Here is a 49,301-nt window from a genome sequence, read left to right as displayed (position 1 = left end):
GGGCCGGCTCGCCCCGGAACGCCACGTCGCACAGCCGGGGCAGGTCGCCCTCCGGGATGCCGCCGCAGGTGTCGGCGACCGCCAACCAGGCGGCGTCGCGTTCGCGCCCGGCGTCCACCCGGACGGTGCCGTCGCTCGGGGTGTAGCGCACCGCGTTGAGCAGCAGATTGCCCACCACCCGGGCCAGTTCGGGCTCGCTGGCCAGCACGGTGGGCCACCCCGACTCGGCGGCCACCAGACGGATCCGCCGGGCCTCGGCCAGCGGCGCGGTGCCGGCCAACGCGTCGGAGACCACCTCACCCAACGGCACCGCCGACATCGTCAGCCGCAACGCACCGGCGTTGATCCGGGACAGCTCGAACAGGTCGTCGACGAGGCGTGTCATCCGGTCGGTCTGCGTGCGGATGCGCCTGTGGTACTCGGCGACCGTCCCCGGGTCGTCGACCACCCGGTCCTCCAGCGCCTCGGCCATCGCCCGCAGCCCGGCCAGTGGCGTGCGCAGGTCGTGCGACACCCAGGCCACCAGGTCCCGACGGCCCTTCTCGACCCGCCGCTCCCGTTCCCGGGCCTGGTCCGCCCAGACCGCGGCCGTGGCCAGCCGCCGCCCGAAGTACCAGCCGACGGCGAGACTCACCGACGCCGCGGCGGCCACGGTGAGCAGGACGACCTGGAGGTCGTGTGGAGACAGGAACATCGCCTGGGCGACCACCACGACGCCGGCCACCACGGCGGCGACCGTGATCGTGAGCAGGACGCAGACGTGCACGGTGATCGACCGGTCGCGCAGCAGCCGCAGGGTCAACGCCCCGAGCAGACCCACGCCGAGGGCCGCCGCGAGCGCCGCCGCGAAGATCAGCGCCAGGTCACGCATCGGCCGGCTCGTACCGGTAGCCGACACCCCAGACCGTGACGATCCGGCGCGGCTCGGCCGGATCGTCCTCGACCTTCTCCCGCAGCCGCCGCACGTGGACGGTCACCGTGGACTCGTCCCCGAAGGTCCAGCCCCACACCCGTTCCAGCAACTCGGTGCGGCGGAACGCCCGCCTCGGGTGCCGCATCAGGTGCGCCAGCAGGTCGAACTCCCGTACCGTCAGGGCCAGCTCGCGGCCGTGCAACCGGGCGATCCGCGGCCCCGTCGCGACCTCCAACCCCGCGTCGGCGAGGAGCTCGGCCGGCGGCCCGGCCGGCTCGCCGGCCCGGCGCAGCACCGAGCCGACCCGCAGCACCAGCTCACGCGGGGAGAACGGCTTGCCCAGGTAGTCGTCCGCGCCCAGTTGCAGGCCGAGCACCCGGTCGGCCTCGTCGCCACGCGCGGTCAACATGATGATGGGTACGCCGTCCGGCCGCTCGCGCAGCCGCCGGCACACCTGCAACCCGTCCAGCCCGGGCAGCATCAGATCCAGCACCACGAGGTGCGGCGGCCGGTCCCGGACGGCCTCCAGGGCGGCCAGCCCGTCCCCGACGTGGCTCACGTCGTACCCGGCGTGCTCCAGATACCGGCAGACCACGTCGCTGACGGTCCGGTCGTCGTCGACCACGAGCACCCGCTGCGCCACCGGCCACCTCCCCGGCCAGCCTAGCCAGCGCCGACGGGGTCGACGACGGCGCAGATCTTGCGGTCTTCTTACGTCCCGACTGACCGAGTGATCAGCCGGGCGGCGCGGGCTGCGTACGATTCGGGGTCGAGTTTTCCTCGTCGCGGCGGAGGTAGCGGTAGATGGCAGCCCAGCACGAGGGTTTCGCCCTCGGCGTCGACCTCGGTACGTCCAACACGGTCGCGGTGCTGCGCTGGCCGGACGGGCGGACCCGTCCGCTGCTGATGGACGGTCAGCCGGTCAGTCCGTCCGCCGTGTACGCCGACCCGGACGGCACCCTGCACGTCGGCTGGGACGCGCGACGGTTGGCGCTGGCCGACCCGGCCCGGTTCGAGGCGAACCCGAAACGCCGCGTGGACGAGCCGACCGTGCCGCTGGGCGAGCGCTCGTACCCGCCGGCGGACCTGCTCGCCGCGGTGCTGGCGGCGGTGGCGCGGGCCGCCGTGGGCGCCGTGGGTTTCCTGCCCCCGGCCGTGCTGACCTGCCCGGCGGCGTGGGACGGGACGCGTCGGCAGGTGCTCGCCGACGCGTTGTTGCGGGCGGGCTGGCCGCAGGCCGCCGAGCACACCCTCGCCGGGCCGACCCCGCCGGGCACCCGGTTGCTGCGCGAGCCGGTGGCCGCGGCCCGCTACTACACCCAGGTGCTGCACCGGCCGGTGCCGGTCGGCGGCGCGATCGCGGTGTTCGACTTCGGCGGCGGGACGCTCGACGTCGCGGTGCTGCGCAACGAGGGCGCGGACCCGTGGGGTGATTCCGGGTTCAGCGTGGTCGCCGACGGCGGGCTGCCCGACCTGGGCGGCCTGGATCTCGACGCCGCGCTGGTGCGGCGGGTCGGTGAGCTGGTCGGTGAACGGCACGCCGCGCAGTGGGCGCGGCTTGTCGGGCCGGGGGACGCGGCGCAGCGCCGCGACCAGGTCCGGCTGTGGGACGAGGTACGGGGTGCGAAGGAGACGCTGTCCCGTTCCGTGGTGGCCCCGGTCGCGGTGCCGGGGTTGCCGGACGCGGTGCAGCTGACCCGGGCCGACGTGGAGCGCGTCGCCACACCGCTGCTCCGCCGGGCGGTGGACCGCGCCCGGGAGGTGATCGCCGCCGCCGGGCTGCGTCCGGACCAGCTCGACGGGTTGTTCCTGGTCGGTGGTTCGTCGCGGATCCCGCTCGTGGCCCGGATGCTGCACGCCGAGCTGGGTGTGGCGCCGACGGTGCTGGACCAGCCGGAGCTGCCGGTGGCCGAGGGCGCGCTGACCGACCTTCCACTGCGCCGGGCGCAGCCCGCGTACGCCGGGCCGCCCGTCGCCGCGCCGCCGCCTGCCCCGGTGCCCGGCTCGCCGTGGCCGGGTTCGCCTCCACCGGCGGCCGTGCCGGCGGGCGTCGGGTCGCCCTGGCGGCGGGCGCGCTGGATGGTGCCCGTGGCGGTGCTCGCCCTGGCCGCCGTGGCGACCGCGACGACGCTGTACCTCACCCGGGACCGCTACCCGGACCTGGAGTTCGGGCCGCTGCGCGAGCTGTCCCGCCCGGCGGCCGGCAGCGAGCGGCCGGACGCCATGTGGACGGCGGTGCTCGGTGACCGGGCCTACCTGGGCTATCCGCTGCCCGACGACCGGCTGGAGGTGGTGGCCGTCGATGCCGGCACCGGCGACGAGCTGTGGCGCAGGGCGACCGACGTCACCGCCGACGACTGGAGGGCGCTGATCGCCCTCCCCGGCGCGGTCGCGGTCCTCGCCGACGCCCCGGGCGACAGCACCCCCCGGCCGCTGGCCGTCCTCGACGGCCGCTCGGGCGCCCAGCGCTGGCAGCGGTCGGTCCGCGGCGACGATGACGTCTTCTTCGCCGACGACACGGCGGTGCTTGTCGACCGGGCCGCCGGCCGGCTGGTCGGCCTGCGCCTGCGCGACGGTGACGAGACGTGGAACAAGCCCAGTCCCACCGACCAGTACGGCGGCGTCCGTACCGTCGTGCGGCCGGTCGGCACCGACGAGGCCGCCGGCGGTCCGGCCTTCCTCGACGGCGCACCCCGCGACCCGTGGACGGGCAAGGGACGCCGACTCGTGCAGGTCGGCGCGGACCGTTCGGTGCGGCTGCTCGACATGGCCTCCGGCGCCGTCCTGCGCCAGTGGGGCAGCGTCGCCGACCTCGACGACCTGGTGGTGGCCCACGAGGACCGCCTGTACGTGGCCGCCAACGACACCGGCTACCAGTTGCTGTCGTACGACCTGGGCTCCGACGCCGAGCCGGTGGTCCTCTTCCGGTCCGGGGACGACGAGTACCGCCCGAAGGAGCTGGTGGCCTGCGGCGAGCGGCGGGCGTGCCTGGTGCAGGTGCCGGGCGGTCAGGCCGAGCGGACCGAGGTGGTGGCGGCGACCGAGGGTGAGCGCGCGCTCCGCTGGTCCGCCCCGGGCGTGACGGGCGTGATCCCGTTGGGTGAGCGGGTGCTCGCCCAGCGGGAGTACCCGAAGCCCGCCGTGACCCTCTTCGACGCCGCCGGTAAGCCCGTGCTGCGCGACCGGGGTGGCGTGGCGGCGCGACTCGACGCCGGCAACCTGCTGGTGTTCGCCACGGCGCCCAGCACTGTCGCGGACAACCGGGTGCTGGCAGGCGTGTGGGCCGGGTCCGGCGAGGTCGACGAGCTGGGTGAACTCCAGGACGTCCGCAGCGCGTCGTGCTCGTGGAACAACCGGGTCATCGCCTGCGGCGCCGACAGGGACTTCGTGCTGTACCGCTTCGCCGACGAGTGACCGGGCGGGGTCAGGCTCGGACGATCGTCGTGCCGTCGACCGTGATCGGGATCTCGGTGAGCCCTCGGGTCGCGGGGCCGCCGAGGCGGGCGCCGTCGCCGACGGCGAAGGTGGAGTTGTGCGCCGGGCAGGTGATCACCCCGTCGGTTGGCGCGCCGACCCGTACGCCCTGGTGGGGGCAGGTCGTGTCGTACGCCTTGAACCTGCCGGCCTCCGGTTGCACGACCAGTACGCCGCTGGTCACCGTGCCTCCGCCGACCGGCACGTCGGCGGTGCGGGCCAGCACGGTTCCGGGAGTGGCGGCCGCCTGACCGGTCGGGCCGTCACCCGCGCCGCAGGCGCTGAGCAGCCCGGCGGCGCCGACCGCGCCGGCCCCGGTGAGCAGGGCGCGCCGGCTCAGGCACCAGCGGTTGTCGCGGAGGAATTCCTGCCCGTCGTACACAGTCGTCACCTCTCTCGTCGCGGCCCGGACCGCCGTCGCCCGGTGGCTCGCCGGACCAGCCTGCCCCACCGGACTGAACGCGCGATGCGAGCGGGCTGGACGGTGGCTGGGTGCGCTCGGCCGGGCCGGGCCGGGCCCGTACGATGCTCCGGTGATTCTTCGGGGTACGGTCCGCGCCGATCGTCCGCTGGTGGTCCTCGCCGTGGGGAAGGAGGCCCGCTACCTCCCGCCGGATCTGCCGGTGCTGCTCACCGGGATGGGCAAGGTCAACGCCGCCAGCGCGGTGTCGGCGGTGCTGGCCGCCGGGCCGCGCCCCGGTCTGCTGCTCAACCTGGGCACGGCCGGCGCGCTGCGCCCCGGGTGGGCGGGCATCCACGAGGTCGCCACCGTGCTCCAGCACGACCTGGACACGGCCCTGCTGCGCACGCTCACCGGCGAGACCTACGGGGCGCCGCTGGCGCTGGCCGCCGAGGGGGCGGTGCTGGCCACCGGCGACACGTTCGTGGCCGACGACGACGCGCGGGACCGGTTGGCCCAGCGCGCCGACCTGGTCGACATGGAGGGGTACGCGGTGGCGTGGGCCGCCGCGCAGGCCGGTGTGCCCTGCCGGCTGATCAAGCAGGTCAGCGACGAGGCGGGCGACGGCGCCGCCCGGACGTGGCGGGATTCGGTGGACGCCTGCGCCCGGGACCTCGCCGACTGGGCCGGTCGGCACCTCGCCTGACCGTCGAGGGTCATCCGGCGGGTCGTCGCGGTCCGAGCCCCCGCGTGGTTTCCCGGCCGCCGCTTCTGGGGGCTAGGACGTGCACGGCCAGGGCGAGGGCCACGATCGCGCTGACCAGCACCGGTGGCCAGCCGCCGGCCCAGGGCAGCACCAGCAGGGGCAGCAGTTGCGACGCCACTCGCCGCCACGGCACGCGGGCGGACAGCAGATAGGCGAACAGGACCCGGCCGAGCACGAAGATCAGCGGTCCGCCGATGATCAGCATCAGCCACCGCGCCGGGGTCGGTCCGGTCGGACGGTCGACGACCAGGTCGAAGGAGGCCGCCGTGACGGCCACGCCGACCAGCAGCACCAGATGGCTGTACGGAGTGACCCGGGTGGACCGTCCGGGCACTGACGCGGCCGCGGTCTCGAGCAACTCGCCGGCCCGGTAGACGTAGATCTGCCAGAGCAGCAGCATGATCGCGAACGCGCAGAGCAGGGCGGTGATCCTGAAGCGGTCGAATTCGCTGCGGCTGAGTTCCAGGGTGGGCACCAGGATGATGTCGCCGAGGGCCAGGATGACGAACTGCTGGTACCGCTCGCCGAGGTGCGCGGTGGTCCGGTCGTACTGGTCCAGGGGCACCCGGCCGATCCAGGGCGTGGGGTAGCGCGCCGCCGCGGAGAGCAGGTCGATCGCGATCGCGATGATCCAGATCCACCACCGCTCATTGTCGGCAACCGCACCGATGATCCACAGGACACCGGACACCGGACACCAGGAACCAGAACAGGAACCGGGTGGCGCGCGCCATGGCCGAGCGGTGCTGCTGCCGGTACAACGTGCTGACCAGGACGATGCCGCGCACCACGTGGGTGCCGACGTAGGCGAGCGCGAAGACCGTGGCCTGCCCTCTGGTGACCATCGGCAGCGATGCCGCCATCCCGACCGAGCCGACCATGGCCACCATGAGGATGGCCTGGATGGGGCGTTGCTGCGGGTCGTAGAACTCGGTTGTGGTGGAGGTGACCGACCAGGTCCACCAGATCGCCGTCAGCATCAGCGCCACCGCCGCGCTCTGCGCCCAGGACTCCTGGTCGGCGAGCAGCTTCGAGGTCTGCGCGAGCGCGGCCACGAAGACCACGTCGAAGAGCAGCTCCAGCAGCGTCGCCCGGGTCGACCCGTCCAGACGGCGGACCAGCGCCGGGTTACCTCTGGTGGTCATGCCCGGCCTCCCGCTGTGTCCACCGGAATTATCGGCGGCGTCGGTGGCGTCCGTCCGAGGATCGGCGATTCCGCCGGTGTGACGTCGGCGCGAGGTTGCCATGGCGTCGGCCGCCGGGCGATGCTTGTCGCATCCACATATTTCGATCTCTGCGGAGGTTCGGATGCGCCGCTCCCCGCTCGTCGCCCTCGTCCTGACCGTCCTCGTGCTCGTCGCGCCCGGCGCCGCGCAGGCAGGCGTCCCCGACCGGTCCACCGCCGAGCCCGCCGCCGTACTGGCCCGGGTCCGCACGGCGGGCACCGCCTGGGGCCTCGACCCGGCCACCGGCCGGACGACCCTCACCGTCGACGACACCGTCGCCCCCGCCGACCTGGCGGCCCTGCGGGCGGTGGCCGCACGAGCCGGCGCGCTGCTGCGCCACGAACCCGGAACGCTGCGGACCCTGATCGCCGCCGGCCAGGGCATCTACGGTGGCGGCAGTCGCTGTTCCCTCGGCGCGAACGTGCGCAGCGGCAGCACCTACTACGTGATCACCGCCGGGCACTGCACCGCCGCCGTCAGCGCCTGGTACGCCGACAGCGCGCAGACCACAGTGCTCGGCACCCGCACCGCCACCAGCTTCCCGAGCAACGACTACGGGCTGATCCGCTACACCGGCCGGATCGCCCATCCGAGCGCCGTCTACACCTATCCCGGACTGCTCACCATCTACGGCGCCGGCAACGCGTACGTGGGTCAGGCGGTGTGCCGCAGCGGCGCCACGACCGGGGTGCGCTGCGGCAGCGTCACCGGGCTCAACCAGACCGTCAACTACGCCGAGGGCGTGGTCTACGGGCTGATCCGCACCAACATCTGCGCCGAGCCGGGAGACAGCGGCGGCCCGCTCTACGTGGCGTCCACCGGCACCATCATCGGCATCCTCTCCGGTGGCAGCGGCAACTGCACCTCCGGCGGCACCAGCTACTACCAGCCGATCACGGAGGTGCTCGCCGCGTACGGGCTGACCCTGCCCTGATCCCAGCGGGACAGCTTGCCCGCCGCGCGCGACACGTCCTAGGCTCGGTGGCGCCCCGGCCCCTGCCCGTGAGGACGTGCGCCCCCATGCCATCGGACCTTCGGCCCGACCGTCCGACTGGCCCGATCAGCCCGGCGTCGGTCGAGGTGGCGGCGGTGGGGGAGACCATGGTGATGCTCTGCCCCGCCCCGGGTGTGCCGCTCCAGGACGCCGAACGGGTCGCCGTCTCGGTCGGCGGCGCGGAGTCCAACGTGGCCGGCTACCTGGCCCGGCTCGGGCACCGGGCGACCTGGGTGAGCCGGGTCGGCGACGACCCGTTCGGCCGGGCCGTCGTCCGGCACGTCGCCGCCGCCGGCGTACGCGTGGACTCCGTACGGGTCGACCCGGGCGCCCCCACCGGCCTGTACGTGAAGGACCCGGACCCGGGCGGCACCGCCGTGCACTACTACCGGGCCGGATCGGCGGCCTCCCGGATGGACACCGGCACTTTGGCCGACCCCCGGCTGGCCGGTGCCCGGGTGCTGCACCTGTCCGGGATCACCCCGGCGCTCTCCGCCACCTGCCGGGCGCTGACCGAGCACGCGGTGACCGACCGGCCGCTGCCGGGCGCGCTGGTCAGCTTCGACGTCAACCACCGGGCCCGGCTCTGGCCGGTCGACGAGGCCGCGCCGGTGCTGCGTGACCTCGCCGACCGCAGCGACCTCGTCTTCGTCGGCCAGGACGAGGCGTACGCCCTCTGGGACACCGCCGACCCGATGGCCGTACGCCGGCTGCTGCCCGGCCCACGGACCGTGGTGGTCAAGGACGGCGCGGTGGGCGCCACCGCGCTGTGCCATGACGCCGAGCCGGTCTTCGTGCCGGCGCCCCGGGTGACGGTGGTGGAGCCGGTCGGGGCCGGGGACGCGTTCGCCGGTGGCTACCTGGCCGGGCTGCTGCGTGGCCTCGACCCGGCGCGGCGGCTGCGCCTCGGTCATCTCGTCGCCGCGCAGGCGTTGGGCAGCATCGGTGACAACGCGGCGCTGCCGCCGTGGCCGTGGTTCGAGCGCCTGCTCGACGCCCCCGACGACGCCTGGTCACCACTGGACCTGACCTCGGATGGAGTGGACCATGACCACAACGGACTTTGACCAGATCTTCGGCGGCGCCCGGGTGATGGCGATCCTGCGCGGCCTGCCGGTGGCCGAGACCGTCCGGCTCGCCGTACGCGCCTGGGATCTCGGCATCGACGTGGTGGAGGTCCCGGTGGCCACGCCCGACGCGGTGCCGGCGCTGCGGGCCGCCGTCGAGGCCGGCGCCGAGCGTGGCCGGATCGTCGGCGCCGGCACCGTGCTCGACGGCGGGCAGGTCGCGGCGGCGGCCGACGCGGGGGCCGCGTTCACCGTCGCGCCCGGTCTCGACCTCGATGTGGCCGACGCCGCCGCCGCGCGCGGCCTGCCCCACCTTCCCGGCGTGGCCACCCCGACGGAGGCGCAGCAGGCGCTTCGGCACGGCCTCACCTGGCTCAAGGCGTTCCCGGCGATCTCCCTCGGGCCGGCCTGGTTCCGGGCGATCGCCGGCCCCCTGCCGCAACTGCGCTTCGTCGCCACCGGCGGCCTCGACGCGGGCAACGCCGCCGCGTTCCTCGACGCGGGCGTGCGGGTGGCGGCTGTGGGCTCGGCCCTCTCCGACCCCACCCAGCTCGACGCGCTGGCCAAGCTGGCGACACACCCGCGCTGACCGGCGCCCCGCGTCGAGCTGGGCGGGGCGGCGGGACTGCCTCACGCTTACCGCTCCGGTGGCCGGCCGCAGGTCGGGGTGTCGCGCGCACCCGGGCCGGCGGCCGGTTAGCCGCCGGTGGCGTCAGCCGTCGGCCGCCGGCCGGTCGAGGAAGAGCAGCCGGGCGCGTTTCTCCGGCAGGTCGATCATCGGTCCGGGCCGGAACCCGGCGCGCCGGAACCGGTTGATGGCGCGGTCGTTGCGGGCGTCGGGTTCCATCACGACCCGCAGCCGACCCGGGTCGGCGAGGACGAAGTCGAGGATCGCGCCGAACAGCGTGCCGGTGAAGCCGCGCTCGACAGCCACCGGCGGCCCGACGAGCAGGTGGACGCCGATGTCGCCGGGGCGTACGTCGTAGCACTCGCCGACCGGGTCGGCGTCGGGCTGGTAGGTCTGCGCCAGCGCGACAGGCACGCCGTCGCGGTGCACCAGGTACGCGTGGTGGGTGTCCAGCGAGTCGAGGTACGCGTAGATCTCGCGCACCCGCTCGCGGCTGGCGTCCCGCATGCCCCAGAAGCGGGCCCGCTCCTGCGTGACCCAGTCGTGCAGCAGGTCGACGTCCTCGTCCGGACGCACGGGACGGATGGTGACCACACCGAATCCGCTGACGTCGCGCCGGTGGTGGTGGCGATCAGTGGTCATCCTTCTCCTCAACGAGGTGGTCCCAGTCCGTGACCACCGGCAGCAGCTCGCCGGCGAGCCAGGCGGCGCTCTGGTCGTCGTGGTGCGGGTCGCCGGGCACCCCGCAGGCGCCCAGCGGGACCACCCAGCGGCTGTCCTCGCGCCGCGCCAGGTCCCAGACGAACCGGGCGGCCGGCCCCCGGAAGCACCAGTGGGTGACCCCTGGCACGCTCGACGTGGCAAGCACGCAGTCGTGGTCGCCGTCGAGCCGGGGCCCCGGTCCGGCCTGCGGGTCGGGCAGCGCCCGCCACGACGCCAGCCGGTGCAGGTCCCCCCAGCGCGTGGATCCGTCCGCCGTGCCGCCGACCTCCGCGAGGGCCGCGCCCACCAGCGCGGCCATGTCCACGTCGGGCAGCCGGGTGACGTCGAGCAGGTGCTCCAGGGCGTAGCCGACCCGCGGCGTCAGCGCCAGCCAGGGCGCGAACACCTCCGGGTACGCGGGCGGCTCGGCCAACGCCGCGAGGGCCGGGTGGGCGGCGGTCCGGCGTACGACGGCCGCGCGCAGCGTGGCGAAGTCGGCGGCGTCGGTGCTGTCGGCGGCCATCCGGCGGTCCCAGCGCAGCAGCCGGTCGCGCAGCGCGGCGGCGTCCGGGTCGAGCCCGGTCAGCCCGGCGAGCACCGCCAGCAGTGGCCCGGCCGAGCCCAGGTGCGTGTCGGTGTGCACGGCGGCCATCCGGTCGGCCGTCCAGTCCTCGTCGGCGGCGAGCAGCTCGGCGATCCGACGCGCGCGGTGCGGCGGCGCGAACTCGACGCCGAGCGGCGCCGCCAGCCCGCGTTCGTTGGCCATCACCGCCTGCCCGGTCACCTCGGCGCGGGGCATCGGCGCGTACCAGCCCTGCCAGGCGTGCCGGGCCTCCCAGGCGGGGACCACCCGCCGGCCGTTGTCCGGATGCCGTACCGGCACCGCTCCCGCCACCCGGTGCAGCAGCCCACCGGCGGTGTCCGCCGCCTGCACCACGTTTACCGGCTCCACCCAGTGCCGCAGCGCCCGGTCCACATCGGCCACCGTACGGGCGCGCAGCAGCTCCGGCAGCGCGGCGAAGCCCAGCTCGGCGCGGACCCGGGGCGGGTAGCGCAGGCTGAGCGAGGTCGGCTCGTCCGGTCCGCCGGCGAGCACCGGACCCCGGTCGGTCTCCAGCACCTCCACCTCGACCGGTGCGGCCCCGGCCACCTCGATCGTCTCGACGTGCCGGTGCGCCGGCTGCCAGCCGTCCGGGCCGAGCGCCCGCACGCCGGGGCCGTCGCGGCGCAGCCGCTCGGCGTACACGTCCTGGTAGTCGGCCATCGCGTTGGTGATCGCCCAGGCCACCGCTCCGGTGTGGCCGAAGTGCGCGATGCCCGGTACGCCCGGCACCGCCAGTCCGACCACGTCGTACTCCGGGCAGGCCAGCCGGATCTGCTGGTAGACGCCCGGGTCCTCGATGAACCGGTGCGGGTCGCCGGCGAGCAGCGCGGCGCCGGTGCCGGTGCGTTCGGCGGCGAGCAGCCACCCGTTGCTGCCCGCGACGGCCGGCCCGTCGGTGGCGAACGCCTCGACCGCGTCCGGGCCGAGCCGCTGCGCCACGTGCGTCCGCCAGAGCTTGCCCGGGAACCCGGCGAACAGGATGTGGTGGCCCAGCCAGACCGCGAGGGGTGTCCACGGCTCCCACCGGCCCGGGGTCAGCCCGGTGGCGGCGAACTCCGGCGCCCGGGCGGCCCCGGCGGCCAGGCCGGCGTTCACCCCGGTCACGTACGCGCCCACCCACTGGGCGGTCGCCGCGTCCAGGGCGGCGTGGCAGCGGCGGGCGGTGTCGTCGAGGCGTACCTGCCGGGCGAACCGGTCCCAGGCGAGCGCGTCGGCGCCGAGGAAGGCGGCGCTGGTGCCCTGGGACCGGTGCCGTTCCACCTCGATCTGCCACGCCCGGTCGTACGCGGTCACCCGGCCCTGCTCGGCAGCCAGGGTCAGCGGGTCGTCGGCGCGCAGGTGCGGCACGCCCCACCGGTCGCGGAACCGCCGCGCGCTCACGCCGGCTCGACGGCTCGGCGGCGGGCGGCGGGGACGACGAGCGGTGTGCCGGTCTCCGGGTCGTCGATCACCCGGCAGGGCAGCCCGAACACCTCGTTGACCAGGTCGGCGGTGACCACCGTCGCCGGGTCGCCGGCGGCCACCACCCGACCGTCACGCATGGCGATGAGGTGGGTGGCGTACCGGGCCGCGTGGTTGAGGTCGTGCAGCACCGCGACCAGGGTGCGGCCCTGCTCCTCGTGCAGTCGGGCGCAGAGGTCCAGGATCTCGATCTGGTGGGCGATGTCCAGGTAGGTGGTCGGCTCGTCGAGCAGCAGCAGCGGGGTCTGCTGGGCCAGCGCCATGGCCAGCCACACCCGCTGCCGCTGCCCGCCGGACAGCTCGTCGACGAGCCGGTCGGCGAGGTCGTCGACCCCGGTCGCGGCCATCGACTCCTGGACCACCCGCTCGTCCTCGCGGGACCACTGCCGCAGCAGCCCCTGGTGGGGGTAGCGGCCCCGGGCGACCAGCTCGGCGACGCTGATGCCGTCCGGCGCGATCGACGACTGCGGCAGCAGGCCGAGGGTACGGGCCACGGTGCGGGCGGACTGGGCGTGGATGTCCCGCCCGTCCAGCAGCACCGCGCCGGCGTTCGGGCGCAGCATCCGCGACAGCGCGCGCAGCACTGTCGACTTGCCGCACGCGTTCGGGCCGATGATCACCGTGAACGACTGATCCGGAATGGCGACTGTCAGGTTCTCGGCGATGACGCGCCGGTCGTAGGCGAGCGTCAGCGCGGCGCCGCCGAGCCGGGTGCTGCCGGGGTGCATGGGTGCTCCTTCGAGGGGGTCGCGGGTGGTCACAGTCGACCGGCCCGGCGTTCGACGGCCAGCAGCCAGACCAGGTAGCCGCCGCCGATCACACCGGTCACCACGCCGACCGGGAGTTGGTGCCCGGCGAACGCGCGCTGGGCCAGCAGGTCGGCGCCGACCAGCAGCGCCGCGCCGACCGCCATCGACGGCAGCAGGTTGGGGCCGGGTGCCCGGGTCAGCCGTCTGGTGACGTGCGGCGCGACGAGCGCCACGAACGACACCGGGCCGGCGGCGGCCGCCGCGAACGACACCAGCAGCACCGCCGAGGCGAGCAGCACCAGGCGCAGCCGGACGACCGGCACGCCGAGGGCGCTGGCGGTGTCGTCACCCAGTTCCATCATCCGCAGCGCCGCCGCGCAGCCGACCAGGACCACCGGCGCCAGCACGGCCGTGACGACGAGCAGCGGGCCGGCGTTGGCCCAGCCGCGCCCGTCCAGGCTGCCGGTGAGCCAGAGCACGGCGCGGGCGGCGTCCATCAGCGGCGCCCGGGTCAGCAGGTAGCCGTTGACGCCGGTGAGGATCGCGGCCACGCCGATGCCGACCAGGATGAGCCGGTAGCCGTGCACGCCGCGTCGCCAGGCGAGCGCGTAGATCACCAGGCCGGTGGCGATCCCGCCGACGACCGCCGCGCCCGCGAGGGCCAGGCTGCTGCCACCGAGGACGACCACCACCAGCGCGCCGGTCGACGCGCCCTGGGTGAAGCCGAGGATGTCGGGGCTGCCCAGCGGGTTGCGGACCAGGGACTGGAAGATCGTGCCGGCCAACGCCAGCGCCGCGCCGACCAGCAGGGCGGTGACCAGCCGGGGAAGTCGCAGCTCGGAGACGATGAACTGCTCCGCCGGGGTGCCGCCGCCGGTCAGGGTGCGCAGCACGTCGGCCGGTCCCATCGGGTAGTCGCCGCTGCCGATGGCGACCAGGCCGAGCCCGGCCGCGAGCAGGGCGGCGCCCGCGCCGACGGCCAGCGCCCGGGGGCGGAACCGCACCGACAAACCGCCTGGGGTACGCAGGACGCTCACGGGTGTGCCACCCGGGAGCGGCTGACCAGCCAGAGGAAGAGCGGACCGCCGAGCACGGCGGTCACCATGCCGACCTGGAGCTCACCCGGGCGGCCCAGCACCCGGCCGAGCACGTCCGCGCCGAGCAGCAGCGCCGGCGCGAGCACCGCGCAGTAGGGCAGCAGCCAGCGCAGGTCGGGACCGGTCAGGGCACGGACGAGGTGCGGCACCAGCAGTCCGACGAACACGATCGGGCCGCAGGCGGCGGTCGCCGCGCCGCAGAGCAGGGTGACCGCGACGATCACCGCGGCGCGGATCAGCGCCGGTCGGGCGCCCAGGGCGCGTGCCGTGTCGTCGCCGAGCGCGAGGGCGTTCAGCGGTCGCGCGGCGGCCAGGGCCACCAGCAGACCGGCCAGGATGAAGGGCGCCACCCGGGTCACGGTCGCCGCGTCCGCGCTGGCCAGCGAGCCGACCGTCCAGAACCGCAGCCGGTCCAGCGAGGCGGCGTCGAGCAGCATCACCGCGCTCACGTACGAGTAGAGGGTGGCGTTCAGGGCCGCCCCGGCCAGCGCCAGGCGGGCCGGGGTGGCCCCGCGTCCGCCGCCCACGGCGTAGACGAGCGCGGTGACCACGGCCGCGCCGAGCAGCGCGAACCAGACGTACCCGCCGATGGCGGTGACGCCCAGGAAGGCGGCGGCGGTGGCGACGGCGGCGGACGCGCCGGCGTTGATGCCGAGCAGCCCGGGGTCGGCGAGGGGGTTGCGGGTGAGGGCCTGCATCACCGCGCCGGCCACGCCGAGCGCCGTGCCGGCGAGGAGCCCGAGCAGGGTACGCGGCAGCCGCATCCGGTGCACCACGGCGTACTCGGTGGCGTCGCGGTCCAGCAGACCGGACCAGACGTCGGTGAGCGGTAGCGACTTCGCGCCGACCGCGATGCTGAGCAGCAGGATCACGCCGAGCAGCGCCACGGCGCCGAGGAGCCCGGCGGCGCGGGCCGCCCGGCGCCGCACCGGGGGAGGCGCCGTGGACCTCGCCGGCACGGGAGGTGCCGATCTGGTGACGGTGGGTGTGGCGTCCAGTGTGGGCTCCGGAGTTGTGCGACACGTCGGTACCGCTGTTGACAATGACCGAGGTTAGGCTAACCTAACCCCGCTGTCCTGGTCGACCCCGGCCCTCCCTTGATCGAAAGACGACACCATGCCCGATGCATTGTCCTCCCGTCGCCTCTCTCGTCGTGGCCTGCTGGCCGCCGGCGGCGCCGCCACGCTGGCCGCCCTGCTCGCCGGCTGCGGCAAGGACGATGCCGCCAAGCCCGCCGCCAACAACGGGGGCGGCCCCTGGTCGTTCACCGACGACCGCGGCAAGAAGATCGAGGCGGCGGCCCGCCCGGCCCGGGTGGTGGCCTTCACCGGCGTGGCGGCGGCTCTGGTCGATTTCGGTCTCGACAAGCAGCTCGTCGGCGTGTTCGGCGAGACCAAGCGCAGCGACGGGACCGTCGACCCGCAGGCGGGGGACCTGAACGTCGAGGCCGTGGAGATCATCGGCAACGTGTGGGGCGAGTTCAGCCTGGAGAAGTACGCGGCGCTGCGCCCCGAACTGCTTGTCACCCACATGTACGACCCGGACGCCCTCTGGTACGTGCCGGACGAGAGCAAGGACAAGATCCTGCCGCTCGCGCCGAGCGTGGCCGTCACCACCGCCCGGGTGCCGATGACCAAGCCGATCGAGCGGTACGCCGCGCTGGCCGAGTCACTCGGCGCGGACCTCTCCGCGAAGAAGGTCACCGACGCGAAGACCCGCTTCGACGCCGCCGCCGAGGCGGTCCGCCAGGCGGTCAGGGCCAACCCCGGCATCAAGGTGATGGCCTGCTCCGGCAGCCCCGACCTGTTCTACGTCTCCAACCCGAAGGTCAGCACCGACCTCATGTACTTCGCCGAGCTGGGCGTGGACATCGTCGTTCCGACCAAGCTCGAAGCCGGCGACTACTTCGAGGCGCTGAGCTGGGAGAACACCGGCAAGTTCCCGGCCGACCTGATCCTGCTGGACAACCGCAGCACCGCGCTGCAGCCCAAGGACCTCGCCGCCAAGCCGACCTGGCAGCAACTGCCGGCGGTCAAGGCCAACCAGGTCACCCCGTGGGACGCGGTGCCCCGCTTCTCGTACGCCGGCGCCGCGCCGCTGCTGGAGAACCTCGCCACCGCCATCCGGAACGCGAAGAAGGTCAGCTGACGCCCGGAGCGACTCCGCCGCCGGCCACCGGCGGCACGGAGTCGCTCCGGTGGCCGCCCGAGTAGCGACCCCATCGAGGGCAGCACAACCCCCGGCGCGACGACGCGCCGGGGGTGGGTTCCGGCTGCCCATCGTCGAGAACGTGGAGGACATCCGTGACCGTGCCGACGTACCCCGTCGAGACCACCGCGCCCCCGACGGCGCCGGCGCCCGCCCCGGCCGCCGCGCGGGCACAGCTGCTGAACCAGGGCTCCGTCGAGCAGTACCGGCAGGCGATCGCCGCCGGCGTCGACCGGGTCGCCCGCCGGGTGGCCGACGTGGACCGTCCCGGCACCGGCGTGACACCCGCCGAACTGGCGCCGCTTGTCGACCGCGTCGACCTGGACCGACCGCTTGGTGACGCCGGCGCCGCCCTGGACGAGCTGGAGGACGTCTACCTGCGCGACGCCGTCTGGTTCCACCACCCCCGCTACCTCGCCCACCTCAACTGCCCGGTGGTCATCCCGGCGCTGCTCGGCGAGGCCGTGCTCACCGCCGTGAACTCGTCGCTGGACACCTGGGACCAGAGCGCCGGAGCCACCCTCATCGAGCGCCGCCTGATCGACTGGACCGCCCAACGGATCGGCCTCGGCCCGGACGCCGACGGGGTGTTCACCAGCGGAGGCAGCCAGTCCAACCTCCAGGCGCTGCTGCTGGCCCGGGAGGAGGCGTCTGCCGACGCGCTCGCCCCGGCGGCCCGCGCCGAGCTGCTGCCCCGGCTTCGGGTGCTCACCTCGGCGGCCGGTCACTTCAGCGTGCAGAAGTCCGCCAAGCTGCTCGGCCTCTCCCCGGACGCGGTGATCGCCGTTCCCACCGACGCCGGGCGGCGGATCCGCCCCTGCGCGGTCCGCGAGGAGATCGCCCGGTGCCGGCAGGCCGGGCTTGTGGTGATGGCCGTCGTCGGCACCGCCGGCACCACCGACTTCGGCTCCATCGACCCGCTCGCCGAGCTGGCCGACATCTGCGCGGCGGCAGGCGTGTGGCTGCACGTGGACGCCGCGTACGGCTGTGGTCTTCTCGTCTCGCCGACGCGCCGGCACCTGCTCGACGGCATCGAGCGGGCCGACTCGGTGACCGTCGACTACCACAAGTCGTTCTTCCAGCCGGTCAGCTCCAGCGCGCTGCTGGTCCGCGACCGGCGGGTGCTGCGGCACGCCACCTACCACGCCGACTACCTCAACCCGGCCCGGATGGTGGAGCAGCGCATCCCCAACCAGGTCGACAAGAGCCTGCAGACCACCCGCCGCTTCGACGCGTTGAAGCTCTGGCTGACCCTGCGGGTGATGGGCCCGGACGCGCTCGGCGCGCTCTTCGACGAGGTGGTCGACCGTGCCGCCGACGCGTGGCGGCTGGTCAGCGAGGACCCCCGCTTCGAGGTGGTCACCCGCTCGCAGCTGAGCACTGTGGTGTTCCGCTACCTGCCCACCGGCCCGGGCCGCGAACTGGCCGACGCCGCCAACCTGCACGCCCGTGAGGCCCTGGCGGCGTCCGGCCTCGCCGTGGTCGCCGGTACCCGGGTGGACGGCCGGCACTTCCTCAAGTTCACCCTGCTCAACCCCGCCACCACCGTCGACGACGTCGGTCACGTGCTGGACCTCATCGCCACCCACGCCGGCCGGTACGTGCACGACCACGCCACCGCCGCCCTGACCTGCTCCGTCGGCTGACGCCGGTGACCACGAACCCGCGCCTGGAGACTCCGATGTCCACCCACGACTTCATCGCCATCGGGCTCGGCCCGTACAACCTGGGCCTGGCCTGCCTCACCGCGCCGATCGACGAGCTGGACGGCGTGTTCCTGGAGGCCCGCCCGAGCCTGGCCTGGCACCCCGGCATGCTGCTGGAGTCCGCCCGGTTACAGACCCCGTTCATCGCCGACCTGGTCAGCCTCGCCGACCCGACCTCGCCGTACTCCTTCCTCAACTACCTCAAGGAGATCGGCCGGCTCTACCCGTTCTACATCCGGGAGAGCTTCTACCCGCTGCGCGGCGAGTACGACGCGTACTGCCGGTGGGCGGCGGCGAAGCTGCCGAACCTGCGCTTCGGTCAGACGGTGACCACCGTGGAGTTCGACGCGGTCGACGACCGGTATGTGGTGCGGGCCAGCACGGGCGAGTCCGAGAGCGTCGAGTACCGGGCCCGGCACCTGGTGCTCGGTACCGGCACCCCGCCGCACCTGCCCGACGTCGTCGCCGGCCTGCCCGGCGACGCCGTGCACAACTCGCGCTACCTGGAGCACCGGGATGCGCTACGCACCAAGCGGAGCATCACCGTGGTCGGCAGCGGGCAGAGCGCCGCGGAGATCTACCACGACCTGCTCGGCGACATCGACCGGTACGGCTACCAGCTCAACTGGGTGACCCGCTCGCCCCGGTTCTTCCCCCTCGAATACACCAAGCTGACGCTGGAGATGACCTCACCGGACTACGTGGACTACTTCCACGCGCTGCCCGAGGTGACCCGCTACCGGCTGGAATCCGAGCAGAAGGGCCTCTTCAAGGGCATCAACGCCGACCTGATCAACGACATCTTCGACCTGCTCTACGCGCACAGCGTCAACGGACCGGTGAACACCCGGCTGCTCACCAACACCGAGCTTGTCGGCGCCGAGCACCGGGACGGGGCGTACGCGCTGCGGCTGCGTCAGGTGGAGCAGGAGCGCGACGTCGCCCTGCGGACCGAGGGACTGGTGCTCGCCACCGGTTACCGCTACCGGGTGCCGGAGTTCCTCGCCCCGGTGTCCGACCGGATCCGCTGGGACTCCCACGGCCGCTTCGACGTGGCGCGCAACTACAGCATCGACCACACCGGGCGGGGGATCTTCCTGCAGAACGCGGGCACCCACACGCACAGCATCACCTCACCCGACCTGGGCATGGGCGCCTACCGCAACTCCTGGATCATCCGCGAGTTGCTCGGCCGGGAGCACTACCCGATCGAGAAGAGCATCACCTTCCAGGAGTTCGGGGTGACGTCGTGACAGGCGTCTTCACCCGCGTCGACGACCGGCTCGGCGAGTTCGCGCTGCGTACCGTCGACCCGGATGCCGACGCCGCGCTGCTGCACTCCTGGGTGACACACCCGAAGGCGTCGTTCTGGCTCATGCAGGACGCCGACGAGGCCGCCGTGGCCGAGGAGTACCGGCGGATCGCCGACCACCCGCACCACGACGCGTACGTCGGGCTGTGGCGGGGGGGTCCGGCGTTCCTCGCCGAGCGCTACGACCCGGCCCACGTCGAGCTGGTCGGCCGGTACGACCACCAGCCCGGCGACGTCGGCATGCACTTCCTCTGCGCGCCCGTCGGCACGCCCGTGCACGGTTTCACCCGGGCGGTGATTCGTACCGTCATGGCCTGGCTCTTCGACGACGCGACGACCCGGCGGGTGGTGGTCGAGCCGGATGTGCGCAACACCGCCGTGCACGCGCTGAACGCCGCCGTCGGCTTCGAGGTCATCGGCCCGATCGCCAAGCCCGAGAAGGACGCGCTGCTCAGCGTCTGCACGCGTGCCCAGTTCCAGGCCGCCGTCACCGACTGTCAAGGAGCCCAGGCGTGACCGCCACCGCTTTTTCCACCGTTCCCACCTCCACCGGCGACCCGGTCGGGCATCTCACCCCGCAGCGTTGGGCGCGGGCCAACCGGCTGCTGGTGCGCAAGGCGCTCGCCGAGTTCACCCACGAACGCCTGCTCGACCCGCAGTCCGTTCCCGGCCCCGACGACCGGCGGTGGTACGAGGTCCGCAGCGACGACGGCACGGTCACCTACCGGTTCGCGGCCCGGGTGCTGACCCTGGCGCACTGGCAGATCGACGCGGACAGCATCACCAGGCACCGCGACGGCGTGTCGCTGCCACCGGACGCGGTGGACCTGATCGTCGAGCTGCGTGGCGCCCTCGGGCTCTCCGCGCGGGTGCTGCCGGTCTACCTGGAGGAGATCACCTCCACCCTCGCGGGCGCCGCGTACAAGCTGGCGCGGTCCGCGCCGAGCGCCGCCGAGCTGGCCGGTGCGGACTTCCAGACCATCGAGACGTCGATGACCGAGGGGCATCCCTGCTTCGTGGCCAACAACGGCCGGCTCGGCTTCGGTGTCGACGAGTACCACCGCTACGCCCCGGAGGCCGCCGAGGCGGTCCGGCTGGAGTGGCTGGCCGCGCACCGGGACCACTCGACGTTCAGCAGCGCCGCCGACCTCGACTACGACACGCTCATCGAGAGCGAGTTGGACGCGGAGACCCGGGCCCGGTTCGCGGCCACGATGGCCGGCCTCGGCCTGGATCTCGCCGACTACCACCTGATCCCGGCGCACCCGTGGCAGTGGTGGAACAAGTTGGCGGTCACCTTCGCCGGTGAGCTGGCCGAGCGTCGGCTGGTGCACCTCGGCCCCGGCCCGGACGCGTACCTCGCGCAGCAGTCCATCCGCACCTTCTTCAACGTCACCGAGCCGCGCCGGCACTACGTCAAGACCGCGCTGTCGGTGCTCAACATGGGCTTCATGCGGGGACTGTCCGCCGCGTACATGGCCGCCACGCCGGCCATCAACGACTGGCTGGCCGACCTGATCGCCGGTGACGAGGTGCTGACCGGCTCCGGGCTGACCGTCATCCGGGAGCGGGCGGCGGTCGGCTACCGGCACCGGCAGTACGAGGCGGCCACCGAGCGCACCTCCCCGTACCGCAAGATGCTGGCCGCCCTGTGGCGCGAGAGCCCGGTGCCCGACCTGGCGCCGGGGCAGCGACTGTCCACCATGGCCGCGCTGCTGCACGTGGACAACGACGGCGGTTCGCTGGCGGCGGCCCTGATCGACAGGTCCGGGCTGCCCGCCGAGGTGTGGCTGCGCCGCTACCTGGACGCGTACCTGACCCCGCTGCTGCACAGCTTCTACGCCCATGACCTGGCCTTCATGCCGCACGGGGAGAACGTCATCCTGGTCCTCGACGAGCGGGACACCGTCGTACGGGTGATCTTCAAGGACATCGCCGAGGAGATCGCGGTGATGAGCGCCGACGTCGAGCTGCCGGAGGCGGTGGAGCGGGTCCGGGTCGACGTGCCCGACGACACGAAGCTGCTGAGCATCTTCACCGACGTGGTGGACTGCTTCCTGCGGCACCTCAACGCGGTGCTGGTCGAGGCCGGCGCACTCTCCGAGGACGACTTCTGGCGTACGGTCGCCGCCTGCGCGGCCGACTACTTCGAGCGGGTGCCGCACCTGGCCGATCGGGTCCGCCACTACGACCTGTTCGCGGCGGAGTTCACGCTGTCCTGCCTGAACCGGCTCCAGCTGCGCGACAACCAGCAGATGGTCGACCTGGCGGATCCGTCGGCCGCGCTCCAGTTCGTCGGCACCCTGGCCAATCCGCTGGCCGCCCACGCCCCGACCGCCGGGTGACAGCGCCGGCGGCAGCGGGTGCAATGGGGGTATGGGTCTCCTCCGTACCGCGAGTCTGTTCGCCGCCACCCTGACCACCGGCCTGACCGCCGGGCTGTTCGCCGCGTTCGCCTACGCGGTGATGCCCGGTCTCGGCCGCACCGACGACCGGACGCTGGTGCTCGCCATGCGGCGGATCAACGAGTCCATCCTCAACGGATGGTTCGCGGTCTGCTTCGGCGGTGCGTTGGCGTTCACCCTGCTGGCGGCGGCGTTGCACCTGGGTGGCGGGCACCGGGCGGTGCTGCCGTGGATCGTGGCCGGGCTGGTGTCGTACCTGGTGGTCCTCGGTGTCACCGCGGTCGTCAACGTGCCGCTCAACAACGCGCTGGCCCGGGCCGGCGACGCCGACCCGGCGGCGGCGCGGGCGCGTTTCGAACGGCCGTGGGTACGCGGCAACGTGGTGCGCGCCGTCGCCTCGACCGGGGCGTTCGGGCTGCTCGCCTGGGCTCTGGTCGAGGTCGGCCGCCTGCCCCGTTGAGTCATGGGTGTTATCGATAACATCAAGAACAGAAAATCATCACCTTGAATGCATCGGGTCTCTCGCCGTAACATGCCGGACACGATGTGAACGCTAACGTTCGCATCGCACCGTCCCGCCGAGCCCGCCTCGCCCGGCTGTGCTGCCCGTGGAGGTTCCATGTCCCCCCTGCCCATCAGTCGGCGTCGCGTACTGCAGGCCGCCGGTGCCACCGCAGTCATGTCCGCCACCGGCGCGACGGTCATCGGCGCGAGCGCCGCCTCCGCCGCCGTGGTCCCGCCCGCCCGTTCGGACATCGGCGTCTCGGCGTACCCCTTCGACCAGGGTCAGGTACGGCTCACCACCGGCCGCTGGCTGGACAACCAGAACCGGACCCTCACCTACCTGCGCTTCGTCGACGTCGACCGCCTGCTCTACAACTTCCGGGCCAACCACCGGCTGTCCACCAACGGCGCCGCCACCAACGGAGGCTGGGACGCGCCGAACTTCCCGTTCCGGACCCACATGCAGGGGCACTTCCTGAGCGCCTGGGCGTACGGGTACGCGGTGCTGGGCGACACCACCTGCCGGGACAAGGCGAACTACATGGTGGCCGAGCTGGCCAAGTGCCAGGCCAACAACTCCGCCGCCGGGTTCGCCACCGGCTACCTCTCCGGCTTCCCGGAGTCCGACTTCACCGCGCTCGAGGCGCGGACGCTGTCCAACGGCAACGTGCCGTACTACTGCATCCACAAGACCCTCGCCGGGCTGCTCGACGTCTGGCGCTACACCGGCAGCACGCAGGCCCGCGACGTGCTCCTGCGGCTCGCCGGCTGGGTGGACACCCGCACGGCCCGACTGAGCTCCAGCCAGATGCAGTCCATGCTCGGCACCGAGTTCGGCGGCATGAACGACGTGCTTACCGACATCTACCAGCAGACCGGCGACGCCCGGTGGCTCGCCACCGCGCAGCGGTTCGACCACGCCGCCGTGTTCAACCCTCTGGCCGCCAACCAGGACCAACTCTCCGGCCTGCACGCCAACACCCAGGTGCCCAAGTGGGTGGGTGCCGCCCGGGAGTTCAAGGCCACCGGGACCACCCGTTACCGGGACATCGCCAGCAACGCGTGGAACATCACCGTCGGCGCGCACACCTACGTCATCGGCGGCAACAGCCAGGCCGAGCACTTCCGGGCGCCCAACGCCATCGCCGGCTATCTCAGCAACGACACGTGCGAGCAGTGCAACACCTACAACATGCTCAAGCTGACCCGGGAGCTGTGGCTGCTCGACCCGAACCGGACGGACTACTTCGACTTCTACGAGCGCGCGCTGATCAACCACCTGATCGGCGGCCAGAACCCGGCCGACAGTCACGGCCACATCACCTACTTCACCCCGCTGCGCCCGGGTGGGCGTCGGGGCGTGGGTCCGGCCTGGGGCGGCGGCACCTGGAGCACCGACTACAACTCGTTCTGGTGCTGCCAGGGCACCGGCCTGGAGATCAACACCAAGTTGATGGACTCCATCTACTTCTTCAACGGCACGACGCTGACCGTGAACCTGTTCACGCCGTCGGTGCTGACCTGGTCGCAGCGCGGCATCACGGTCACGCAGAGCACCAGCTACCCGGTCAGCGACACCAGCACCCTCACGCTGTCCGGCACGATGAGCGGCTCGTGGAGTGTCCGGGTCCGCATCCCGGCGTGGACGAGCGGCGCGACGATAAGCGTCAACGGTGTCGCGCAGAGCGTCGCCACGACTCCGGGCAGCTACGCCACAGTCACCCGGACCTGGGCGTCCGGCGACACCATCACGGTGCGCCTGCCGATGCGGGTCGTCACGCAGCCCGCCAACGACAACCCCGGCGTCGCCGCCATCACGTACGGCCCGACGGTGCTCTGCGGCAACTACGGCAACACGTCGCTCAGCGCGCTCCCGTCGCTGAACGTCTCGTCGGTCGCCCGCACCAGCACCAGCGCGTTGGCGTTCACCGCCACGGCGAACGGGTCCACGGTCAACCTCGCGCCGTTCTACGACGCCCACGGCTACAACTACACCGTCTACTGGAGTGTCAGCGGCAGCAGCGGTGGCGCCAGCCACCGACTGGTCAACGTGGGCACCGGCCTGGTGCTCGGCATCCAGAACATGTCCACCGCCGACGGTGGGCTCGCCGTGCAGTGGGGTGACAGTGGCACCGCCGACCACAACTGGGTCGTGGTGACCGACGGCGCCGCGGTCAGGTTCCGTAACGTCAACAGCGGGAAGGTCCTCGGGGTGGAGAACATGTCCACCGCCGACAACGCCCGCGTCCTGCAGTGGGCCGACAACGGCACCGCCGACCACCGGTGGACGCTCGTGGACAACGGCGACGGCACCTACAAGATCCGCAACGTCAACAGCGGCAAGCTGCTCGGCATCCTCAACGGCTCCACCTCGTGGGGCGCGCAGGCCGTCCAGGATTCGGACAACGGCAGCGCGGACAACCGGTGGCGGCTCGTGGCGAACGCCTAGGGCGCAGCGGCTCCGGCCTGGCTCAGCTGACCGTCCCCGCGCTGCGGAACGCGCGGGCCAGCTGAGCCAGGTCGAAGCCCTCGAAGTGCTGCAGGAACCGCCGGCGGATGGCGGCCAGGTGGCTGGGCCAGGACTCCTCCAGGCGGGCGAAGCCGGCGTCGGTGAGGACGGCGTTCCAGCCGCGGGCATCCTGCTCGCACCGCTCCCGCTTCACCAGGCCCTGCTTCTCCAGCCGGATGATCGTGCGGGTCATACCGCTGAGTGAGAGGTGGCAGAGCGCGGCGAGCTCGTGCATGCGCATCCGCCGGTTCGGCGCCTCGGAGAGGTTCATCAGGGCGATGTACTCGGTCAGCGGCAGTTGCCGGTCACTGATCATGTCGCCGTCGATCGTGCGGGGCAGCACGTGCATCACCTGGCCGAGGGCGCGTACCAGGGCCTCTTCGTCCGGGGTGAGCGGTTTCGGACGCTCTGGGGGAGTGCTGGCCATGCGCCCCAGCGTAGTTGCTTGATCTGTCAAATGCCCACTCTCGGTGTGGGGACAGCCACACGACAGCTATTTGCTTGACCAAGCAATAATTCGCTAGCGTCGGCGCGTCCACCAGAACCACTCCTGAAAGGCGCCACCATGACCAGGATCGGGATCATCCTCGGCAGCACCCGCCCGGGGCGGAACGGCGAGGCTGTCGCCCGCTGGGTCCTCGAGGTCGCCAAGCAGCGCTCCGACGCGGAGTACGAGCTGATCGACCTGTTGGACTACCAGCTGCCGCACCTCGACGAGGCGTACCCGCCGTCGATGGGCCAGTACACCAAGCCGCACACGCTCAAGTGGGCCGAGACGATCGCCTCGTACGACGGGTTCATCATGGTGACCCCCGAGTACAACCACTCCACCTCGGGCGCCCTGAAGAACGCCATCGACTTCCTCTACGGCGAGTGGAACAACAAGGCCGTCGGGTTCGTCAGCTACGGTTCGGTCGGCGGGGCGCGTGCCGTCGAGCACCTGCGCCTGATCGCCGGGGAGCTCCAGATGGCCGACGTGCGTTCCCAGGTCGCGCTGTCGCTCTTCACCGACTTCGAGAACTTCAGCGTCTTCAAGCCCAACACGTTCCACGAGGACGCGCTGAACACCACCCTCGACCAGGTGGTCGCCTGGAGCGCCGCGCTCGCGCCGCTGCGCCAGCGCTGACCCGACCCGAGCCGAGCCGGCCGTGGGAGTCCCTCCCGCGGCCGGCTCAGCCCGTCAGGGGCCGTGCCGTGGGGGACGGCGTACTAACCTCGGCGCCATGAGCCGACCTGCCGGCACCGGCCGATCGTCGCTGTGGCGGGACCGCACCTTCGGCACGTACTGGGTCTCGCAGTCGCTCTCCGCGGCCGGTGACGCGTTCGCCTACCTGGCGGTGCCGCTGCTGGTGCTCCAGGCGACCGGGTCGGTGGCGCGGATGGGTCTGCTCACCGCCGTCGCGGGCGCCGCGTCCGTCGTGGCCGGCATCTTCGGCGGGGTGCTTGTCGACCGGTACGACCGCCGCACCCTGATGATCGCGGCGGACCTGGCCCGGCTGGTGCTGTACGCCCTGGTGCCGCTGGCGTGGCTCGCCGGCCCGCAGGTGTGGCTGCTCTTCGTCGTGCTGCCGATCTGCGAGGCGGCCGGCATGGTGTTCCAGGTCGCCGCGGTGACGGCGGTCCGCAACCTCGTCGACGCCGACCGGATCACCGAGGCCAACGGCCGGTTGCAGGCGACGTACGCGGCGATGGCCGTCCTGGGGCCACTGCTCGCCGGTGTGGTGTCGGCCCGCTTCGGCCCGGCGACCGCCATCGCCGTCAACGCGGGAAGCTTCGCGCTCTCCGCGGCCGGTCTGTGGCTGATCCGACTGCGACCCGTCGAGGTCGGCGACGACGCGACCGGATTGCGACAGCGCCCGCTGGCCGAGTTCCTGGCGGGGGCGCGGTTCCTGTGGCGACAGCCCGTGCTCCGTGCGCTGACCGTGCTGCTGTCGGTGTTCATCTTCCTCACCTACGGCTTCACCGACGTGTTGATCTATCACGTCACGCACGACCTCGGCGGCTCCGAGGGCACCGTCGGCACGGTGCTCGGGGTGGCGGCCCTGGGAACGGTGGCCGGCGCGCTGCTGGTGGCGCCACTGCGTCGCCGGCGCGGCTTCGGCGTCACCTGGATCAGCGCGCACACGATCTGCGGGTGCGCGGTGGCCGGCGTGGGCGTCGCGACGAGCGTGCCGGCGGTCACCGCGCTGACCGCGGTGTACCTGTGCTGCCTCAGTATCGGCGGGATCTGCTCGATGTCGCTGCGCCAGGAGATCACCCCTGATCACCTGCTCGGTCGGGTCACCTCGGCGTTCTGGAGCACGCACTACTCGCTGGGGCCGGCCGGCGCGGCGGTGCTGACCTGGTCCGCCGGCAGGTACGGCGTCCAGGCCGTGATGCTGGCGGCGGGCGCGGGGTGCCTGCTGGTCGCCATCGGTGGGTTGTCCACCCCGATCCGCCGCGCCGGCGCGGAGCCGGCCAGCGGCCAGCGGGTGCTCCGTCCTGCGCCGGCCGGCGGCTCGACTGGTTGAGACACTGTGGAGCCGAGCACCACCACCGCCCCGACCGTTGAGGGTCGGGGCGGTCAGAACTCCAGGTACATGACGTGCAGGCCGACCCGGCCGAGGGTGGGGTGGCGGAACGCGCCAGGCACCGTGCCGACCACCTCGAAGCCCTCTCGCCGGTAGATGTCGACCGCCGACCGGTTGCTCTGCGCCACGGCGTTGAACTGCATGCCGGCGTACCCCCGGGCGCGGGCCCAGGCCAGCGCGTCGCGGCACAGCGCGGTGCCCACGCCCCGCCCGCGCGCGTCGGCGGCCACCATGAAACTCGCGGTGGACACGTGCGCGCCGGGCCCGGGGCGGTTGGTGCCCATCTTCGCGGTGCCGAGGACCCGCCCGCCGTCGACCGCGACGACTGTCCGACCCGGCGGGGGCTCCACCCACATGTCGTACGACTGCTCGGCGGTCATCGCGGGGTCGTAGGTGAACGTCTCCTGTGCCCGGATCACCTCCGCGAAGATCGGCCACACCTGCGCCCAGTCCTGGTCGACGAACTCGCGAATCAGCACCGGGGGAGGTTAGGCCCCCGGCGGGGGTCGGGCAATCCGTTAACGGCAGGTGCATCCGCGGGGCGTACCCGGTGCGAAGCATGGATCGTGACGAGACGTCACGGATCCGCGCTTCGACGAAAGGCCCGCTGATGAAGATCGCACGACTCGCCGCCAGGATGGCGGTGGGCGCCATGGCCACCGCGCTGGCCACCACGGCCGTCGCCGTGCCGGCCGCTTCGGCGAACGGCAAGGCCAAGCCGCTCGGCACGACGTCCCTCGCCCAGGTGCTCACGAAGGACACCAGCGGCTTCGACCGCAACTCGCGTGACTTCGACGTGCTGACCGCGGCCGTGCTGGCCGTGCTGGAGGCCAAGCCGAACTCGCCGGTCAAGGTTCTGACCGACGGCACCGTCGCGGTGACCGCGTTCATCCCCACCGACGCGGCCTTCCAGCAGTTGGTACGCGAGATCACGGATTCCAGGAAGCTGCCGAGTGAGAGCGCCGCGTTCGCCGCGGTCGCCGGTCTGGGCATCGACACCGTGGAGAACGTCCTGCTCTACCACGTGGTGCCGGGCGCCACGATCGACCGCAAGACGGCCGTGCGCGCCGACGGCACGGACCTCACCACGGCGCTCGGCTCGACCATCGAGGTCGACGTGCGGACCTACCTGTACATCTTCCGGCAGGTGCGGCTGATCGACGCCGACACCACCGACCGCAACGCCCGCGTCGTCACCTTCGACGTCAACAAGGGCAACCGGCAGATCGCGCACGCCGTGGACCGGGTGCTGCGCCCGATCGACCTGCCCTGAGCAGGGTCGGGGCGGCGTCCGGCCCCGCGCCGGGCGCCGCCCGCGTCGACCCTCAGACCGGGCCGAGCGCGCCGATCTCCTCGCCCAGCAGGACCGCCAGCCGATCATGGCGCCCGGGATGGCTGCCCGGAGTCATGCCACGGCTCGGCATCTCCACGGTCATCAGCAGGTACAGGTGCAGCCGGTACAGCGCGAGACGGCGACGCGCCGAGTCGTCCAGGACCAGCGGTTCGGCGCTGGCGGCCCGGTAACCGTCCAGCAGGGGATGGTCCGGCTCGTCCTCGACGCGTCGGAACAGCCGTGGCGAGACCAGGTCCAGCAACGGGTCCCCGTAGAGGTACCGTTCGCCGTCGACCAGGCCGCAGAGCCGCAACCGGCCGTGTGCGTCGGGCGCGGCCAGCACGTTGCCGTCCCAGCAGTCGAAGTGCAGCAGGGCCGGCCGGCGTACCTCGTCCAGCACGTCGGCGTGCCGCCGCACCAGGGCGTGCAGGTCGTCCCGGGTGACCGGCAACGGGACGTTCCAGTCGGCCGCGTCGGCGAGCAGCGCGTCGAGCATCGCGGTGAACGCCGCCCGCCACGTCGCCCCGCTCGCCCGCCCACCGTCATAGCCGAACCGGTCGCCGGTGACGCGGTGCAGCGCGGCGAGGGCCACCCCGAGGTCGTACCGCGCCGGGCCGTCGTCGACGCCGCGTCCGGACACCTCGTACAGGGACCGGCCGGGCAGCATCGCGGTGACCAGCCATTCGCCGTACGCCGGGTCGGTGCCGTGGTGCAGCACCGCGGGCACGGGCACCTGCGGCGCCCGCTCGGCGACCAGCCGGAAATATCGGGCCTCGGCCGCGCAGAGCCCCCGTTCGTAGCGCAGCAGCGGCGTTCCGGCCGGCGGGGCCACCTTCAGCACCACCCGTCGGTCGTCGTCGAGCGACGCCCACCACACCGTGGCGTACCCGCCGCCGGTCAGCGGGCCCGCCTCGAGGACCCGGGACCGTGGGCCGAACGACGCGCGGACCAGGTACGCCACGTCGTCCGTCGTGAAGGGACGCTGCGTCGGGCTGACCACTGTCACGACGCGGTGTCGGCCCGCCGCGCCCGGGGCGCCGGCCGGGGGGAGCGCGCGGCGGGACCGGTGGTGTCCCGGCGGATCAGCTCGGCGGGCAGCAGCTCGACCCGGGGGGACAGCGTCTCCGCGCCGAGCACCAGCGACATCGCCCGTACCCCCATGTCGACAAGCGGCAGCCGCACGGTGGTCAACGGCGGGGTGACGTCCCGGGCGATCGGCATGTCGTCGAAGCCGATCACGGAGACCCGCTGCGGCACGGGCAGCGACCGCGCCCGCAGGGTGGCCAGCGCGCCGATGGCCATCGAGTCGTTGAGCGCCACGATCGCGGTCAGCTCCGGGTCGGCGTCCAGGAGGCGGGCGGTGGCCTCCGCGCCGCCGTCGCGGTCGAACTCGGCGTACCGGATCCGCCGCTCGGGCAGGTCCCGGCCCTGTTCGCCGAGGGCCTGGCGGAGCCCGGCCAGCCGGTCGGTGGTGGTGGTGAGGATGCGCGGGCCGGCGACCACGCCGATCGCCCGGTGCCCCAGCTCGCACAGCTCCCGGCCGGCCAGGTACCCGCCGGTCCGGTTGTCGGGCATCACCGCGTCGCCGGAGTGCTCGTGCCGGCCGATCACCGCGACCCGCCCACCGGTCGCCTCGTACGCGGCGAGCTTCTCGTTGAGCTGCCGGGTGAACGCCTCGTCGTGGTAGCCGGAGCCGGCGAGGATCAGCGCCGCCACCTGGTGGCCGCGCAGCAGCTCCACGTACTCCAGTTCGCGGTCGGGGTCGCGGTAGCTGTTGCAGATCATCAGCAGCCGGCCCTGGTCGGTGGCGACGCGTTGCAGGCCACGGGTGATCTCGGCGAAGTACGGGTCGGAGACGTCGTGCACGATCACGCCGACCGCGCTGCGGTGCGAGCGGGCCAGCAGTTGGGCGTGCGCGTTCGGCACGTACTGCAACTCGGCGACGGCGGCCAGCACCCGCTCGCGCAGCTCGTCGGTGACCGGCTTGCTGCTGCCGTTGATCACGCGGGAGGCGGTGGCGGGTGAGACACCCGCTCGTCGTGCCACGTCGGACAGGGTCGCCATGGCCGCCCCCTCGATCTGTTGACGGCTTTTCGCCGTGCCGGCTAGCGTCACGGTACCGCAGTGAAAGCCCTTTCCCGCAGGGAGGCCCGGCCGTGTCCGATCCCTTCGCGGTGCGTCAGTCCGATCCCTTCGCCGCGCTGCCCGGCGGCATCGGGGTGTCCCGACTGCGGGTCTACGACACGGTCGCGCCGGACGGCGTGGTCGGCGGCACCCCGCACGTGCACCTGTGCTGCACCGAGGGGTACGTGGTGACCGACGGCGAGGGCGCGGTGCAGACGCTCACCGCCGACGGCTACCGGGAGACGCCGTTGCGACCGGGCGCGGTGGTCTGGTTCCGGCCGGGCACCGTGCATCGCCTGGTCAACGGCGGCGGGCTGACCATCGTGGTGCTCATGCAGAACAGCGGCCTGCCCGAGGCCGGCGACGCCGTGCTCACCTTCCCGCCCGAGGTGCTGGCCGACCCCGGCGCGTACGCCGCCGCGGTGGCGCTGCCCGACGGGGGAGCGCCGGGCGCCGACGTGCGGGCCGCGTACCGCCGGCGGGATCTGGCCGTGACCGGCTTCCAGGCGCTGCGGGCCGGTGGCCCGACGGCGCTGGCCGCCTTCCACGACGCCGCGCTGGCGCTGCGCCGACCGCTGCTGGGCGGCTGGCGGCGGCGGTGGGCGGCCGGCGCCGGCCGTGCCGCCGCCGGCACCGGCGAGCAGCTCGACGCCCTGGAGCGGGGCGACGCCGGTCATCTGGGCGACGCCCGGGTGTACGCGGTGGGCGAGCCGGTCGAGCGGGGCCGGCTGGGCATGTGCGGTCTGCTGGACACGTACCCGGCGACCGGCTGATCGTCCCGCGGGGACGGTTGAGCCGGCGGCACGAACACATCGAGGAAAGGCCTTGCCTGCTTCTCGGGTGCCGCCTACGCTCCAGGAAAGCGTTTGCCTGATCCGCCGATCGGCCCGGCCCACGGGTGTGCCGAACTCCGAGGAGGTTCCGTGTGACCGAGAACGCTCTGCACACGGCAGGCCCGGTGGCCGCCGCCACGGCGGCCACCGACGACGCTCGGACGTCCACCGTGGCCGGTCCTCCGCCCCGCGCCGGAGGCCGCCCACCGCGACCCACGCTGGGCCGCCGCGCGGCCGCCGTCGCCGACTCGCTCTGGCGCCCGGCGCTGGTGCTTGTCGTCCTGTTCGCCGCGTGGTGGTTCGTCGCCGCCCGGGAGTACGTGCCGAACTACCTGGTGCCCACCCCCGGCCAGGTGTGGACCACCATGACCGGGCAGTGGTCCGAGCTGGCCCGCCACACCCTGGTCACCCTCTACGAGACGGTGCTCGGCTTCGTCCTCGCCGCCGCGCTGGGACTGGCCGCCGCGGTGGGCATCGCCTACTCCCGCACCCTGGACAAGGCGCTCTACCCGATCGTCCTGTTCGCACAGGTCATCCCGAAGATCGCCATCGCCCCGCTGCTCGTGGTGTGGTTCGGCCTCGGCCTCACCCCGAAGGTCATCCTGGCGGTGCTCATCGCGTTCTTCCCGGTGGTCATCTCCGGCGTGGCCGGCCTGCGCTCCACCGACCCGGAGCTGCTCGACCTCGCCGCCACGATGGGGGCCGGCCCCTGGCGGACGTTCCGCAAGATCCGTTTCCCGAACGCGCTGCCACACCTGATGGCCGGCCTCAAGGTGGCCGTCACCCTCGCGGTGGTGGGCGCGGTCGTCGGTGAGTTCGTCGGCGCCAGCGAAGGGCTCGGTTACGTCCTGCTGCTGGCCAACGGCAACCTCGACGCCGCGCTGCTGTTCGCCGACCTGATCCTGATGTCCGCCATCGGCATCGTCCTGTTCGTCCTCGTCGAGGTCGCCGAGGCCCTGCTCATCCCGTGGCACGCCAGCCGTCGCGCCGGCGTACCGCTGACCACCTCCTGACCGACCCCATCACGGAGGCACCGATGAAACGCACCGCCACCACCATCCTGGCCACCGCCGCACTGCTCCTCGCCGCCACCGGCTGCGGCGGGGGCGACTCCGCCGGCGACACCAACGCCGACGGCAGCAGGCAGGTCACCCTCACCCTCAACTGGGTGCCGTACGGCGAGCACGCGCCCTTCTACTACGGCCTGCAGAAGGGCTACTACTCCGCCGAGGGCATCGACCTGAAGATCCTGCCCGGCAACGGCTCGGGCAACACGGTCAAGCAGGTCGCCCAGAAGCAGACCGACTTCGGCTGGGCGGACAGCCCGGTGCTGCTCAAGTCGGTGGCCAGCGGCATGCCGGTGCGCAGCCTCGGCGCGTACCTGGAGAAGGGCCCGTCCTCGGTGGAGTTCTTCACCGAGGAGAACATCAAGACCCCGGCCGACCTCAAGGGCAAGACCGTCGGCGGCACCCCCGGCGACGCCCTCTACGCGACCTTCCCGGCGTGGCTGGAGAAGAACGGCCTCAAGAAGGACGACGTCAAGGTCGTCAACGTGGACGCGGCCGGCAAGATCGCCGCCCTGGCCGAGGGCAAGGTCGACGCGATCATGGGCTTCTTCCACGACCAGGCGCCGACCATCGAGAGCAAGACCGGCAAGAAGGTCGACGTGCTGCTCTTCGCCGACTACGGGATGAACCTGCTCGGCACCGGCCTCATCGCCAACACCCAGACCCTCCAGAAGGACCCGGAGCTGGCCCGCAAGTTCGTCCGGGCCACGCAGAAGTCGTGGGCCGACGCCGCCCGGGACCCGGCCGGCGCGGTGAGCGCGATGACGGCACTGGCCGAGAACGAGCCCGCCCCCGAGGTGCTGACCAAGCAGCTCACCCTCAACCTGCCGCTGATCGGTGCCGACGGCCCGCCCGGGGTGAACACCGAGGCCCAGTGGAGCGAGACCATCGACCTGATGACCCGCTACGCGGAGCTGAAGAACCCGGGGGCGCCCGACGCGTACTGGGACGCCTCCTTCGCGGCCCAGGGGTGACCCGGTGACCACCGCGCCGGCGCGCGCCGGCACCGCCATCGGGATGGCCGGGGTGACCGTCCGGTTCAGCTCCCGACGGTCCCAGACCACCGCCCTGGACGACGTCTCGCTGGACATCGAGCCGGGGGAGTTCGTCACCATCGTCGGTCCGTCCGGCTGCGGGAAGTCCACCCTGCTGAAGATCGTCGCCGGGTTGGTCAAGCCGACCAGCGGCGAGGTGTCGCTGCTGGAGCGCCCGGTACGCGGCCCGCAGAAGGACATCGGCTTCGTCTTTCAGAAGGCCGCGCTGTTGGAGTGGCGCGGCGCGCGGGCCAACATCCTGCTGCAGGCCGAGATGCGCGGCATGGACCGGACGCAGGCGGCGCGCCGGGCGGACGAGCTGATCGAGATGACCGGCCTGGCCGGCTTCGAGAGGGCGTTGCCGCACGAGTTGTCAGGTGGCATGCAGCAGCGCGTGGCCCTCTGCCGCGCCCTGCTGCACGCCCCGCCGGTGCTGCTCATGGACGAGCCGTTCGGCGCCCTGGACGCGCTGACCCGGGAGCAGATGAACGCCGAGCTGCACCGGATCTGGCGGGAGACCGGCACCACTGTGGTGCTGGTGACCCACTCCATCGCCGAGGCGGTCTTCCTCGGCACCCGGGTCGTCGTGATGAGCGCCCGGCCCGGCCGGATCGTCCGCACCTTTGCGGTCGAGCTGCCGACGCACCGCGACTACGCGCAGGTGATGTCGGATCCCCGCTTCGACCGACTCGCCACCGACCTGCGCGGGTTGCTCGGCAGCGCGGCCGCCAACCACTGAGGACGCGGGATCGGCACGACCAGCACGACGGAAGGAACACCATGACCCGCAGGTCGATCGGCATCATCGTCAACGGCGTGACCGGAAGGATGGGTTACCGGCAGCACCTCGTACGCTCGCTGCTGGCTATCCGCGAGTCCGGCGGCGTGACGCTGACCGACGGCACGACCATCTGGCCGGAACCGGTCCTGGTCGGGCGCAACGAGACGAAGCTCCGCGAGCTGGCCGAGCGGCACGGCCTGACCGACTGGACCACCGACCTGACGTCGGCGCTGGCCCGGGACGACGTCGAGATCTACTTCGACGCCCAGGTCACCCAGCAGCGGGAGAAGGCCATCCGGCAGGCCATCGAGGCCGGCAAGCACATCTACACGGAGAAGCCCCTCGCGGAGGACACCGCCGCCGCGCTCGACCTGGCCCGGGCCGCCGACGCGGCCGGCGTACGCACCGGCGTCGTGCAGGACAAGCTCTTCCTGCCGGGGCTGCGCAAGCTCAAGCGGCTCGTCGACGGGGGCTTCTTCGGCCAGATCCTGTCGGTGCGCGGCGAGTTCGGCTACTGGGTCTTCGAGGGCGACTGGCAGCCGGCGCAGCGTCCATCGTGGAACTACCGGGCCCAGGACGGCGGCGGCATCGTGGTGGACATGTTCCCGCACTGGCACTACGTGCTGGAGGAGCTGTTCGGCCGGGTCAACGCCGTGTCCTGCGTGATCGCCACGCACGTGCCCGAGCGGGTGGACGAGGCCGGAAGCACGTACGCGGCCACCGCCGACGATGCCGCGTACGCCGTCTTCGAACTCGACGGCGGGGTGATCGCGCAGATCAACTCGTCCTGGACGGTGCGAGTGTACCGCGACGAGCTGGTGGAGTTCCAGGTCGACGGAACCGAGGGCAGCGCCGTCGCCGGCCTGCGCAACTGTCGGGTGCAGCACCGCGCGGTCACCCCGAAACCGGTGTGGAATCCGGACCTGCCGGTCACCGAGGACTTCCGCGCCCAGTGGGCCGAGGTGCCCGACAACGAGGAGTTCGACAACGGCTTCAAGGTGCAGTGGGAGGCGTTCCTGCGGCACGTCGTGGCCGGCGAGCCGTTCCGGTGGGACTTCCTGGCCGGCGCGCGCGGCGTGCAGCTCGCCGAACTGGGGTTGCGCGCGGCCCGCGACGGCGTCCGCGTCGAGGTGCCGGAGCTACGGGCGTGAGCGCCGCCGAGGTCGTACTGCCCGGGGGGCGGCGTCATCGGCTGGCCGGCGGCAGTGGGTTCGCCCGTCCGGCCGCGCCGGCCACCAGCCGTATCGCGTACGCCGCCGCGCACGTGGTCGCCGACCCGGGCGCGGAGAACGTGCCGGGCGCCCCGGCGGCGGTGGACTGGGACACCACGCTCGCGTTCCGGCGGCACCTGTGGTCGTACGGGCTGGGGGTCGCCGAGGCGATGGACACCGCCCAGCGGGGGATGGGGCTGGACTACCCGGCGACCCGGGAGTTGGTCCGGCGCAGCGCCGCCGAGGCCCGTGCGGTGGGCGGCCGGATCGTCGCCGGCGTCGGCACCGACCAGCTGCCGCCCGGCCCGGCCACCCTGGCCGCGGTGACCGCCGCGTACGCCGAACAGCTCGACGACGTCCGCGCGGCCGGCGCCCGGCCGGTGCTGATGTGCAGCCGGCACCTGGCCGCCGCGGCGCGCGGCCCGGAGGACTACCTGCGGGTGTACGACGAGCTGCTCAGCGCCTCCGGCGAACCGGTGGTGCTGCACTGGCTGGGCCCGATGTTCGACCCGGCGCTGACCGGCTACTGGGGTGCGGCCGATCTGGACCTGGCCGCTGACACGGTGGTCGAGCTGATCAAGGCGCACCAGTCCAGGGTCGACGGCATCAAGGTGTCGCTGCTGGACGCCGACCGGGAGATCGCGTTGCGCCGTCGCCTGCCGGCCGGGGTCCGGCTCTACACCGGTGACGACTTTCACTACCCGGAGCTGATCCGGGGGGACGAGGTGGGCCACTCCGACGCGCTGCTCGGGGTGTTCGCGGCCATCGCGCCGGCCGCCGCCGCCGCGCTGGCCGCCCTGGACCGGGGGGACCTGCCGGCGTACGACGAGATCTTCGCACCCACCGTGCCGCTGGCCCGGCACCTGTTCGCGGCGCCGACCTGGCACTACAAGACGGGGATCGTGTTCCTGGCCTGGCTGGCCGGGCACCAGGACCACTTCACAATGGTCGGCGGCGCGCAGTCTGGCCGGTCTCCGGCGCACCTGGCCACGCTGCTCACCCTGGCCGACGCGGCCGGGTTGCTGCCCGACGCCGAGCTGGCCGCCGCCCGCGCCCGGGCGCTGTTCACGATCGCGGGGGTAGCTCGGTGAGCGCGAGGAGTGAGCCGGTTTTGCGAGCCCCGCAGTCGCGAACGGAAGGTGGCTCGGTGAGTCTGGAGCGGTTCTCGTTCAACCAGGCCACCGCCCAGCGTTGGCCGCTGCCCGAGGTGGTGGCCGGCTGCGTGGCGGCCGACGTGCCGGGCATCGGCTTGTGGCGGGAGCCGGTGGCCGAGTACGGGCTGGCGCGCTCGGCGAAGCTGGTCCGCGACGTCGGCCTCACCGTCACCTCGCTGTGCCGGGGCGGCTTCTTCTCCAGCGACGACTGGCTTTCGGAGAACCTGCGGGCCGTCGAGGAGGCGGCCACGCTGGGCGCCCCGGAGCTGGTGCTGGTCTCCGGCGGGCTGCCAGCCGGAAGCCGGGACGTCGACGGCGCCCGACGTCGGGTCGCCGACGCGATCGGCGAGCTGGCCCCGCATGCGGCGGCGGCCGGCGTACGACTGGCCATCGAGCCGCTGCACCCCATGTTCGCCGCCGACCGCTGCGTCATCGCGACCCTCGGCCAGGCGTTGGACATCGCCGAGCGGTTCGACCCGGCGGTGGTCGGCGTGGTCGTCGACGCGTACCACGTCTGGTGGGACGACACGGTGTACCCGCAGATCGCACGGGCAGGCGCGCGCATCGCCGCGTTCCAGGTCTGCGACTGGGTGACCCCGCTGCCGGAGGGTGTGCTGCTCGGTCGGGCGCTGCCCGGCGAGGGGTGCATCGAGCTGCGCCGGCTGCGCGAGGCGGTGGACGCGGCCGGTTACGCCGGGCCGATCGAGGTGGAGGTGTTCTCCGCCGAGGTGTGGGCGCGTCCGGGTGCGGAGGTGCTGGACGCGGCGATCGCCGGCTACCTGCGCCACGTTGTCTGAGCGACCGTCCGACGGCGGGCCGGGCGGCGCGCGGACGCCCTCGCTGAACGAGGCACCCGGACGGCGCTGGCCGTCGGCGGTCGGCGCCTGGCTGGGCATCGGTACCGCACCGGCCACCCTGGTGCTCGGTGCGGCCATGGCCGCCCGGCACGGCGGCGCGGTGCCGGTGACCGGGCTGCTGGTCGGCGGGGTGCTGATGGCGGCGCTGCTCTGGGGGCAGGGCCGGATCGGCCTGCGCCGCCCGCTCGGCGACGGCGGGACGTTGACCGCGGTGCTGCCCGCGTACCTGGGTGACGCCTCGCGGGTGCTGCTGGCGGGGGTGCTGGCCGTGACGATGGTCGGCTGGAACGGGTTCAACGTCGGTCTCGGCGGCGCGTCCCTGGCCGCGTTGACGCACCTTCCGGCCTGGACCGGGCCGGCGCTGCTGGAGGTGGCGGTCCTCGCCGTCTCCTGGGCGCCGGCCCGGTTCGGCAACCGGATCGCGGTGTTCACCACGCTCAGCGCGGCGGTCCTGGTCGGCTGGTGCCTGACCGTACTGCCACCACCCGGCGCGCCGGTCCGGCTGACCGCCGGCGGGCTCGCCGACGCATCCGCGCTGATCGGGTACGCCTCGGTGTTCGCGCTGCGCGCACCGGACTTCAGTGTCGGCCTGGCCCGCCGGCGGGACCTGGCCTGGTGCGTGGGACTGCTGATCGGGCCGGCGCTACTCGGGGTGCTCGCCGGCGCCGGTCTGTGGCTGCGTACCGGCTCGGCGGACGTGGTCGCGCTCCTGGCCGCCGGGTCGGGGCTGGCCGCGTACGCGAATCTGTTCGTGGCGGTGGCGGTCTTCGCCGCGGCGCTGACCACGACGTACTCCGGGGCGCTGGCCCTGCGCGGCCTGGCTCCCCGGTTTCCGGCGCGTACGGCGATGCTGCTCGTCGCGGTGCTGGGCGGAGTCCTGGCGGTGGCGCGATTCGACCGGCTCGTGCTGCCCTGGCTGACGCTGCTGGCCGCCGCGCTGCCGGTGCTGGTGGTGCCGATGGCGACCGAGGCCGTGGCCCGGCGGCGTGGCCGCGCCTCGCGGACCGTGCCCGCCTGGTGCTGGGTGCCTCCGGCGCTGCTCGCGGTGACCTGTGCGCTCGCCGGGGTGGATTCCGCCCCGCTGCTGGGGTTGCTGCTCGCGGGGGCGTGCACGGTGCTCTGGCGGCTCCGCGGTTGACCCCGGTACCGCCACCGGGCCCGGTGCTCCGGGTCTGCCCGGCCGGTTCCCGCCGAACGGTCCAGGGCGTACGTGGGATCTGGTCTGCGGAGTCGCCTACGACCATCGCCCGAGCTTGAGAACTTTTCGTCTCAGGTCTGGCGACCGTCCGGTCACACGTGGATGTCGAGGTGGCTCGAGCATGAACCGGTCGGTCGCCTCGTCGTCTCTCCCGACCGCGCCACGGCACCGGGTCGGGCCGCCTCCCATCGAGACACCCGCGTCGATGTATCTGATCAAGAACCCCGAGGTGGGACCACGTCGTGCCCGGCGATCAGTCCCGCCGGGGCGCCGTGCCCCCTCCATTCGCCCGACGACCTGCGCCGGCAGGGTCCGGGAACCGGTGGCGCCGACGGCCGCGCCGGGCACGCCAGACACCGGAAAGCGGGGTAGCGCGGTTCAGAACGATCATGCAATGCTGGCCGCCCCTCCAGACCCGGATCGGGCACCTCCACCTGTGGCGGTGCCCTGATTCGCCGTGCGCTAGCCCGGAAAGGCGCAGACAGATCGCCATGCCAAGTCTGATCATGCAGGTTGTCGCGCACGAGGACGACGACCTGCTGTTCATGAATCCCGACGTGAGCGCGAGCATCGCGGCCGGTGTTCCCAGCGTCACCGTGTACCTGAGCGCCGGCAACCTCACCGGCACCGGCACCACCGACGCGCAGCGGACCCGCAACCGGCAGCGGGGGGTCCAGGACGCCTACGCCCGAATGGCCGGAGTGACGACTATCGCTCCGAGTCAGGCCGACTGGTTGGGCGACCTGCTCACGATCGCGGGTAGGCAGGTGGAGCGTTACCGGTTGACCGCGCGCCCGGACGTGGTGCTGGTGTTTCTCAACCTGCACGACGGCCAGTTGGCCAACATCTACAGCGGGACGACCGACACGTCGGTCATTCCGGAGGCCGGGGTGGTGACCACGTCGTTCTCCTACAAGCGGGCCGACGTGGTAGCCGTGCTCAGCGGCCTGCTCGCGACGTACCAGCCGACGGTGCTGCGGTTCCAGGACCTCGACCCCGATGTTCGGTACGGCCCGCAGGAACACCCGGACCACCGCGCGACGGTGCGCTTCATCACCGATGCGGCCACGTCGTCGTCGAGCAAGGCGATCCAGGTCAGCTACCGCGATTACGAGATCAGCCAGTCCGTGGCCAACCTGTCGGCGGCCGCGGTCGCCGACAAGACCGCCACGCTCAGCCTGTACGCGAGCTACGACGTGAAGTACGCGCCGAACAACTGGCCGGCCCGGGCGTACCGCCGGTGGGCTCGGGGGACCACCTGGGTCGGGCACAACGCGGACGGACGGCTCCAGACCTTCGTCGTCCGCAACGGGGTCGTCCACACCCAGTGGCAGACCGTGGGCGGCGCCTGGTCGGCGCCACTCGCCATGGGCGGGGCCGGCGGTCCGCTCGCACCGACCATCGCCGTCGGCAACAACGCCGACGGTCGTCTCGAGATCTTCGCCCGCCGCCTCTCGGACCACCACATCGTCACCACCTTCCAGACCCAGCCGAACGGCGGCTGGCTCGCGTCATGGGTGGATTTCGGCAGCCCCAACGCGGGACTGAGCAACGCCGACCAGATCGGCGTCCCGACGGCGAGTCGCAACGCGGACGGCCGGATGCAGATCTTCGTGAAGAACGGCGGCGGAGGACTCAGCGCCAAGGCCCAGACCACCGCCAACGGCAGCTGGGGCGGCTGGACCGATCTGCGGGGGTCGGACGCGCAGGACGCCATCGCCGCGATTCTCAACCCGAACGGCCGGATCGAGGTGTTCGCCGCCACCAGGACCGGCGTCCTGCACTGGGCACAGACCCAGCCCAACGGAGCTTTCGCTCTCAACACGCTCCCGACTCCCGCTCCCGCGAGCCCGCCGCAGGTGGCGATCGGAGCGGACAACCTCCTGCGGCTGGCCTACCGACAGGAGAGCAGCGCGGAGGTGGCGATCTTCCGCCAGTCGTCGTCCGGCGGCACGTTCGACGTGACGCCGACGATCGTGACCGGCCAGACGGGAACGGGTGAGGTCGCGATCGTCAGCAACCGGTCCGACCGGAACGCGCCGGTCACCCTCTTCGCGCTGGGCTCGGACACGGCGGTGAGCGTGAACATGGAGTCGACGCCGGGCGGCCCGTACGACGACGCCTGGACCCCGCTGGATGGTCCGACCATCGACTTCGCCGCCGCGATGGACGCCGCCGGCCTGATCAACGTCTTCCGTATCGGTGCGGACGGTCTGGTCAACGTCAGCCGCCAGGACAGCGTCGGCGGGCGCACGTTCGATCCCTGGCAACCGCTTCCCGCGTAGGTCCCCGGCGCCGGCCGGCCGGGCCGGCGTCGGGACCCACGTACTGAAAGAACCCTGGAGCGCCCGCTCCGGGGATGCCATCGACTGCCCGGGGCACGGGCACGATTCGCACGGGGGAACGCACAATGCGTCGTCGCAGCTTCGTCATGACGTCTGCCGTGACCGGTATCGGATGGAAGATCCCGCTGCGGGAGCCGACGCCTTCGCAGCCCGCCGGGCCGGCCTCCGCGGCTGCCGCACCGGAATCCGCGTCGACGCCGGGCGCCTTCGGTCGGGCCGGGGTCTTCGTCCGGCGCGCCGAGATCCGGCACCCGACCGCGGACACGCAGCGGCAGGCAGCCCAGCCGATGCCGCGCCTGCAGGGCATCCGTCTGGCGGACAACCGCGGCGCCGGCTACGTCCGGTCGGTCCTTGACTTCGCCCTGCCCGGCCCACTCACGGCCACCCCGGCCGCGCTGGCGTCGCTGCGCTTCTACACCGTGCTGGCCGACCCTGACCCGCAGCTGCGGCGCTCGATCGTCGACGCGCCGTACACCGTGCACCTGGAGGTCGGGCGCAGCGACACCATCCTTGGGCAGAGGCCTGTGCCGCAGCGGGACCCACTGGTCCTCAACACCACGGTCTGGCACGCCGAGGGCATGTGCTTCGTCCAGTTCGGACTCGCCCGGCCGGTGAACTTCCGGGTGACCGAGAAGGGTGATCAGCTGCTCGTCGACTTCCAGGCCTGACGGGCCCTCGCCGAGGCGTGCCTCCTGCTCCCGCCGCGCCGGAAAAGTGATCCAGGCGCGCTGACACGTCGTGATCTCATGCGCACCGGCGATCCGTAACACCGCGCAAATCGACGATTAACCGTCGACGGCTTAGGTGGGGGAGCGCTCCCACTGGCGGATCGCGATCGATGAGGGCAGCTCCACATAGGAGCAGGTGGAAGGAGCCTCGTGGCTACACGCACGAGCGGGAACAGGCTGCGAAGACTGGCGCTACCGGCGCTGGTCGTCGCCATGATCACCGGCACAACCGGTGTAGCGGGATCGGCATCGGCGGCCCCCGGAGAAGGGCCGCCCCACAGCGGCGTGGGCTACTTCTCGGGCGGGTCCGACCGGAAGGTCACCCTGACCGACGGGGCGGATCGTCGCCCCGACAGCGAGCGCGCGGACAGCCCGAAGGCCGCCGTCGACGCGAGCGGAACGGGTGTGTACGTCGTCCAACTGGCCGAGGAGCCACTGACCACGTACGTCGGCGCGACCTCGGGGCTGACGCTGACCCGTCCCGCGCCCGGCAACCGTCTGGACGTGACGTCGGGGCCGTCGCAGGCGTACCGCCGCCACCTCGACGCCCAGCGGACCGCGGTCGCCAGCGCGGCCGGTGTCCAGGTCAAGGCGGCGTACACCACCGCCTTCAACGGGTTCTCGGCGAAGCTGACCGCCCAGCAGGCGACCGCGTTGCGGGCGGACGCGCGTGTCCGTGCCGTCACCGCCGCACAGGCCCTCGGCACCCGCTCGAAGGCGCCCGTCGCGGCTGCCCCGGCCACCTCGACCCCCGCCACCACGGCCGGGGCCCACCCGTCGCCGGCCGACCGCACGGCCAAGCCGGCCAAGCCCGGCCCCGCCACCGGCGCGGGCATGGTGATCGGCATCCTGGACACCGGTATCTGGCCGGAGAGCGCGTCGTTCGCCAGGAAGATGGCCGCCCCCGCCGGCTGGCGCGGCACCTGCCAGACGGGCGTCGCCTTCGTGGCCGAGCACTGCAACGGCAAGATCGTTGGTGCGCGGTACTTCGCCGACACGTGGCTCGCCGGCGGAGGCTCCGTACCCGAGGGTGAGGTGCTGTCTGCCCGCGACATGGCCGGGCACGGCACGCACACCGCGTCCACGGCGGCGGGCCTGCCGATCTCGGACGTCACGATCGACGGCCGGCGCTTCGACCCGATCTCCGGGGTGGCGCCGGACGCCCAGATCGCCGTCTACAAGGTGCTCTGGGGCGCCATGGGCTACGACGCCGACATCATCGCCGGCATCGACGCGGCCGTCGCCGACGGCGTGCAGGTCCTGAACTTCTCGATCGGCTCGCAGCTCGGCGACTGGGAGGCCAACACCCCCATCGGCATCGCCTTCCTCAACGCCACCCTGTCCGGGGTGTTCGTGGCGGCGTCGGCCGGGAACACCGGCATCGTGAGCGGCGCCATCAGCAACGCGGCGCCCTGGGTGACCACTGTCGGCGCGGCTGTGACGAACCTCGACGAGGCGACCGTCAAGCTGGGTGACGGCACGAAGCTGGTCGGTGGCTCGCTGGACGCGTTGCCCGGTGGCGCCTCGCGGGCGATGGTCTTCGGCGAGCAGGCCGGATCACCGGATCTCGGCGCGGTGTACTGCGAACCGGGCAGCCTCGACCCTGCCAAGATCAAGGGCAAGGTGGTCGCCTGCGCGCTGTCCGACACGTTCGGCTCCGCCGCCGAGGTCAAGGCCAAGGGCGGCGCCGCGATGGTGCTGTTCGACCCGGTCGGCAACTACCGGGTCAACTCGATCTACAACTTCCCGGTGGTGTACCTGCCGACCGAGAAGCAGGCCGGCACCTTGTTCAACTACCTGATGCGCCACCCCACCGACGCGACGGTGTCCCTGCGCAGCGGCGGTGACGGCTCCAGCGTCCCGGGCGTACCCAGCGTCGCGGACTTCTCCTCCACCGGACCGGACAAGGTGACCTTCGGCGTCTTCAAGCCTGACCTGGTCGCGCCGGGGTCGGACATCATCGCCGCGGTGTCACCGGCGGGCAACTTCGGGCGGCAGTACGACGCGTACTCGGGCACCTCGATGGCCTCGCCGTACGTGGCCGGGGCGGCGGCGATCCTGCGCGCCACGCACCCGCAGTGGTCGCCGGGCGCGGTCGCCTCGGCGCTGCGGACCACCGCCACCGACACCGTCGGCACCAGCAGCCCTCTGGACCAGGGGAGCGGTTTCATCAACCTGGCCGGGGCCAAGGACCCCGGACTGGTCATCGAACCGACGGCGGCAGAGCTGACCGGGTTCAGCGAGAGGGCCGCACCCGACGGCAAGGAACTCAACCTGCCGGCCATCTCGCTGCGCGAGTACGACGGCACCCGCCCGGTGACCCTCAGCCGCACCCTGACCAACGTGGGCAAGGAGCGCGAAACCTACCGTTCGTCGGTGTCCGGCCTGCCCGGCATGAAGGTCACAGTCACGCCGGCGTCGGTGACGCTGGCGCCGGGGAAGTCCGCGACGGTGACCATCACGCTGCGCCGGGGCAGCGCCCCCTGGGACCGGTACGTGACCGGATCGATCACCTGGAAGGGCAGGGCGCACAGCGCCCGGATCCCGGTCGCCGCCCGCCCGTGGGGGATCAGCCCCCGGCCGTACGGTGACGACGGCGAGGAGTTCGGCCGGATGACCAGCGGCTCCTTCGGCATGATCCAGCCGGGCTTCACCGGGCCGCTCACGGGTCGCAGCACCGGCTACACGCCGGTGCGGCGCACGTCGTACTCGATGCCGGCAGGCGTCTACGGTGGCGTGTTCGACCCGAGCGCCTCCGGTGTGAAGACTGTCGACTTCACCGTGCCGGCGAACACCGCAGGCATCATCGTCGAGGCCACCACCGAGGACCCGAACACGAACCTCGACCTCTACCTCTACAAGGGCGACACCCTGGTCTACAGCAGTGACAGGTACTGGACCAGCCTGGAGCAGGCGTACAAGTTCCTGCCCGAGCCGGGGCGCTACACCGCGTACGTGTTCGCGCAGGTGCCCGGCGGCCCGGTCGTCGACTTCGAACTGCGGCACGCCATCATCGGTGGCAACGCCACGTATTCGCCTGCCACGTTGACCCTGCCGTCGACGACGGAACGCGGTCAGAGCGTCAACTTCACGTTGAAGCCGAACGGGCCGCTGGCCGAGGGCGACTTCTGGGCGTACACCGAGTGGAGCACCAACGGCACTGTCATTCCCGGCAACCTCGTCTCCACCCAGCAGGGTGCCTGGCAGTAGTTCATGACGGAGCGCGGGGCGGTGCCGTTGGGCACCGCCCCGCATTCGTCAGCGCTGCCAGGCGTCGATGGTCCGCACGCCGTCGCGCACGGTCCGGTCCAGGATGTCGGGGTTGCCGCTGCTGCCTTCCCAACCCTGGTCGTCGAAGACGGTCACGACCCCGTCGACCCGGGCCACGGCGATCTGGCTGGAGGCGTCGCCGCCGGTCCGCTCGCCGTTGAGGCTCGTCTCCGCCCACGTACGGGACACCAGCAACGCGTCGTCACCGACACCGGGCAACGCCCGGCTCTTGACCGCCACCGGGTTGCCGCCCTGGTCGTACGAGGGGCACGCCCGCACCGCGTCGCGGAGGCGTTGCAGGTAGGCCACGGCGCCGTCGCCGTCGAAGGTGAAGATGGTCTGGTGGATCATGCCCTGCGGCACGTTGGTGTCAGGTTCGCCTGACTTCTTGTACGTGACAGTCATCGCCGCGCTCGCGGTGACCTGCCGGCCCCCGGTGCCGAACTCGTTGCCGCACAGTTTTGGTAGGGCCTCGGCGACGGGCGTCGTGCGTCGGGGCGACTTCCGCAGCTCGGCGGGCAGCTCGACGAAGGCCGACGTCGGGATGGTCGTCGGTGCGCTGGCGGTCGCGGACGGCGGGTCGGCCGGGCTCGTACCGGCCGAGGCGGTCGTCGGCGACGCGGCCGACGACACCGGATCGGACTCGTCCCCGCCCGTGGTGCAGGCCGTGCTCAGCGCGACGGTGCCGAGCAACGGTAGGACCAGCGCTCGGATGGTCCGCGGCAGTGCGTGCCGGCTCATGTTCTCCCCCTCACCTTGCCCTGAGCAGTTCCCCGCGACACGTCAGCGGAAACGATCAATACCGTCGGGCCGACTGATGTCGGCCGGATCGGACGAGCCTCGTCTCAGGACGGGCCGAGGGTCTGCCGCCGCATCGGTGAGCGCAGGATCGGCACCCACACCAGCGCGAGTGCGGCACAGGCGACCCAGGTGGCGGCGCGCGGACCGGCGTGAGCGCCGACGGATGCCGCCGTCGCCGCGCCCAGCGTGAGCGCCCCGCTGAATATCACGCGCAGGGTCCCGTTGACCCGTCCCAGAAGCCGTGGCGGTGTGACGTGCTGGCGGAACGACATCAACACCACGCCGTCGAAGCCGACCTTGAAGATCACCAACGCCCACGCGAGTGCGGCGGCCAGCCCGGGTATCGGCTGGCCGACGAGCGGCAACACGAGCGAGGCCGGGGCGACGCTCAGCCCGATCCCCAGGACCGAGCGGCCGGGGCCGAGGCGCCTCGACAACCGCTCACCAGACAGTGCCCCGAACAGACCACCGGTTCCGCCGGCGGCGAGGAAGAGGCCCAGTTGGCTGTCCGACCAGTGCAGTTCCTCCACAAGGAGAAGCGGCAGCATCGCGACCGTGCCTGCGGTGGCGAAGTTCATGAGCGCGCCGGCCACGGCTATCGCCCGTAGGGCGTGATTGCGCCGGACGAACGAGAGGCCCTCCCGGACCTCGGCCGCGAGCGAGCGTCGTACGACGACCCGGGGCGGCTCCGGCCGCTCGATGCGGCGGATCCACAGCGCCGACCACAGGTAGCCGAGTGCCGTCGCGACCAGAACCACCGCCGCTGTCGACAGGCCGATCAGCCACCCGGCCAGCGCCGGGCCGCCGATCAACGCCATCTGGTCCACGACGCCGAGCCGTCCGTTGGCCGCGACCAGGCGCCTGCCATCGCCACCCCCGACAAGGTCTGGCAGGTGACTCTGCATCGCGACGTCGAAGAAGACCGTCGCGACGCCGTTGAGCAGGACCACCACCCAGAGTTGGGTCATGGTCAGCGCGGAGGCCGCGGCGGCGATCGGCACCGAGCCGATCAGCGCGAAACGGATCAGATCCATTGCGATCATGACCGGGCGACGAGCGACCCGATCCAGCCACGCGCCGGCCGGCAGGCCAAGCAGGAGGAAGGGAGCGGTGCCGGCAGCGGCGAGCGAACCCGCCGCGCCCGGACCAGCGCCGAGCGATGTGATGGCGACGAGCGGCACCGCCACCTTGGCGATGTTGAAGCCGCCCTTCGCAGCGACAGCGGCGACGAGGTAGCGAGCGAAGTCGCGGGGCAGGGCACGGGCGGCGTCCCGGCTACGGCCACGGACGTGTGGGATCGACATGCCCGGACCATCGACGTCGGCCACCCGCACGCGCCAACGATTCATACTACGGTGAATCCTCGTGGAGCGAATCTGATGCTGCGGTTGTCGTTGTCCCTGGCCGATCTCGCGAGCATCAGGTTCGCGATCTCCCCCGCCTGGGAGGTCGTCGCGAGCCTGCGCGTCCTGCGCGATCCGGGCGCGCACGCCGTACACCTGCCCTGGGTGACCCGGCACCGGGCCGCGGTGCTCGCCGCACCCGACCTTCGTCAACTGCGCGACCTGGTGATCGCGCCCGACCAGAAGCTGCCGGGCTTCCTCGCGCCGGCGCCGTACTCACCCGTCGCCGAGCCCGAGGCCGAGTTCGCAGCGGTGCGGCACACACCGACGGCACTCGTGCGTCAGGACCTGGAGACGGTGTACGGCGACCGGCTGCCGGCCTCGCTGTCCGACCTGCGCCGCGCGCCGCGCCGGGCCCTGCCGGCGATCGTGGCCCAGATGCGCAGCTACTGGGGGCTCACGCTGGCGCCGCACTGGGGGCGGATCCGGGGGATCCTGGAGGCCGACGTGATGTTTCGGGCGCGGCGGCTGGCGGACGACGGCCCGCACCGGATGTTTCCTGAACTCGATCCCGCGATCTCCTGGTCCGACGATGTCCTGTCGGTGGACCGGCCCAATCTGGACCGGGGGTACGCACTCGGTGGTCGTGGCCTTGTGCTCGTGCCGTCACTGTTCGCGTGGCCGAACGTCTTCGTCAAGGCGTCCGAGCCGTGGGCTCCGGTGCTGCGATACCCCGCTCGGGGCGTGGGCTCGATGTGGCACAGCGACACGCCCGGCGCCGATCTCGCCCCCGTGATCGGCCAGGCTCGCGCAGCCCTGCTGGCCGAGCTGACGACTCCGACGACGACGTCGCTGGCCCGCCGCACCGGGCTGATCCCGAGCGGAGTCTCGGCGCACCTCTCGCGGCTCACGGCCGCCGGCCTGGTCACTCGGCAGCGAGCCGGGCGTCTGGTCTTCTACGTGCGGACCCGGCGAGGTGACGCGCTCCTCGGTGACTGATCCGTGGCGGCTGGAGCGCGTCGGGGCCGAGGATCAGGGCATCGCCGAGGTGCCTGGGACGCCCTCCCCGCGACGCTTCAGCGGGAACGGGCGATGCCGCCGAGCCGACCGGCGCCAACGAGGGCGTAACCGAGGGAACGATCGCTGAAGTATTTCCACTCCTGTCGCCGGATCGCGTACGGGTGCCGACACGCGCGTACTCGCCAGCTTGATTCGGCCTGAGCCGACAAACTACTCGACTTCGACCTCGGTGCGATAGGCAGTCAAGCCGCGTCGCTGATAGTTGCGTAGTGCGTTCGGATGGTCCAACGAGCATGTGTGCAGCCAAACCCTGCGGACAGCCGGAGACTCCACGGCTTCACTGTCCCATGCTTGCCTGATGGTCAGCGTCAGCGCATGGCCGCCGAGACCCATCCCGACATATTCGGGCAACAGTCCAAAGGCCGTGATCTCTACATCTCCGTCAGGCTGGGGTTCCACATTTGCAACCCCCACGGTCTCGTCCTTCAGGGTGAGGAACCGGTACTGGCGCAGCGGACGACACCGCATCAGCTCCTGCCACTCCTTGTTCGTCCGAGAGGCACTCCGCCACCCGTAGGGGGCTCCGACCTGAGCATTGGTGGCACGCACGAGCGGCAGGCCACCGTCAACGCGCCGTAGGAGAAGATCCGGCACCACCTTCCCAGGTCGCAGGTCCTTGGCGTTGTTCATCTCCAGGTAGGTGACAACCATTGCCATCCCGGCAGGCTACCCATCGTTCCGAGTAGGGCCCAACACGAGCACTTCTGAAACACGGCCTAGCTTGATCTTTAACCTGTGCGTCGTGGCCTCGGGCTATTCGGGGTCTTCGTTTTCTTGGTGTTGCTGTTCGGCTTGTTGCTGGTGGCGGCTGTGACGATGTGGACGTCGTGGCGGGCGGCTCGGTGGC

Annotated in this window: 44 protein-coding genes; 27 read left to right on the top strand and 17 right to left on the bottom strand. The window is 72.6% G+C overall.

Annotated elements, in window-relative coordinates:
• Together FHG89_RS22265 and FHG89_RS22260 are read right to left on the bottom strand one after the other, a co-directional pair.
• Positions 1-871: sensor histidine kinase (locus FHG89_RS22265; protein WP_139586355.1), on the bottom strand; the 871-nt coding region annotated here is incomplete at its 3' end.
• A complete protein-coding gene (locus FHG89_RS22260) occupies positions 864-1,556 on the bottom strand; it encodes a response regulator transcription factor (RefSeq protein WP_139586354.1) in 693 nt (230 codons plus the stop codon). The genes FHG89_RS22265 and FHG89_RS22260, both read right to left, overlap by 8 nt.
• Before the next feature lie 161 nt (positions 1,557-1,717).
• On the opposite strand from FHG89_RS22260, the gene FHG89_RS22255 reads away from it, so the two are divergent.
• Positions 1,718-4,327 (top strand): Hsp70 family protein, encoded by a 2,610-nt coding sequence (locus tag FHG89_RS22255; protein WP_139586353.1) that lies wholly within the window; start codon positions 1,718-1,720, stop codon positions 4,325-4,327.
• Between the two features lie 10 nt (positions 4,328-4,337).
• Here the strand turns inward: FHG89_RS22255 and FHG89_RS22250 are convergent, their stop codons facing one another.
• A complete protein-coding gene (locus FHG89_RS22250; protein WP_208761054.1) occupies positions 4,338-4,778 on the bottom strand; it encodes a Rieske (2Fe-2S) protein in 441 nt (146 codons plus the stop codon).
• A 142-nt stretch (positions 4,779-4,920) separates the two neighbouring features.
• Between FHG89_RS22250 and FHG89_RS22245 the strand changes: the two genes are divergently transcribed.
• Positions 4,921-5,493, top strand: a complete 573-nt coding sequence (locus FHG89_RS22245; RefSeq protein ID WP_139586352.1) for a nucleosidase — start codon at positions 4,921-4,923, stop codon at positions 5,491-5,493.
• A gap of 10 nt (positions 5,494-5,503) precedes the next feature.
• Here FHG89_RS22245 and FHG89_RS34195 read toward each other — a convergent pair whose 3' ends face one another.
• Together FHG89_RS34195 and FHG89_RS34190 are read right to left on the bottom strand one after the other, a co-directional pair.
• Complete coding sequence (locus FHG89_RS34195) at positions 5,504-6,244, bottom strand: low temperature requirement protein A (RefSeq protein ID WP_139586351.1); 741 nt, start codon at positions 6,242-6,244, stop codon at positions 5,504-5,506.
• Entirely contained in the window at positions 6,201-6,698 is a 498-nt protein-coding gene (locus tag FHG89_RS34190) for a low temperature requirement protein A (RefSeq protein ID WP_167517490.1), read from the bottom strand. Before FHG89_RS34190 ends, FHG89_RS34195 begins: the two co-directional genes overlap by 44 nt.
• Positions 6,699-6,861: 163 nt before the next feature.
• Here FHG89_RS34190 and FHG89_RS22230 point away from each other — a divergent pair, with 163 nt between their 5' ends.
• From FHG89_RS22230 to FHG89_RS22220, 3 genes are all read left to right on the top strand, one after another.
• Positions 6,862-7,713, top strand: coding sequence for a S1 family peptidase (locus FHG89_RS22230; RefSeq protein ID WP_139586349.1), 852 nt, complete (start codon positions 6,862-6,864; stop codon positions 7,711-7,713).
• 155 nt (positions 7,714-7,868) lie between these two features.
• Entirely contained in the window at positions 7,869-8,840 is a 972-nt protein-coding gene (locus FHG89_RS22225; protein ID WP_244295714.1) for a sugar kinase, read from the top strand.
• A complete protein-coding gene (locus FHG89_RS22220) occupies positions 8,821-9,429 on the top strand; it encodes a bifunctional 4-hydroxy-2-oxoglutarate aldolase/2-dehydro-3-deoxy-phosphogluconate aldolase (protein ID WP_139586347.1) in 609 nt (202 codons plus the stop codon). Before FHG89_RS22225 ends, FHG89_RS22220 begins: the two co-directional genes overlap by 20 nt.
• Before the next feature lie 123 nt (positions 9,430-9,552).
• On the opposite strand, the gene FHG89_RS22215 is transcribed toward FHG89_RS22220, so the two are convergent.
• Genes FHG89_RS22215 through FHG89_RS22195 form a run of 5 tightly spaced genes read right to left on the bottom strand, consistent with a single transcriptional unit; the run spans position 9,553 to position 15,124 of the window.
• On the bottom strand, positions 9,553-10,110 hold the full coding sequence (locus tag FHG89_RS22215; RefSeq protein WP_139586346.1) for a GNAT family N-acetyltransferase: 558 nt from the start codon (positions 10,108-10,110) through the stop codon (positions 9,553-9,555).
• Complete coding sequence (locus tag FHG89_RS22210; RefSeq protein ID WP_139586345.1) at positions 10,100-12,154, bottom strand: penicillin acylase family protein; 2,055 nt, start codon at positions 12,152-12,154, stop codon at positions 10,100-10,102. The genes FHG89_RS22215 and FHG89_RS22210 overlap by 11 nt, the downstream gene beginning before the upstream one ends.
• A complete protein-coding gene (locus FHG89_RS22205) occupies positions 12,151-12,963 on the bottom strand; it encodes an ABC transporter ATP-binding protein (protein WP_139586344.1) in 813 nt (270 codons plus the stop codon). The genes FHG89_RS22210 and FHG89_RS22205 overlap by 4 nt, the downstream gene beginning before the upstream one ends.
• 29 nt (positions 12,964-12,992) lie before the next feature.
• Positions 12,993-14,021 (bottom strand): FecCD family ABC transporter permease, encoded by a 1,029-nt coding sequence (locus tag FHG89_RS22200; RefSeq protein ID WP_139586343.1) that lies wholly within the window; start codon positions 14,019-14,021, stop codon positions 12,993-12,995.
• The gene (locus tag FHG89_RS22195) at positions 14,018-15,124 is read right to left on the bottom strand and encodes a FecCD family ABC transporter permease (protein WP_167517489.1); all 1,107 of its coding nucleotides are present in this window, start codon (positions 15,122-15,124) and stop codon (positions 14,018-14,020) included. The genes FHG89_RS22200 and FHG89_RS22195 overlap by 4 nt, the downstream gene beginning before the upstream one ends.
• A gap of 73 nt (positions 15,125-15,197) precedes the next feature.
• On the opposite strand from FHG89_RS22195, the gene FHG89_RS22190 reads away from it, so the two are divergent.
• From FHG89_RS22190 to FHG89_RS22160, 7 genes are all read left to right on the top strand, one after another.
• Positions 15,198-16,229, top strand: a complete 1,032-nt coding sequence (locus FHG89_RS22190) for an ABC transporter substrate-binding protein (protein WP_139586342.1) — start codon at positions 15,198-15,200, stop codon at positions 16,227-16,229.
• Positions 16,230-16,384: 155 nt separating this feature from the next.
• Entirely contained in the window at positions 16,385-17,935 is a 1,551-nt protein-coding gene (locus FHG89_RS22185; RefSeq protein WP_425280202.1) for a pyridoxal phosphate-dependent decarboxylase family protein, read from the top strand.
• A 35-nt stretch (positions 17,936-17,970) separates the two neighbouring features.
• Entirely contained in the window at positions 17,971-19,248 is a 1,278-nt protein-coding gene (locus tag FHG89_RS22180; RefSeq protein ID WP_139586358.1) for a lysine N(6)-hydroxylase/L-ornithine N(5)-oxygenase family protein, read from the top strand.
• On the top strand, positions 19,245-19,823 hold the full coding sequence (locus FHG89_RS22175; protein ID WP_139586341.1) for a GNAT family N-acetyltransferase: 579 nt from the start codon (positions 19,245-19,247) through the stop codon (positions 19,821-19,823). Before FHG89_RS22180 ends, FHG89_RS22175 begins: the two co-directional genes overlap by 4 nt.
• Positions 19,820-21,652, top strand: a complete 1,833-nt coding sequence (locus tag FHG89_RS22170; protein ID WP_139586340.1) for an IucA/IucC family protein — start codon at positions 19,820-19,822, stop codon at positions 21,650-21,652. The genes FHG89_RS22175 and FHG89_RS22170 overlap by 4 nt, the downstream gene beginning before the upstream one ends.
• A 31-nt stretch (positions 21,653-21,683) precedes the next feature.
• The gene (locus FHG89_RS22165; RefSeq protein ID WP_139586339.1) at positions 21,684-22,172 is read left to right on the top strand and encodes an anthrone oxygenase family protein; all 489 of its coding nucleotides are present in this window, start codon (positions 21,684-21,686) and stop codon (positions 22,170-22,172) included.
• 159 nt (positions 22,173-22,331) lie between these two features.
• The gene (locus FHG89_RS22160) at positions 22,332-24,665 is read left to right on the top strand and encodes a beta-L-arabinofuranosidase domain-containing protein (RefSeq protein ID WP_139586338.1); all 2,334 of its coding nucleotides are present in this window, start codon (positions 22,332-22,334) and stop codon (positions 24,663-24,665) included.
• A 22-nt stretch (positions 24,666-24,687) separates the two neighbouring features.
• Here the strand turns inward: FHG89_RS22160 and FHG89_RS22155 are convergent, their stop codons facing one another.
• On the bottom strand, positions 24,688-25,152 hold the full coding sequence (locus tag FHG89_RS22155) for a MarR family winged helix-turn-helix transcriptional regulator (RefSeq protein WP_139586337.1): 465 nt from the start codon (positions 25,150-25,152) through the stop codon (positions 24,688-24,690).
• 138 nt (positions 25,153-25,290) lie between these two features.
• Here FHG89_RS22155 and FHG89_RS22150 point away from each other — a divergent pair, with 138 nt between their 5' ends.
• Both FHG89_RS22150 and FHG89_RS22145 read left to right on the top strand, forming a co-directional pair.
• Positions 25,291-25,851, top strand: coding sequence for an NADPH-dependent FMN reductase (locus FHG89_RS22150; RefSeq protein WP_139586336.1), 561 nt, complete (start codon positions 25,291-25,293; stop codon positions 25,849-25,851).
• A 97-nt stretch (positions 25,852-25,948) separates the two neighbouring features.
• On the top strand, positions 25,949-27,235 hold the full coding sequence (locus FHG89_RS22145; RefSeq protein WP_139586335.1) for an MFS transporter: 1,287 nt from the start codon (positions 25,949-25,951) through the stop codon (positions 27,233-27,235).
• 53 nt (positions 27,236-27,288) lie between these two features.
• Here FHG89_RS22145 and FHG89_RS22140 read toward each other — a convergent pair whose 3' ends face one another.
• Entirely contained in the window at positions 27,289-27,774 is a 486-nt protein-coding gene (locus tag FHG89_RS22140; RefSeq protein ID WP_139586334.1) for a GNAT family N-acetyltransferase, read from the bottom strand.
• A 131-nt stretch (positions 27,775-27,905) separates the two neighbouring features.
• Here FHG89_RS22140 and FHG89_RS22135 point away from each other — a divergent pair, with 131 nt between their 5' ends.
• Positions 27,906-28,568 carry a fasciclin domain-containing protein gene (locus FHG89_RS22135; RefSeq protein ID WP_208761053.1) on the top strand — a complete coding sequence of 221 codons (663 nt, stop codon included), beginning with the start codon at positions 27,906-27,908 and terminating at the stop codon, positions 28,566-28,568.
• A gap of 52 nt (positions 28,569-28,620) precedes the next feature.
• Here FHG89_RS22135 and FHG89_RS22130 read toward each other — a convergent pair whose 3' ends face one another.
• Entirely contained in the window at positions 28,621-29,634 is a 1,014-nt protein-coding gene (locus FHG89_RS22130) for a phosphotransferase family protein (protein ID WP_341874269.1), read from the bottom strand.
• Entirely contained in the window at positions 29,631-30,692 is a 1,062-nt protein-coding gene (locus tag FHG89_RS22125; protein ID WP_139586332.1) for a LacI family DNA-binding transcriptional regulator, read from the bottom strand. The genes FHG89_RS22130 and FHG89_RS22125 overlap by 4 nt, the downstream gene beginning before the upstream one ends.
• Positions 30,693-30,784: 92 nt before the next feature.
• Between FHG89_RS22125 and FHG89_RS22120 the strand changes: the two genes are divergently transcribed.
• From FHG89_RS22120 to FHG89_RS34185, 11 genes are all read left to right on the top strand, one after another.
• Positions 30,785-31,525: a cupin domain-containing protein gene (locus FHG89_RS22120; protein ID WP_244295712.1), complete on the top strand. Its 741-nt coding sequence runs from the start codon at positions 30,785-30,787 to the stop codon at positions 31,523-31,525.
• Between the two features lie 152 nt (positions 31,526-31,677).
• Positions 31,678-32,598, top strand: coding sequence for an ABC transporter permease (locus FHG89_RS22115; protein ID WP_139586331.1), 921 nt, complete (start codon positions 31,678-31,680; stop codon positions 32,596-32,598).
• Positions 32,599-32,621: 23 nt separating this feature from the next.
• Positions 32,622-33,626 (top strand): ABC transporter substrate-binding protein, encoded by a 1,005-nt coding sequence (locus FHG89_RS22110; RefSeq protein ID WP_139586330.1) that lies wholly within the window; start codon positions 32,622-32,624, stop codon positions 33,624-33,626.
• Positions 33,627-33,669: 43 nt separating this feature from the next.
• Entirely contained in the window at positions 33,670-34,425 is a 756-nt protein-coding gene (locus tag FHG89_RS22105) for an ABC transporter ATP-binding protein (RefSeq protein ID WP_425280203.1), read from the top strand.
• A 41-nt stretch (positions 34,426-34,466) separates the two neighbouring features.
• Complete coding sequence (locus FHG89_RS22100; RefSeq protein WP_139586328.1) at positions 34,467-35,618, top strand: Gfo/Idh/MocA family protein; 1,152 nt, start codon at positions 34,467-34,469, stop codon at positions 35,616-35,618.
• Complete coding sequence (locus FHG89_RS22095) at positions 35,615-36,769, top strand: dihydrodipicolinate synthase family protein (protein ID WP_139586327.1); 1,155 nt, start codon at positions 35,615-35,617, stop codon at positions 36,767-36,769. The genes FHG89_RS22100 and FHG89_RS22095 overlap by 4 nt, the downstream gene beginning before the upstream one ends.
• Before the next feature lie 62 nt (positions 36,770-36,831).
• Positions 36,832-37,629 (top strand): sugar phosphate isomerase/epimerase family protein, encoded by a 798-nt coding sequence (locus FHG89_RS22090; protein ID WP_167517491.1) that lies wholly within the window; start codon positions 36,832-36,834, stop codon positions 37,627-37,629.
• On the top strand, positions 37,622-38,827 hold the full coding sequence (locus FHG89_RS22085; RefSeq protein WP_139586325.1) for a purine-cytosine permease family protein: 1,206 nt from the start codon (positions 37,622-37,624) through the stop codon (positions 38,825-38,827). The genes FHG89_RS22090 and FHG89_RS22085 overlap by 8 nt, the downstream gene beginning before the upstream one ends.
• Before the next feature lie 551 nt (positions 38,828-39,378).
• Positions 39,379-41,172: a DUF8189 domain-containing protein gene (locus tag FHG89_RS22080; protein ID WP_167517488.1), complete on the top strand. Its 1,794-nt coding sequence runs from the start codon at positions 39,379-39,381 to the stop codon at positions 41,170-41,172.
• Positions 41,173-41,330: 158 nt separating this feature from the next.
• Entirely contained in the window at positions 41,331-41,900 is a 570-nt protein-coding gene (locus FHG89_RS22075; RefSeq protein WP_139586323.1) for a hypothetical protein, read from the top strand.
• A gap of 345 nt (positions 41,901-42,245) precedes the next feature.
• Entirely contained in the window at positions 42,246-45,170 is a 2,925-nt protein-coding gene (locus tag FHG89_RS34185) for a S8 family serine peptidase (RefSeq protein WP_208761052.1), read from the top strand.
• 48 nt (positions 45,171-45,218) lie between these two features.
• On the opposite strand, the gene FHG89_RS22065 is transcribed toward FHG89_RS34185, so the two are convergent.
• Complete coding sequence (locus FHG89_RS22065) at positions 45,219-45,971, bottom strand: hypothetical protein (protein WP_139586321.1); 753 nt, start codon at positions 45,969-45,971, stop codon at positions 45,219-45,221.
• A gap of 104 nt (positions 45,972-46,075) precedes the next feature.
• Entirely contained in the window at positions 46,076-47,521 is a 1,446-nt protein-coding gene (locus tag FHG89_RS22060) for an MFS transporter (protein ID WP_139586320.1), read from the bottom strand.
• Positions 47,522-47,539: 18 nt separating this feature from the next.
• On the opposite strand from FHG89_RS22060, the gene FHG89_RS22055 reads away from it, so the two are divergent.
• Positions 47,540-48,373, top strand: coding sequence for an ArsR/SmtB family transcription factor (locus tag FHG89_RS22055; RefSeq protein WP_208761051.1), 834 nt, complete (start codon positions 47,540-47,542; stop codon positions 48,371-48,373).
• A gap of 231 nt (positions 48,374-48,604) precedes the next feature.
• Here FHG89_RS22055 and FHG89_RS22050 read toward each other — a convergent pair whose 3' ends face one another.
• The gene (locus FHG89_RS22050; RefSeq protein WP_139586318.1) at positions 48,605-49,111 is read right to left on the bottom strand and encodes a GNAT family N-acetyltransferase; all 507 of its coding nucleotides are present in this window, start codon (positions 49,109-49,111) and stop codon (positions 48,605-48,607) included.
• Positions 49,112-49,301: the final 190 nt, after the last annotated feature.

Origin of the sequence: Micromonospora orduensis (genome assembly GCF_006228125.1) — a bacterium.
Lineage (GTDB): Bacteria > Actinomycetota > Actinomycetes > Mycobacteriales > Micromonosporaceae > Micromonospora > Micromonospora orduensis.
The sequence above is the reverse complement of the archived record's forward strand: the minus strand, read 5'-3'. Positions and strand labels throughout refer to the sequence as shown.

What these genes read in the sequence shown, in the direction of transcription:
- FHG89_RS22255 (WP_139586353.1), top strand. Translation starts at nt 1,718, where the DNA reads ATGGCAGCCCAGCACGAGGGTTTCGCCCTCGGCGTCGACCTCGGTACG.
- FHG89_RS34190 (WP_167517490.1), bottom strand. Translation starts at nt 6,698, where the DNA reads ATGACCACCAGAGGTAACCCGGCGCTGGTCCGCCGTCTGGACGGGTCG.
- FHG89_RS22230 (WP_139586349.1), top strand. Translation starts at nt 6,862, where the DNA reads ATGCGCCGCTCCCCGCTCGTCGCCCTCGTCCTGACCGTCCTCGTGCTC.
- FHG89_RS22220 (WP_139586347.1), top strand. Translation starts at nt 8,821, where the DNA reads ATGACCACAACGGACTTTGACCAGATCTTCGGCGGCGCCCGGGTGATG.
- FHG89_RS22215 (WP_139586346.1), bottom strand. Translation starts at nt 10,110, where the DNA reads ATGACCACTGATCGCCACCACCACCGGCGCGACGTCAGCGGATTCGGT.
- FHG89_RS22205 (WP_139586344.1), bottom strand. Translation starts at nt 12,963, where the DNA reads ATGCACCCCGGCAGCACCCGGCTCGGCGGCGCCGCGCTGACGCTCGCC.
- FHG89_RS22190 (WP_139586342.1), top strand. Translation starts at nt 15,198, where the DNA reads ATGCCCGATGCATTGTCCTCCCGTCGCCTCTCTCGTCGTGGCCTGCTG.
- FHG89_RS22180 (WP_139586358.1), top strand. Translation starts at nt 17,971, where the DNA reads ATGTCCACCCACGACTTCATCGCCATCGGGCTCGGCCCGTACAACCTG.
- FHG89_RS22165 (WP_139586339.1), top strand. Translation starts at nt 21,684, where the DNA reads ATGGGTCTCCTCCGTACCGCGAGTCTGTTCGCCGCCACCCTGACCACC.
- FHG89_RS22160 (WP_139586338.1), top strand. Translation starts at nt 22,332, where the DNA reads ATGTCCCCCCTGCCCATCAGTCGGCGTCGCGTACTGCAGGCCGCCGGT.
- FHG89_RS22155 (WP_139586337.1), bottom strand. Translation starts at nt 25,152, where the DNA reads ATGGCCAGCACTCCCCCAGAGCGTCCGAAACCGCTCACCCCGGACGAA.
- FHG89_RS22150 (WP_139586336.1), top strand. Translation starts at nt 25,291, where the DNA reads ATGACCAGGATCGGGATCATCCTCGGCAGCACCCGCCCGGGGCGGAAC.
- FHG89_RS22145 (WP_139586335.1), top strand. Translation starts at nt 25,949, where the DNA reads ATGAGCCGACCTGCCGGCACCGGCCGATCGTCGCTGTGGCGGGACCGC.
- FHG89_RS22135 (WP_208761053.1), top strand. Translation starts at nt 27,906, where the DNA reads ATGAAGATCGCACGACTCGCCGCCAGGATGGCGGTGGGCGCCATGGCC.
- FHG89_RS22125 (WP_139586332.1), bottom strand. Translation starts at nt 30,692, where the DNA reads ATGGCGACCCTGTCCGACGTGGCACGACGAGCGGGTGTCTCACCCGCC.
- FHG89_RS22110 (WP_139586330.1), top strand. Translation starts at nt 32,622, where the DNA reads ATGAAACGCACCGCCACCACCATCCTGGCCACCGCCGCACTGCTCCTC.
- FHG89_RS22105 (WP_425280203.1), top strand. Translation starts at nt 33,670, where the DNA reads ATGGCCGGGGTGACCGTCCGGTTCAGCTCCCGACGGTCCCAGACCACC.
- FHG89_RS22100 (WP_139586328.1), top strand. Translation starts at nt 34,467, where the DNA reads ATGACCCGCAGGTCGATCGGCATCATCGTCAACGGCGTGACCGGAAGG.
- FHG89_RS22080 (WP_167517488.1), top strand. Translation starts at nt 39,379, where the DNA reads ATGCCAAGTCTGATCATGCAGGTTGTCGCGCACGAGGACGACGACCTG.
- FHG89_RS22065 (WP_139586321.1), bottom strand. Translation starts at nt 45,971, where the DNA reads ATGAGCCGGCACGCACTGCCGCGGACCATCCGAGCGCTGGTCCTACCG.
- FHG89_RS22050 (WP_139586318.1), bottom strand. Translation starts at nt 49,111, where the DNA reads ATGGCAATGGTTGTCACCTACCTGGAGATGAACAACGCCAAGGACCTG.